At 73.0% G+C, this 45,827-nt stretch carries 29 protein-coding genes and 3 pseudogenes; 18 read left to right on the top strand and 14 right to left on the bottom strand.

Annotation, left to right across the window (positions count from 1 at the left end; genetic code table 11):
* The first annotated feature begins 121 nt into the window (after positions 1-121).
* From AB0L21_RS36390 to pssA, 6 genes are all read left to right on the top strand, one after another.
* A complete protein-coding gene (locus tag AB0L21_RS36390; RefSeq protein WP_365709386.1) occupies positions 122-2,149 on the top strand; it encodes a protein meaA in 2,028 nt (675 codons plus the stop codon).
* Positions 2,146-3,108 carry a CoA ester lyase gene (locus tag AB0L21_RS36385; RefSeq protein WP_365709388.1) on the top strand — a complete coding sequence of 321 codons (963 nt, stop codon included), beginning with the start codon at positions 2,146-2,148 and terminating at the stop codon, positions 3,106-3,108. Before AB0L21_RS36390 ends, AB0L21_RS36385 begins: the two co-directional genes overlap by 4 nt.
* A 5-nt stretch (positions 3,109-3,113) precedes the next feature.
* Complete coding sequence (locus tag AB0L21_RS36380; protein ID WP_365788413.1) at positions 3,114-3,626, top strand: MaoC family dehydratase; 513 nt, start codon at positions 3,114-3,116, stop codon at positions 3,624-3,626.
* 3 nt (positions 3,627-3,629) lie between these two features.
* Positions 3,630-4,835 carry an acyl-CoA dehydrogenase family protein gene (locus AB0L21_RS36375; protein ID WP_365709390.1) on the top strand — a complete coding sequence of 402 codons (1,206 nt, stop codon included), beginning with the start codon at positions 3,630-3,632 and terminating at the stop codon, positions 4,833-4,835.
* 170 nt (positions 4,836-5,005) lie between these two features.
* Positions 5,006-5,662, top strand: coding sequence for a phosphatidylserine decarboxylase (locus tag AB0L21_RS36370; RefSeq protein ID WP_365709392.1), 657 nt, complete (start codon positions 5,006-5,008; stop codon positions 5,660-5,662).
* A 22-nt stretch (positions 5,663-5,684) separates the two neighbouring features.
* The gene (pssA, locus tag AB0L21_RS36365; RefSeq protein WP_365709449.1) at positions 5,685-6,503 is read left to right on the top strand and encodes a CDP-diacylglycerol--serine O-phosphatidyltransferase; all 819 of its coding nucleotides are present in this window, start codon (positions 5,685-5,687) and stop codon (positions 6,501-6,503) included.
* Between the two features lie 182 nt (positions 6,504-6,685).
* On the opposite strand, the gene AB0L21_RS36360 is transcribed toward pssA, so the two are convergent.
* Complete coding sequence (locus AB0L21_RS36360) at positions 6,686-7,822, bottom strand: glycerate kinase (RefSeq protein ID WP_365788412.1); 1,137 nt, start codon at positions 7,820-7,822, stop codon at positions 6,686-6,688.
* Between the two features lie 166 nt (positions 7,823-7,988).
* On the opposite strand from AB0L21_RS36360, the gene AB0L21_RS36355 reads away from it, so the two are divergent.
* Together AB0L21_RS36355 and AB0L21_RS36350 are read left to right on the top strand one after the other, a co-directional pair.
* Complete coding sequence (locus tag AB0L21_RS36355) at positions 7,989-9,062, top strand: ADP-ribosylglycohydrolase family protein (RefSeq protein WP_365788411.1); 1,074 nt, start codon at positions 7,989-7,991, stop codon at positions 9,060-9,062.
* Positions 9,063-9,090: 28 nt separating this feature from the next.
* Positions 9,091-9,585, top strand: a complete 495-nt coding sequence (locus tag AB0L21_RS36350; RefSeq protein ID WP_365709399.1) for an NUDIX hydrolase — start codon at positions 9,091-9,093, stop codon at positions 9,583-9,585.
* A 4-nt stretch (positions 9,586-9,589) separates the two neighbouring features.
* On the opposite strand, the gene AB0L21_RS36345 is transcribed toward AB0L21_RS36350, so the two are convergent.
* Complete coding sequence (locus AB0L21_RS36345) at positions 9,590-9,790, bottom strand: DUF2191 domain-containing protein (RefSeq protein WP_365709401.1); 201 nt, start codon at positions 9,788-9,790, stop codon at positions 9,590-9,592.
* 92 nt (positions 9,791-9,882) lie between these two features.
* Here AB0L21_RS36345 and AB0L21_RS36340 point away from each other — a divergent pair, with 92 nt between their 5' ends.
* Positions 9,883-10,608, top strand: a complete 726-nt coding sequence (locus AB0L21_RS36340) for a Sir2 family NAD-dependent protein deacetylase (RefSeq protein ID WP_365788410.1) — start codon at positions 9,883-9,885, stop codon at positions 10,606-10,608.
* Between the two features lie 29 nt (positions 10,609-10,637).
* Here AB0L21_RS36340 and AB0L21_RS36335 read toward each other — a convergent pair whose 3' ends face one another.
* The 3 genes from AB0L21_RS36335 to AB0L21_RS36325 form a co-directional block, all read right to left on the bottom strand.
* On the bottom strand, positions 10,638-11,129 hold the full coding sequence (locus AB0L21_RS36335) for a methylated-DNA--[protein]-cysteine S-methyltransferase (protein WP_365709405.1): 492 nt from the start codon (positions 11,127-11,129) through the stop codon (positions 10,638-10,640).
* A gap of 9 nt (positions 11,130-11,138) precedes the next feature.
* The gene (locus tag AB0L21_RS36330) at positions 11,139-12,617 is read right to left on the bottom strand and encodes an AlkA N-terminal domain-containing protein (RefSeq protein ID WP_365788409.1); all 1,479 of its coding nucleotides are present in this window, start codon (positions 12,615-12,617) and stop codon (positions 11,139-11,141) included.
* Positions 12,618-12,705: 88 nt separating this feature from the next.
* Entirely contained in the window at positions 12,706-13,578 is an 873-nt protein-coding gene (locus tag AB0L21_RS36325; protein ID WP_365788408.1) for a methylenetetrahydrofolate reductase, read from the bottom strand.
* Positions 13,579-14,083: 505 nt separating this feature from the next.
* On the opposite strand from AB0L21_RS36325, the gene AB0L21_RS36320 reads away from it, so the two are divergent.
* From AB0L21_RS36320 to AB0L21_RS36310, 3 genes and pseudogenes are all read left to right on the top strand, one after another.
* A complete protein-coding gene (locus AB0L21_RS36320) occupies positions 14,084-14,791 on the top strand; it encodes a phenylalanine--tRNA ligase beta subunit-related protein (protein ID WP_365788407.1) in 708 nt (235 codons plus the stop codon).
* 16 nt (positions 14,792-14,807) lie between these two features.
* Positions 14,808-15,101 (top strand): annotated as a pseudogene (locus AB0L21_RS36315) (winged helix-turn-helix domain-containing protein); the annotation flags it as partial.
* A 552-nt stretch (positions 15,102-15,653) separates the two neighbouring features.
* Positions 15,654-16,772 (top strand): annotated as a pseudogene (locus AB0L21_RS36310) (PLP-dependent aminotransferase family protein); the annotation flags it as partial.
* A 27-nt stretch (positions 16,773-16,799) separates the two neighbouring features.
* Here the strand turns inward: AB0L21_RS36310 and AB0L21_RS36305 are convergent.
* From AB0L21_RS36305 to AB0L21_RS36285, 5 genes are all read right to left on the bottom strand, one after another.
* Positions 16,800-17,252 carry a hypothetical protein gene (locus tag AB0L21_RS36305; protein ID WP_365788406.1) on the bottom strand — a complete coding sequence of 151 codons (453 nt, stop codon included), beginning with the start codon at positions 17,250-17,252 and terminating at the stop codon, positions 16,800-16,802.
* A 163-nt stretch (positions 17,253-17,415) separates the two neighbouring features.
* Entirely contained in the window at positions 17,416-17,925 is a 510-nt protein-coding gene (locus AB0L21_RS36300) for an O-acetyl-ADP-ribose deacetylase (protein WP_365788405.1), read from the bottom strand.
* Positions 17,926-17,946: 21 nt separating this feature from the next.
* Positions 17,947-19,365, bottom strand: coding sequence for an NAD(P)/FAD-dependent oxidoreductase (locus AB0L21_RS36295; protein WP_365709420.1), 1,419 nt, complete (start codon positions 19,363-19,365; stop codon positions 17,947-17,949).
* A gap of 87 nt (positions 19,366-19,452) precedes the next feature.
* Entirely contained in the window at positions 19,453-20,298 is an 846-nt protein-coding gene (locus tag AB0L21_RS36290; protein WP_365709422.1) for an inositol monophosphatase family protein, read from the bottom strand.
* A 113-nt stretch (positions 20,299-20,411) separates the two neighbouring features.
* Complete coding sequence (locus AB0L21_RS36285) at positions 20,412-22,229, bottom strand: gamma-glutamyltransferase (protein ID WP_365788404.1); 1,818 nt, start codon at positions 22,227-22,229, stop codon at positions 20,412-20,414.
* A 292-nt stretch (positions 22,230-22,521) separates the two neighbouring features.
* On the opposite strand from AB0L21_RS36285, the pseudogene AB0L21_RS36280 reads away from it, so the two are divergent.
* Positions 22,522-22,723: pseudogene (locus AB0L21_RS36280) on the top strand (UTRA domain-containing protein); the annotation flags it as partial.
* Between the two features lie 490 nt (positions 22,724-23,213).
* On the opposite strand, the gene AB0L21_RS36275 reads toward AB0L21_RS36280, so the two are convergent.
* Positions 23,214-25,523 carry a BTAD domain-containing putative transcriptional regulator gene (locus tag AB0L21_RS36275; protein ID WP_365788403.1) on the bottom strand — a complete coding sequence of 770 codons (2,310 nt, stop codon included), beginning with the start codon at positions 25,521-25,523 and terminating at the stop codon, positions 23,214-23,216.
* Positions 25,524-26,030: 507 nt separating this feature from the next.
* Positions 26,031-27,485, bottom strand: a complete 1,455-nt coding sequence (locus tag AB0L21_RS36270) for an NAD(P)/FAD-dependent oxidoreductase (RefSeq protein WP_365788402.1) — start codon at positions 27,483-27,485, stop codon at positions 26,031-26,033.
* A 362-nt stretch (positions 27,486-27,847) separates the two neighbouring features.
* On the opposite strand from AB0L21_RS36270, the gene AB0L21_RS36265 reads away from it, so the two are divergent.
* Both AB0L21_RS36265 and AB0L21_RS36260 read left to right on the top strand, forming a co-directional pair.
* Positions 27,848-29,026 (top strand): acyl-CoA dehydrogenase family protein, encoded by a 1,179-nt coding sequence (locus AB0L21_RS36265; RefSeq protein WP_365709432.1) that lies wholly within the window; start codon positions 27,848-27,850, stop codon positions 29,024-29,026.
* 54 nt (positions 29,027-29,080) lie between these two features.
* A complete protein-coding gene (locus tag AB0L21_RS36260) occupies positions 29,081-29,962 on the top strand; it encodes an NAD(P)-binding domain-containing protein (RefSeq protein WP_365709434.1) in 882 nt (293 codons plus the stop codon).
* Positions 29,963-30,217: 255 nt separating this feature from the next.
* Here AB0L21_RS36260 and AB0L21_RS36255 read toward each other — a convergent pair whose 3' ends face one another.
* Positions 30,218-31,822, bottom strand: a complete 1,605-nt coding sequence (locus tag AB0L21_RS36255; RefSeq protein ID WP_365709436.1) for an aminotransferase class III-fold pyridoxal phosphate-dependent enzyme — start codon at positions 31,820-31,822, stop codon at positions 30,218-30,220.
* Positions 31,823-32,090: 268 nt separating this feature from the next.
* On the opposite strand from AB0L21_RS36255, the gene AB0L21_RS36250 reads away from it, so the two are divergent.
* Positions 32,091-32,552 (top strand): flavin reductase family protein, encoded by a 462-nt coding sequence (locus AB0L21_RS36250; RefSeq protein WP_365709438.1) that lies wholly within the window; start codon positions 32,091-32,093, stop codon positions 32,550-32,552.
* A 74-nt stretch (positions 32,553-32,626) separates the two neighbouring features.
* A complete protein-coding gene (locus tag AB0L21_RS36245) occupies positions 32,627-33,037 on the top strand; it encodes a nuclear transport factor 2 family protein (RefSeq protein ID WP_365709440.1) in 411 nt (136 codons plus the stop codon).
* 91 nt (positions 33,038-33,128) lie between these two features.
* On the opposite strand, the gene AB0L21_RS36240 is transcribed toward AB0L21_RS36245, so the two are convergent.
* The gene (locus tag AB0L21_RS36240; protein WP_365709443.1) at positions 33,129-33,539 is read right to left on the bottom strand and encodes a nuclear transport factor 2 family protein; all 411 of its coding nucleotides are present in this window, start codon (positions 33,537-33,539) and stop codon (positions 33,129-33,131) included.
* 283 nt (positions 33,540-33,822) lie between these two features.
* On the opposite strand from AB0L21_RS36240, the gene AB0L21_RS36235 reads away from it, so the two are divergent.
* Positions 33,823-45,827: type I polyketide synthase (locus tag AB0L21_RS36235; protein WP_365788401.1), on the top strand; the 12,005-nt coding region annotated here is incomplete at its 3' end.

Genomic DNA, 45,827 nt, shown 5'->3' with positions numbered 1-45,827 from the left:
AGGTCGGCGTCCTGTGCCTCGCCCCCGAGGAGGGCCTGGGCGTGCGCGACGAGGAGACGCGCGCCAAGCACATCGACGCCATCAACCGCTTCCGGAACGTCTGAGAGCCGGGAGGTCATAGATGACAGAGCGTCAGAAGGACCGGCCGTGGCTCATGCGGACGTACGCCGGTCACTCCACGGCGGAGGCGTCCAACGAGCTGTACCGGCGCAACCTCGCCAAGGGCCAGACCGGTCTGTCGGTGGCGTTCGACCTGCCGACGCAGACCGGCTACGACCCCGACCACATCCTCGCGCGCGGCGAGGTGGGCCGGGTCGGCGTGCCCGTCGCGCACCTCGGTGACATGCGCCGGCTGTTCCAGGACATCCCCCTGGAGCAGATGAACACCTCGATGACGATCAACGCCACCGCCATGTGGCTGCTGGCGCTCTACCAGGTCGTCGCGGAGGAGCAGGGCGCGGACATCACCAAGCTCCAGGGCACGACCCAGAACGACATCGTCAAGGAGTACCTGTCCCGGGGCACCCATGTGTTCCCGCCGGAACCCTCGCTCCGCCTGACGACGGACATGATCGCGTACACGGTCTCCCACATCCCGAAGTGGAACCCGATCAACATCTGCAGCTACCACCTGCAGGAGGCCGGGGCCACGCCGGTGCAGGAGATCGCGTACGCGATGTCCACCGCGATCGCCGTCCTCGACGCCGTGCGCGACTCCGGCCAGGTGCCGCAGGAGCGCATGGGGGACGTCGTCGCCCGTATCTCCTTCTTCGTGAACGCGGGCGTCCGCTTCATCGAGGAGATGTGCAAGATGCGCGCCTTCGGCCGCATCTGGGACAAGGTCACCCGTGAGCGGTACGGCATCGAGAACCCCAAGCAGCGGCGGTTCCGCTACGGCGTCCAGGTCAACTCGCTCGGCCTGACCGAGGCGCAGCCGGAGAACAACGTCCAGCGCATCGTGCTGGAGATGCTGGCGGTCACCCTCTCCAAGGACGCACGCGCGCGTGCCGTGCAGCTGCCCGCGTGGAACGAGGCGCTGGGCTTGCCCCGGCCCTGGGACCAGCAGTGGAGCCTGCGCATCCAGCAGGTCCTCGCCTACGAGAGCGACCTGCTGGAGTACGACGACATCTTCGAGGGCTCGAAGGTGATCGAGGCGAAGGTGGACCAGCTGGTCGAGGACACCCTCGCAGAGATCGACCGCATCCAGGAGATGGGCGGCGCGCTGGCCGCCGTGGAGTCCGGCTACCTCAAGTCGCAGCTGGTCGCCTCGCACGCCGAGCGCCGGGCCCGGATCGAGTCCGGCGAGGAGAAGATCGTCGGCGTCAACATCTTCGAGGGCACCGAGCCGAACCCGCTCACGGCCGATCTGGACACCGCCATCATGACGGTCGACCCGGCGGTGGAAGCCCGCGTCATCGAGTCCCTCCAGCGCTGGCGGGACACCCGCTACCAGCCGCCCTTCAACCACCCGCGCCCGTGCAAGGCGCTGGAGCGGCTGAAGGAGGCCGCCAAGGGCACCGACAACCTGATGGAGGCCACGCTGGAGTGCGCCCGCGCCGGGGTCACCACCGGCGAGTGGGCGGGCGCCCTGCGCGAGGTGTTCGGCGAGTACCGGGCGCCGACCGGGGTCTCCTCCGCGCCGGTGGCCGTCGCCGCCGAGGCCGGCTCGGCGCTCGCCGAGGTCCGCTCCAAGGTGGACGCCACCGCCCGCGAGCTGGGCGTCGGCAAACTGCGCTTCCTGGTCGGCAAGCCGGGCCTGGACGGGCACTCCAACGGCGCCGAGCAGATCGCCGTCCGCGCGCGGGACGCCGGCTTCGAGGTGGTGTACCAGGGCATCCGGCTGACACCCGAGCAGATAGTGGACGCGGCCCTGGCCGAGGACGTCCACGCCGTGGGCCTGTCGATCCTGTCCGGCTCGCACGCCCAGCTGGTTCCCGATGTGCTCCAGCGGCTGCGTGTGGCCGGTGCCACAGATATACCGGTGATCGCCGGTGGCATCATCCCCAACGGTGACGCCGAGCAGCTGAAGGAAGCCGGAGTGGCCGCCGTCTTCACCCCGAAGGACTTCGACATCACCGGGATCATCGGCCGCATCGTCGACGAGATCCGGAAAGCGAACAAGCTCGACCCCCTGGAGGTCCCCGCATGACGACCGTCAACCGCCTTCGCCCGCGGCGCTCCTGCCTGGCCGTACCGGGCAGCAACCCGCGCTTCCTGGAGAAGGCGCAGGGCCTCCCCGCGGACCAGGTCTTCCTGGACCTGGAGGACGCGTGCGCGCCGCTCGCCAAGCCCGAGGCGCGGCACACCATCGTCAAGTTCCTCAACGAGGGCGACTGGACGGGCAAGACGCGCGTGGTCCGGGTCAACGACTGGACGACCGAATGGACGTACCGGGACGTCGTCACGGTGGTGGAGGGCGCGGGCCCGAACCTGGACTGCATCATGCTGCCGAAGGTGCAGAACGCCCAGCAGGTCGTCGCCCTGGACCTGCTGCTGACGCAGATCGAGAAGACGATGGGCTTCGAGGTCGGCCGGATCGGCATCGAGGCGCAGATCGAGAACGCGCAGGGCCTGAACAACGTCAACGAGATCGCCCAGGCCTCCCCGCGCATCGAGACCATCATCTTCGGCCCGGCCGACTTCATGGCCTCCATCAACATGAAGTCCCTGGTCGTGGGCGAGCAGCCGCCCGGCTACCCGGCGGACGCCTACCACTACATCCTGATGAAGATCCTGATGGCCGCCCGCGCCAACAACCTCCAGGCGATCGACGGCCCCTACCTGCAGATCCGCAACGTCGACGGCTTCCGCGAGGTCGCCGGCCGCGCCGCCGCGCTGGGCTTCGACGGCAAGTGGGTGCTGCACCCCGGCCAGGTCGACGCCGCCAACGAGGTCTTCTCGCCGTCGCAGGAGGACTACGACCACGCCGAGCTGATCCTGGACGCGTACGACTACTACACGTCCGAGGCAGGCGGCAAGAAGGGCTCCGCGATGCTCGGCGACGAGATGATCGACGAGGCCAGCCGCAAGATGGCGCTGGTCATCGCGGGCAAGGGCCGCGCCGCCGGCATGCAGCGCACCAGCACGTTCGAGATCCCGGAGGCGTGACGGCGATGCAGTTCGGACGCACCTACGAGGAGTTCCAGGTCGGGGCGACGTACAAGCACTGGCCGGGCAAGACGGTCACGGAGTACGACGACCATCTGTTCTGTCTCCTCACCATGAACCACCACCCGCTCCACATGGACACCAACTATGCGGAGAAGACGACGGACTTCGGCAAGAACGTCGTCGTCGGGAACTACATCTACTCCCTCCTGCTCGGCATGTCCGTCCCGGACATCTCCGGCAAGGCGATCGCCAACCTGGAGATCGAGTCGCTCAAGCACGTGGCGCCCACCTTCCACGGCGACACGGTCTACGGCGAGACGACCGTGCTGGACAAGTGGCCGTCGAAGTCGAAGAACGACCGCGGGATCGTCTACGTCGAGACCAAGGGCTACAAGCAGGACGGCACCCTGGTGTGCGTCTTCCGCCGCAAGGTGATGGTGCCCACCGAGACGTACATCAAGGAGCGCGGCGGCGAGCAGCCGGGCCGCCCGGAACTCAAGCAGCAGGAGAAGTAGGCCATGGCCCGTCTCGCCCAGACCGCCGGTCTGACCGACGTCCAGCAGGAGATCCTCTCCACCGTCCGGGACTTTGTCGACAAAGAGATCATTCCGGTCGCGACCGAGCTGGAGCACCGCGACGAGTACCCGCAGCAGATCGTCGACGGCCTGAAGGAGCTCGGGCTCTTCGGTCTGATGATCCCCGAGGAGTACGGCGGCCTGGGCGAGTCGCTGCTCACCTACGCGCTGTGCGTGGAGGAGATCGCCCGCGGCTGGATGTCGGTGTCCGGCATCATCAACACCCACTTCATCGTCGCGTACATGCTCAAGCAGCACGGCACGCAGGAGCAGAAGGACCACTTCCTGCCGAGGATGGCGGCCGGCGACATCCGGGGCGCCTTCTCGATGTCGGAGCCCGGCCTGGGCTCGGACGTGTCGGCGATCACGTCGAAGGCGGTGAAGGACGGCGACGAGTACGTCCTGAACGGCCAGAAGATGTGGCTGACGAACGGCGGCACGTCGTCGCTCGTGGCCGTCCTGGTGCGCAGTGACGAAGGACACCCCGAGGGCACGGCGCCGCACAAGTCGATGACGACCTTCCTGATCGAGAAGGAGCCGGGCTTCGGCGAGGTCCGTCCGGGCCTCACCATCCCCGGCAAGATCGACAAGATGGGCTACAAGGGCGTCGACACGACCGAGTTGATCATGGACGGCCTGCGCGTTCCGGCCGATCGGGTGCTCGGCGGGGTCACCGGCCGAGGTTTTTACCAAATGATGGACGGCGTGGAGGTCGGCCGGGTCAATGTGGCGGCGCGCGGCTGTGGCGTCGCCCAGCGCGCCTTCGAACTGGGGGTCCAGTACGCCCAGCAGCGGCACACGTTCGGCAAGCCGATCGCCCAGCACCAGGCCATCCAGTTCAAGCTGGCGGAGATGGCGACCAAGGTCGAGGCCGCGCATGCGATGATGGTCAACGCGGCACGCAAAAAGGATTCCGGGGAACGAAACGACCTCGAAGCAGGGATGGCGAAGTACCTCGCCTCCGAGTACTGCAAGGAGGTCGTGGAGGATGCCTTCCGGATCCACGGCGGCTACGGCTTCTCCAAGGAGTACGAGATCGAGCGCCTCTACCGCGAGGCCCCGATGCTGCTCATCGGTGAAGGTACCGCCGAGATCCAGAAAATGATCATCGGGCGCAGGCTGCTCGAAGAGTATCGATTCCAGGGCTGATTGTCCTGGTACGGGGTGTTTTCTTCGAGAAGAAGATCACACCCCGTAGACACTCTTCGGCCGCCGACTCGGCTTCCTGGCTTGCCCAGTTGTGGCCCGCGACCGGTACGATCCCGGGAAAGCCGCCGTCCCCCGTCAGAGCGCGGCATCATCCGCTACGAAGGTCATCCATGCCCCACAGCCAAACCTCTGCACCTCGCGACAGCCGAGCCGGCGTACGCCTCGCGCGCGGAGCATCGCCGTGGCTTCTCCCGACCGTCGCCACCGCAGCCCTCAGCCTGGCCCGCGCTCGCCGCTCGGGCGTCGCCAAGGCCGTTGCCGTGCCCGCCACCGCTCTCGCGGCGGGCATGCTGTGGTTCTTCCGCGACCCCGAGCGCGAGATCGCCCAGGGCCGGGTCATCTCGCCCGCCGACGGCGTGGTGCAGAGCATCATGCCGTGGAAGGACGGGCGTACCCGCGTCGCCATCTTCATGAGCCCGCTCAACGTCCACGTCAACCGGGCGCCCCTCGCGGGCACCGTGACGTCCGTCGAGCACGTCCCCGGCGGCTTTGTTCCGGCTTTCAACAAGGAGAGCGAGAACAACGAGCGCGTAGTCTGGCATTTCGACACCGAACTCGGCGACATCGAGATGATCCAGATCGCCGGCGCGGTGGCCCGCCGCATCGTCCCCTACATCCCCCGGGGCACGAAGGTCGAGCAGGGCGACCGCATCGGTCTGATCCGCTTCGGCTCGCGTGTCGACCTCTACCTGCCCGAGGGCGTGGAGGTCGCGGTCGAGGTCGGCCAGAAGACCGTGGCTGGGGTGACTCGCATTGACCGTGATTGATCCGGAGACCCAGGCGGGCTGGGTGCCCGAGGCCGCCGAGGTGGACGACGAGGAGGAGATGCCTCTTTCTCTCCGCCTGTCGATAGCGGACACCCTCACGCTGGGCAACGCCACGTGCGGCTTCATGGCGGTGTACTTCACCACCACCGGCATCCTGATCCCGCACCTCACCGGCAGCCAGGAATCCGGCATGGCCCGCCACAGCGCGGCCACCGCGGTCATCCTGATGCTCTGCGCGGCGGTGTTCGACCTGTTCGACGGGCTGGTGGCCCGCAAGCTGCGCTCGTCGCCGATGGGCGCGGAGCTGGACAACCTGTCCGACCTGATCAGCTTCGGGCTGGCCCCCGCGTACTTCGTCCTCGTCTACGGCATGGTCGCGGACGACGCGCACCAGCGGGTGGCGGCGCTGGGCGCGATCGTGGTGCTGCTGGCCGTGGTGCTGAGACTGGCCCGCTTCAGCTGCGTGACCATGAAGGACGGCATGTTCCAGGGCATGCCCTCGCCGTTCGGCGCGCTGACGGTCGTCTCGATCGTGCTGCTGGAGCTGCCGTTCGTGGCGACGCTGCTGGCGATCCTCGGGACCGCGTGGCTGATGGTGAGCCGGGTGGAGTACCCGAAGCCGCGGGGGCGTCTCGCGGGCGCGATGCTCTCCTGGATCGTCCTGTCGATGGGGCTGCTGGCGGCGTGGGCCTTCGACGCGCCCAGCGGGCAGCTGCTCCTGCAGACGGGCTGTGCGCTGCAGCTGGTGATGGGCGCGGTGATTCCGCTGTTCGCCACGGCGCGGCGGGTGAACAACTTCCGCGACAACCGTCGTGAGGCCCGGGCGGCGCAGTTGCCGTAGCGGCGCTTGGACGAGGGGCCCCCTACCCGGGTTGGGTAGGGGGCCCCTCGCCTGTGCAGCCGACCTGGGGGCTCCCAGACCCCCGTTCGCCCACCGCCCACCCGTCTCGGTCGGCTGGATGGGTGACGTTCCGGCTACCGAGTCGGGTGGTGGGTCGGCATGGGCCGGGAGCCCCAGGGGCCTCAGCGCAAGTGGTCCTCGGCGATCCGCGCAGCGACCCGCTCCAGGATCGGCCCCGCGTCCGCGATGCACCGGGCCACGTCCGGCTCGACGGATGTCAGGGGGTAGGCCTCGGAGATCCCGGCCCGGAGCAGCGCCTCCGTCGGCAGCGCCAGCCGCCCGCACACCGCCACGACCTCCTTGCCCGCCGCGCGCGCAGCCGCCGCCACCCCCGCCGGGGCCTTGCCGTGCAGGGTCTGCTCGTCCAGCGATCCCTCCCCGGTGATCACCAGCGAGGCCCGCTCCAGGGCGGGCGCGAAGCCCAGCACGTCCAGCATCACCTCGATGCCGGGGCGGAACCGCGCACCGAGCAGCAGGGCCCCGTATCCGACACCCCCGGCGGCCCCCGCCCCCGGCGCCGCCGCGTACTCGGCGGCCCGCGGCCCGGCCTCCGCCTCCAGCACCTTCGCGAAGTGGGCCAGCGCGGCGTCCAGCGTCTCCACGTCGTCCGGCGAGGCCCCCTTCTGCGGGCCGTACACCGCCGGCGCGCCCTTGGGTCCGGTCAACGGGTTGTCGACGTCGCTGGCCAGCACCAGCTCGACGGAGGACAGCCGCGGGTCGAGGCCGGACAGGTCCGCCCGGGCGAGGTCGGCGAGTCCGCCGCCGCCCGGCGGCACCGGCTCCCCCTCCTCGGTCAGGAACCGCGCGCCCAGCGCGGACAGCATGCCCGCGCCGCCGTCCGTCGTGGCGCTGCCGCCGACGCCGAACACGATGGTCCGCGCGCCCGCGTCCAGCGCGGCGCGCAGCAGCTCCCCGGAGCCGTACGTCGAGGCGGTCAGCGGCGCGAAGACTCCGGCCGGCAGCCGCTGCAGGCCGCTCGCCTCGGCCATCTCCACCACCGCGGTGCCGTCGCGCAGCGCGAACGCGGCCGTGACCTCCTGCCCGAGCGGCCCGGCGACCCGCGCCTGCCGGCGCTCGAAGCCGGCCGCGACCGCCGCGTCCACGGTCCCGTCGCCGCCGTCGGCCACGGGCAGCGCCTCGACCTGGAGATCCGGCAGGACCCTGCGCAGCCCGGCCGTCACCCGCTCGGCGACCTGCACGGCCGTCAGCGAGCCCTTGAACTTGTCCGCGGCGATGAGCACCCGACGGGTCTCGTTCACTGCAGCGTCCGCCACCTTGTCTTCCCCTTGCTCTCCGGGCCCCGCGCACGTCGGGGCCAGTCGCGCCGCTGTGACCATAACCGCGGGACACCCCCGCCGTCATGCCCCGCCCGAACCCTGGTCAAGCCGCTGGGAGCCCGCCGGGCAAAGTGGGTACACCCCTGCCATGAGCACCCAGCGCACCGGACCGGACCTCGCCGACCGCGTCCACGGCGGCTGGCTCGGCCGGATCGCGGGCAACATGCTCGGCAAGCCGGTCGAGCAGGGCGAGGTGTGGACGCGCGACCGCATCGACCGCTATCTGCGCCGGGCCGCGGCCCTGCCGCTGACCGACTACCTGCCCGAGCCGGCCGACGCGGCGGAGGCCGCCGTGATGCGCCCTGAGTGGCGCAGTTGCGTGCGCGGCCGGATCCACGGCAGCTGCCGGGACGACGACGTCGACTACGCGATCCTCGGCCTGCATCTGCTGGAGACCCACGGCTTCGGCTTCAGCACCGAGCAGGTCGGCGACCTGTGGCTGCTCAGGCTGCCGTACCTGCAGACGTTCACGGCGGAACGGGCCGCGTACCGGAACCTCGCGAACGGGCTGAAACCGCCGCTGACGGCGACGTACGACAACCCGTACCAGGAGTGGATCGGCGCGTTGATCCGCGCCGACGTCTACGGCTGGACCTGCCCCGGCGATCCCGTCCGGGCCGCCGGTCTGGCCCGCCGGGACGCGGTGCTCTCGCACACCGGCAACGGCGTGTACGGCGCCATGTGGGCCGCAGCGCTGATCTCGGCGGCCTTCACCGCCCCGACCGTCCGGGGCGCCCTGGACACCGCGCTCTCGGTCGTCCCCGCGAGCAGCCGGCTGGCCCGGACCGTGCGGCGGGTGGCGAGCCTGCACGAGGCGCGGCTGCCGTGGGAGGAGACCCTGGCCACGGTGTCCGCGGAGACCGCGGGGCTCGGCTGGATCCACACGGTCCCGAACGTCGCCGTCCTCGTCGCCGGGCTGCTGTACGGCGACGGCGACTTCACCCGGACCGTCGCCCTGACCGTGCGCGGCGGCCTGGACACCGACTCCAACGGGGCGACGGCCGGTTCCGTGGTCGGGGTCCTCACCGGGGCGCAGGCCATTCCGGCGCGCTGGCGGGACCCGCTGGAGGACACGGTGCGCAGCGCGGTGTTCGGCTTCGACGGCGTACGGATCAGTGCGCTGGCCGAACGCACCCTGCGCCTGGCGACGAGCGGGACGTAGCCGGCGGCCGGCTGGTTACCCTTCCTCAATGACCACGACCCAGGACTTCGCCGCGTACATCGCGAGCCTGCCCCGCGTCCTCGCCGGGGCCGCCGCCCTCTTCCGGGACGCCGAGGGGCGGGTGCTGCTCGTCGAACCCAACTACCGTGACGGCTGGGCCCTCCCGGGCGGGACCATCGAGTCCGACGACGGGGAGACGCCGCGCCAGGGCGCCCGCCGGGAGACGCTGGAGGAGATCGGGCTCGACCGGGAACCCGGCCGGCTGCTGGCCGTGGACTGGGTGCACGGCGCGGGCCGGCCGCCGCTGGTGGCGTACCTGTACGACGGCGGTGTGCTGAGCGAGGACGAGCTGAAGGCCATCCGTCTCCAGGAGGAGGAACTGCTCTCCTGGCGCCTGGTCGCCCCCGAGGACCTCACCGCCCATCTGCCCGGGGCACTCGGCCGCCGCGTGCTGGCCGCACTGGACGTCCTCGCGGCCGGCTCGGGCACGGCGGAACTGGAGAACGGCCACCGGGTGGCGTGACAGCTCAGCCCTCCGCGTCGCGCGGCTTGGCGTCCACCTCGCGCAGCGCGTCGTCCCGGGCGGCGACGCGTGCCTCCGTGCGGTGCCCGCGCTCGATGTAGTCCCGGACGACCAGTTCGACGGCGTCCTGCGGGTTCCCCACCCCGGCGAGCACCATGACCTCCACGACGAGCTGGGCATCGAGCGAGACAGTCACCTTGGCCATGCGGGGACGCTAGCACCGGGGCCCGCGCCGCGGGACCGTCCCCGCGGATATCCGCTCGCGGCAGCCGCGCCGCCCGCCCTACCCTCGATGCCATGGCCAAGCCTCTCGTCGCCCTGCTCAGCGGGGCCGGTATCTCCACCGACTCCGGCATCCCGGACTACCGCGGGCCGAACGGACTGTGGCGGCGGGATCCGGAGGCCGAGAAGCTCGTGACGTACGAGTACTACATGACGGACCCGGAGATCCGGCGACGGTCCTGGCAGATGCGCCGCAAGAACCGGACGCTCCAGGCCGAGCCGAACGCGGCGCACCGGGCCGTCGCCGAGCTGGAGAGGTCCGGCGTCCCGGTCCGGGTCATCACCCAGAACGTGGACGGCCTGCACCAGCTCGCGGGCATGCCCGCCCGCAAGGTGCTCGAACTCCACGGCAGCGCCCGCGGCGTGGTGTGCACCGGGTGCGGGGCCCGGGGGCCGATGGAGGACGCCCTCGCCCGGGTGGAGGCCGGCGAGGAGGACCCGCCGTGCCTGGAGTGCGGCGGCATCCTGAAGTCGGCGACGGTGATGTTCGGCGAGCGGCTGGATCCGGTGGTCCTCGGGCAGGCCGTGGCCATCACCAAGGCCTGCCAGGTGTTCATCGCCGTGGGCAGCAGCCTCCAGGTGCAGCCCGCCGCCGGCCTCGCCGGCGTGGCCGCCGACCACGGCGCACGCCTCGTCATCGTGAACGCCGAGCCCACGCCGTACGACGACCGGGCCGACGAGGTCATCCGGGAACCCATCGGCACCGCGCTGCCCGCGCTCCTGCGTACCCTGAGCGACTGAGGACCCCCGGCTGACGCCGGTCAGCGGGATCAGAACAGCGCGGTACCCCGTTCGAAGTCCAGCAGGCGGCGTTTGCGGTCGAGGCCGCCGCCGTAGCCGGTGAGGCTGCCGTCGGAGCCGATCACCCGGTGGCAGGGGACGATGATGCCCACGGGATTGCGGCCGTTGGCGAGGCCGACGGCGCGGGAGGCCCGGGGGTTGCCGAGGGCGTCGGCCAGTTCGCCGTAGGTGCGGGTCTCGCCGTACGGGATGGCGGTCAGCTGCTGCCAGACGCCGCGCTGGAACGGTGTGCCGTGCAGGCCGAGCCGGACGGTGAACTCCTTCGTCTCGCCCGAGAAGTACGCCGTCAGCTGCTCGGTCGTCTCGGCGAAGACGGGCAGGGTGTCGTCGCGCGGACCGAACCCCTCCTCGCCGGGGCGGTGCCGCTGGCCCGCCATGTACAGCCCGCACAGGGCGCCGTCGGCGTCGGCGACGAGGGTGAGCGGCCCGTACGGGCTGTCGGTCACGGTGTGGTGGTTCATCGGAGTCCTTCAGGCCGGGAGGAAGTTGATCGGGTGGCTGTCCGTCGCCCACAGGTACTGCACCGCGTACGACCGCCAGGGCCGCCACATCTCCGCGCGGGCGGTGAGCGCGGCCGGGGTCGCCGGCAGGCCCAGCTCCTTCGCGGCGCGCCGGATGCCGAGGTCGGTGGGGAGGAAGGCGTCGGGATCGCCGAGGGCGCGCATGGCGATGACGTCCACCGTCCAGGGCCCGAAGCCGGGCAGCGCGAGCAGCCGGGCCCGCGCCTCGGCCCAGTCGGCCTCCACGCCCAGGTGCAGGCCGCCGTCGGCGAGTTCGCGGACCAGGGTGGTGAAGGTGGTGCGCCGGGTCCGGGGCATCGCCAGGGTCTCGGGGTCGACGGCGGCCAGCGCCTCGGGCGAGGGGAAGAGGTGCGTGAGACCGCCCTCGGGGTCGTCCAGGGGCTTGCCGTACGCGGTGACCAGGCGGGCCGCGTGGGTGCGGGCGGCGGCCGTGGAGACCTGCTGCCCGAGCACGGCCCGGACGGCGAACTCTGCCTCGTCGACCGTGCGCGGCACCCGGCGGCCCGGGTCCCGGTCGACCAGGGGCGCGAGGGACGGGTCGGTGCGCAGATGGCCGTCGACCGCCACCGGGTCGGCGTCCAGGTCGAGCAGGCGGCGGCAGCGGCTGATGGCCACGGTCAGATCGCGCAGGTCGCTGAGGGTGAGGCGGCAGGCGATGTGGTCGGGGCGGGGTGCGAGCGCGGCGATGCCGTGGCCGTACGGCAGCCGCAGGGTGCGGCGGTAGGCGCCGTCGCGCCACTCCTCGACACCGGGTACGGCGGTGGCGGCGAGGTGGCCGAAGAGGTTGGACGGGTTGAGCGGGGCGCGGAACGGCAGCCGCAGGGTGACCACGCCGGGGGTGCCCGCGCCGCTCTTCGGGGCCCGGGCGCGCAGCTCGCTCGGGGACAGGGCGAAGACCTCGCGGACGGTGTCGTTGAAGGCGCGTACGGAGGCGAAACCGGCCGCGAACGCGATCTCCGCCATCGGCAGGGCCGTGGTCTCGATGAGCAGCCGCGCGGTCTGGGCCCGCTGCGCGCGGGCGAGCGCGAGGGGGCCGGCGCCCAGCTCGGCGAGCAGCTGGCGCTCCACCTGCCGGGTGCTGTAGCCGAGCCGGGCGGCGAGTCCGGGCACGCCCTCGCGGTCCACGACCCCGTCGGCGATCAGCCGCATGGCCCGGGCCACGAGGTCGGCGCGCGCGTTCCACTCCGGGGAGCCGGGGCTGGTGTCGGGGCGGCAGCGCTTGCAGGCCCGGAACCCGGCCTGCTGGCAGGCGGCGGCACTCGGGTAGAACGTCATGTTCTCCGGTTTGGGCGGCACGACCGGGCAGCTCGGCCGGCAGTAGATCCGGGTGGTCAGGACGGCCGTGAAGAACCATCCGTCGAACCGCGCGTCCTTGGACCGCACGGCGCGTACGCAGTGCTCCCGGTCGAGGTGCATCCCTGTCTGCATGCGTTCAGCATCGCCCACCGCACGCCCCGGCCGCTGGCGAGAATCCGACATCTACGTGGGCCTGGCCAGGGGCCCCGGCCGCTGCTCCTCATGATCGAGCGGTCTGTCGCATCTCGCCGAACCGTTCGGATCCGTGGCGGAAGCGGGTGATCCAGTCGGCGGTGGTCCGCAGGCCGCCGAACGTGTAGAAGTGCACCTTCACCGTGCCGTGCCGGGCGGGGTCGTACCGGTCGGCCAGTGTGTGCAGGAAGCGGTCCGGGCCGGCCGTTCCCATGAGGTTGGTCAGCGAGAAGCCGTACTTGCGGGCCACGGAGGCGCTCGTACCGACGCCGAACCGGCCGGCGTAGCGCAGCAGTCGGCGCACCCCCGCCGGTCCGGGGACGCCGACGCGGACGGGCAGGTGCACGCCCCGCGCGCGGAGGGCCTCCAGCCAGGCGAGCACCGGGTCGACGTCGAAGCCGAACTGGGTGATGACGTCCCCGGTGAACCGGCCGGCCCCGATGGCCGCCGCCTTGTCCGTGAGCGCCGACCACAGGAGCCGGTCCGCTATGCCGGGGTGGCCCTCGGGATAGCCGGCGATGCCGACGTGCCGGACGCCGTGGCGCCGCAGCAGCCCCGTGCGCAGGACGGCGAGGGCGTCCTCGTAGGGCCCCTCGGGCCGGGCCGGATCGCCGCCGACCACGAACACGTTCTCGGCGGTGCCGTCGGCCGCCAGCCCGGCGAGGAACTCCTCCAGGGCGGGCCGGGAGGGCAGGCGGCGTGCGGAGATGTGCGGTACGGGGACGAAACCGAGCCGTTTGACCGCGCGGGCGGCGGTCAGCCGCGTACCGGTGTCCTCGCCGGCCAGGAAAGTGATGTTGATCCGGGTGCCGGGAGGGACGCTGTCCCGCGCCTCCTCCAGCCCGGGCACGTCCTTGCCGGTCATCTCCAGGGAGAAGTCGTCCAGCAGTGCGGGGTCCATCGTGCTCCTCGTACTCCTCGCGCCTCGTGCTCCTCGCGCCTCGTGCTCCTCGCGCTGTGACACGGCTCGCCGCGGCCACTGCGGCTGTGGTCGGGACCCGGCCGATGATGTCACGCGGGGGGCTGGGGTCTGTGGGCGAGGCCCGGGACGCCGCCGGTGGGCGAGGCTCGGGGCGCCGCCGGTGGGCTAGGCCCAAGGCGCCGCCGGTGGGCGAGGCCCAGGGCGCGACCGGTGAGCAGGGGCCGGGGGCCGCCGTGAGCGAGGCCCGGGGCGCCGCCGGTGGGCTAGGCCCAGGGCGCGACCGGTGAGCAGGGGCCGGGGGCCGCCGTGGGCGAGGCTCGGGGCGCGGCCACCGGCGGCCCCCGGTCGCGGAGTTATGGACCGGTGATCCGGGCCTTGTTTGGTCCTGGTCACCGGGCCAAGGGCCGGGCAGGGTGGTGGTCCCGATCACCGAGGAGGTCCCGTTGAGCGTTTCGTCGAACCCGGATACCCGAGCGGTGGTGGCGTGACCGTGCGATTCCGGCATGCCGGCCCGGTCCGGGCCGCCTTCCCCGACCTCTCCGCCGGCGCGCTGTACGCCGCCGGCGTCGGCGCCCCCGTGGACACCGGGCCACGCGCCGCCGCGTACACCGCCCGGGCCGCCGCACGGCTGGCGGTGGCCACCGAGGGAGAGTTCCCCGAGGTGCTGGCCTGGCGGCGGGCCTTCGCCCGGATGGGGCTGAAGCCGACGCAGTACCGGTCAGCCTCCGAGTCCCTGCTGCGCCGGCTGCGGAAGGAGGGCGCGCTGCCGCGCATCCATCCGCTGGTGGACCTGTGCAACGCCATCTCGGTGGCGTACGCGGTTCCGGTGGCGGTCCTCGACGTCGACCGGATCACCGGGCCGCTGCTGGAGGTACGCCCGGCCCTCGGGGAGGAGACGTACACGGCGTTCGGCGGTGCCGTCGAGCATCCGGCGCCCGGCGAGGTGACCTTCGTCGACTCCGCGGGCCGGGCCCACGCGCGCCGCTGGACCCACCGGCAGAGCGGCCACTCGGCGGTCGGCGCGCGCACCGGACGGGTGCTGGTGGTGACGGAGGCGATGCACGAGGGCGGCGCACAGTGCGTGGCCGAGGTGCTGAAGACGGTCGAGGAGGAGGTGGCGGCGCACTGGGGAGCCACGACGGCGACGGCCGTGCTCACCCCGGCCGCCCCGGAGTTCGTCTTCGGCGACTGACCGGCCGAGGGGCAGTATGGGCGGGGTGGACGAGGGGTGGGACACGGTGGAGGTGCCGGCGCGTGGCTCGGACTTCCTGCAACTGGCGGTGGCCGACGTGCCCGCCGGCGGGAAGGCGGAGTGGCTGGCCGGACGGCTCCGGCAGGCCATAGCCGACGGCCGGCTCGCGGTGGGCAGCAGACTGCCGCCGACCCGGGTGCTCGCGGCGGAACTGCGCGTGTCGCGGGGCGTGGTGACCGAGGCGTACCGGCGCCTCGCCGAGGACGGCCAGGTGGCGGGCCGCCGACGCGGAGGCACGGTGGTGGTGGCGGTGCCGTTCACCACCACGCCGCCGCCGGTTCCGGACGGCGGGTCCGGGGAAGGGGGCGTGCCGGGCACGGGGGGCCCGGGCGGGCGCGGCGCGCAGGGTGGGAATGAGGCGGGCGGAGCTGGAAGCGTCCGCTACGGGGGGAGCATGGGCGCTGCCGGGAGCGCCGACGTCGCTGGTGGACTCGGGTGGCCGGGTGACCCTGGCGATCTGACCGGGCCGTCCCCGCGTGAGCGCGTCGGCGGGCCAGGAGGGCCGTACGTCGGTCAAGGAGCCGGTGGGCCCGGCCGGCCGTACGCCGGTCGCCGCGTCGACGGGCCCGCTGTACCGCGCGCCGGTCGGGGCACCCCCCGACCCCCTGGGCCGTACCCCGGTCAAGGCGCCGCAGAGGACGGTCGCCCATGCGCCGGTCGCCGCGTCGACCGGCCCGCTGTACCGCGCGCCGGTCAGGGCACCCCCCGACCCCCTGGGCCGTACCCCGGTCAAGGCGCCGCAGAGGACGGTCAGCCGTACGCCGGTGAGGGCGGTGGACCCGGTGGGCTGTTCGGCGGGGAACCCGGCGTGGAGGTGTTCGACGCGTTGCGGGCCGCGCCGGCCGCCGTCGACTTCACACCTGGCCGGCCCGACCTCACCACCTTTCCCCGCGCCGCCTGGCTGCGGGCCGAGCGGACCGTGCTCGCCGAGTTGTCCGCGGGGCAGCTCGGCTACGGCGACCCGCGCGGCGCGCCCCGGCTGCGGCGGGCCGTCGCGGACTGGCTCGCGCGTGTGCGGGGTGTGCGCGTGGAGCCGGACGCGGTGCTGATCGTCGCGGGCACCGCGCAGGCGCTCACCCTGCTGCACCCGGTGCTGCGGGCGGACGGCGTCGACGCGGTCGCGGTGGAGGAGCCCGGCTCGCTCGGGGCCCGCCAGCACCTGCGGAACGGGGGCCTGGCCACCCCGCCGGTGCCGGTCGACGAGGAGGGCGTACGGGTCGACGCGCTGCGGGCGACCGGCGCCCGGGCCGTGCTGCTCACGCCCGCCCATCAGTTCCCCACCGGCGTGGTGACCAGCGGCGAGCGCCGGCGTGAGCTGCTGGAGTGGGCGCGGGACGGCGGGCTGATCCTGGAGGACGACTACGACGCCGAGCACCGTTACGACCGGCCCCCGGTCCCGGCGCTGCGCGCCCTGCTCGCCGACCGGGTCTGCTACCTGGGCAGCGTGTCGAAACTGCTCGCGCCCGCGCTGCGGATCGGCTGGCTGGTGGCACCCGCCCGGTACCGCGCGGCGCTGGTCGACGCCAAACGCTTCAACGACCTGGGCAACGCGGTGCTGCCGCAGCTGGTGCTCGCCCGGCTGATGGAGTCCGGTGAACTGGAGCGGCACCTGCGGCTGGTGCGCGGGCGCCACCGCAGGCGCCGGGACGCGATGATCGCCGCCCTCGCCGGGCATCTGCCGGGCGCGCGGGTGCACGGCGCCGCGGCGGGCCTGCACCTGACGGTGACGTACGCCTCGGAGGTACCCGACACCGAGTTCGCCGCGGCGGCGCTCGCGCACGGTGTGAAGTGCCAGCCGCTGTCCTGGCACCGGCAGTCGCCCGGCCCGCCCGGTCTGGTCCTCGGCTACGCGGCCACCCCGCCGGGTGTCATCGCGGAGGGCGTGGCACTGCTCGGCAGGGCCCTGCGTGAGCTGACGTGACCAGGCGTGCCGGGTGCCGGCGGGGTCTCAGCTCGCGGCTTCGTGAGAGGACGCCAGGGCCCAGAGCACGAAGACGTCGATGGCCAGCAGGATCAGCGACCAGACGGGCGCGTACGGCAGGAACAGGAACTGCGCGATGATGCTGAGCGCGACGAGGAACAGACCGACGATGCGGGCCCAGGCCATGCCCATGAGCAGTCCGATGCCGGTCGCCAGGACCAGGGCGCCGATGATGATGTGGATCGTGCCCCATCCGGTGAGGTTCATCTTGTAGATGTAGCTGCCGATGCGGAAGTAGACGGGGTCCCCGGCGACCGCGGCGATCCCCTGGAGAAGGGCGAGGAGGCCGCTGCACATCATCAGGACGCCGGCGAACGTGACGCCGCCGGTCACCCAGCCGCCGCCCCGGGCACCGGGCTGCCGCGACGGCCACGAGCCGCCCGAGCTGGTCGGTCCGGTGGGCTGCGCTGCCTGGCTCATGAGCGTGTCCTTTCTGCCTCCCCGTTCGTCCGGATCCCGCGCGCTCACGAGGAGCACGCGGGGCACTCCGAGCGTTGGCCATGCAGCCGCCGGGCGCACCAAGGGATACGCCGTTCGGGTGACCCGTGCCGGTACGCCCCGGGCCGGCCGGCGGTGGCGTCCGTCAGCCGGCCTGCCGGGCGAACGCCTCGTACGCCCGTTCGTCGAAGAGCACGAAGCGTGCCTCCCGCACGGCCGTCGGCGTGTTCCGTACCGTCTCCACCGCGATGCGGGCCGCGTCCTCCACCGGCCACCGGTAGACGCCGGTGGAGACGGCCGGGAAGGCGACGGTGCGGGCGCCGAGTTCGTCGGCGACGCGCAGGGACTCGCGGTAGCAGGAGGCGAGCAGGCCGGAGCGGTCCTCGGTGGCGGACCAGACGGGTCCCACGGTGTGGATGAGCCAGCGGGCGTCCAGTTCGCCCGCCGTGGTGGCGACCGCCCGGCCCGTGGCGAGGCCCTTTCCGTACCGGGAGGCGCGCAGGGCGCGGCACTCCTCCAGGATCGCGGGGCCGCCCCGGCGGTGGATCGCGCCGTCCACGCCTCCGCCGCCGAGCAGGGAGGAGTTCGCCGCGTTGACGATGGCGTCGGCGTGCTGGCGGGTGATGTCGCCCTGGACGAAGGTGATGGCGGTCATGTCTGCCTCATCTGATGGCCGTCATGTCTGTCTCAGTCTCCGCCAGACGGCCTTGGCCGCGTTGTGTCCGGACATGCCGTGGACGCCGGGCCCGGGCGGGGTGGCCGAGGAGCAGATGAAGACGGCCGGGTGGGGGGTGTGGTACGGGAACAGGGTCGGCTTGGGGCGCAGCAGCAACTGGAGTCCGGAGGCCGCGCCGCAGGCGATGTCGCCGCCGACGTAGTTGGCGTTGCGGGCGGCCATCTCGGCGGGTCCGGCGGTGGCGCGGGCGAGCACGCGGTCGCGGAAGCCGGGGGCGAACCGCTCCAGCTGGCGTTCTATGGCGTCGGTGAGGTCGCCGGACCAGCCGTTCGGCACATGGCCGTAGGCCCAGAAGACGTGCTTGCCCTCGGGAGCGCGGGTGGGGTCGACCAGGCTGGGCTGCACGGTGATCATGAACGGTCTGTCGGGAGCGCGGCCCTCGCGGGAGGCGGCGCGCAGGGCGGTGCCGATCTCGGCCTGGCTCGCGCCGATCTGGACGGTGCCTGCGGTGCGGGCCTCGGGCGCGGTCCAGGGCACGGGGCCGTCCAGCGCGTAGTCGATCTTGAAGACGCTGGGGCCGTAGCGGTAGCGCGCGTAGTGGTCGCCGAAGCCGGCGATCCGGGCGAGCGCGGCGGGCGAGGTGTCGAAGACGTACGCGCGCGCGGGCGGCAGGTCGTCGAGGCGCTTGACCTCGTAGTCGGTGTGCACGGCGCCGCCGAGGTCGGCCAGGTAGGCGGCGAGGGCGTCGGAGATGGCCTGGGAGCCGCCGCGGGGCACCGGCCAGCCGCGCGCGTGGGCGGAGAGGGCGAAGACGAGTCCTATGGCGCTGGTGGCGAGGCCGCCCAGTGGTGCCATCACATGGCCGACCAGGCCGGCGAACAGGGTCTTGAACCGCTCGTCCTTGAAGCGGCGCATCAGCCAGGTGGACGGCGGGAGCCCGGCCAGGCCGAAGCGGGCCAGGGTGACGGGGTCGCGGGGCAGCGCGGTCAGCGGCAGGGACATGAAGTCCCGCACGAGGGTGTCCCAGTGGGCGAGGAGCGGCTCGACCAGTCTGCGGTACGCGCCCGCGTCGCGCGGTCCGAAGGAGGCGGCTGTCTCGGCGACCGAGCGGGACAGCACGGCCGCGGTGCCGTCCGGGAACGGGTGGGCCATGGGCAGCGGGGCGTGCAGCCATTCGAGGCCGTACCGGTCCAGCGGCAGGGCGCGGAACGCCGGGGAGTTGATACCGAGGGGGTGCGCGGCCGAGCACGGGTCGTGCCGGAAGCCGGGCAGGGTCAGCTCCTCGGTGCGGGCGCCGCCGCCGACGGTGGGCTTCGCCTCGAACAGGGCCACGGAGAAGCCGCGGCGGGCCAGCTCCACGGCTGCGGTCAGTCCGTTCGGTCCCGCACCCACCACGACCGCATCGAGCATCGACGGCACCTTCGGACCCCTTCGTCAGCCGATGGCCATTCGGGATCAGGATATGCCGGTGGTCCGGCACTCCCCCGGCCCGGGTGGCCCCGGGGATCAGGACGCGGTGCGCAGCAGGGCCGCCACCCGGCGGGCGGTGGCGGCGTCCCGGGCGGCGGTGAACGGCAGGGCGTTGCCGCCGGTGACGCGGAACGGCTCGCCGGTCAGGGTGAGGTGGGCGCCGCCCGCCTCCTCGACCAGGAGCAGACCGGCCGCGTGGTCCCAGGCGGCCTCCCAGGAGAACGCGACGGCGTCCAACTCGCCCCGGGCCACGGCGAGATACTCCAGGCCCGCAGAGCCGCACGCGCGCGGGGCGATGCCGTCGGTCCACAGGGAGCGCAGGGCGCGCTTCTGCTCGTCGGTGGTGTAGTCCGGGTGGGAGGTGGCGACGACGAGGTCCCGGCCGGGCACGGGCGGGCCCGCGAACAGCCGCTCGCCGTCGAGGAAGGCGCCCTGGCCGCGGACGGCGGTGGCGAACTGGTCGCGCGCCGCCGCGTAGGTCCAGGAGGCGATCACGACGCCCCGCCGGACGAGCGCCACCAGGGTGCAGAAGCCGTCGTCGCCGTGCACGAACTGGCGGGTGCCGTCGACCGGGTCGACGATCCACACCGGTACGTCGTCCTGGAGCGCCCGGTACACCGCCGGGTCGGCGTGCACCGCCTCCTCGCCGACCACCACCGAGCCGGGCAGCAGCGCGCCGAGGTCCTCGGTGAGCCGCAGCTCGGCGAGGCGGTCGGCGTCCGTCACCAGGTCGTGGGGGCCGCTCTTCTGGTCGACCTCGTGCGCGGCGAGGCGGCGGAAGCGGGGCAGGATCTCGGCCGCGGCGGCCTTGCGGACCGCCTCCTCCACGTCGGCCGAGCAGCGGGCGAGAAACTCCTCGATGGTTTCCGTCTCTTCGATCATGCCTCCCATGAGAGCACGTCCCACTGACAATCCCCGCCCACGTTCGGTGTACTCAGGGTGGAATCGGCGTGAAGAGCGGGGATCTGCACCGCCCGCCGGGCCCGGGGCGGCCGTCAGCGGCCCACGGCGTACCCCTGCATGCCGCGTGGATTGGCCGCCGCCGAGAGCACGCCGGTCTCCGGGTCCCGGGCCACCGCGCACAGCCGCCCCTCGGACCAGGCGGGGCCGACGGTGACGTCGTGGCCGCGCCGCCGCAGCTCCTCGATCACCCCGGCGTCCATGCGGGACTCCACGGTCACGCCGCCGGGATGCCGGCCGCGCGGGTGGAAGGAGCTGGGGTGGTTGTCGTTGTGCCAGTTGGGGGCGTCGACGGCGCCCTGGAGGTCGAGGCCGCCACGGACGGGGGCGCGCAGGGCGGCAGCGAGGAAGAAGTGCAGCTGCCACTGGTCCTGCTGGTCGCCGCCGGGCGTGCCGAACGCCATGACCGGCACGCCGTCGCGCAGCGCGAGGGACGGGGTGAGGGTGGTGCGGGGGCGGCGGCCGGGAGTGAGAGAGCCCGGCAGGCCCTCCTCCAGCCAGGCCATCTGCAGGCGGGTGCCGAGCGGGAAGCCCAGCTCGGGGACGACGGGGTTGGACTGGAGCCAGCCGCCGCTGGGCGTGGCCGCGATCATGTTGCCCCAGCGGTCGACGACGTCCAGGTGGCAGGTGTCGCCGCGGGTCGTGCCGTCGGCGGCCACCTCGGGCTCGCCGGGCAGCCTCGCGACGGTCGGTTCGCCGGCGCCCATCGGGTCGAAGCCGTGCTCCGCGCCGGCCGGCACGCGCGCGTGTGCCCGTGCGGGCAGCCGCGGGACACGGCCGCCGGGGCTGCCCGGGCGCAGCTCGTGGTCCGCCTTCTCGCCGACGAGGGCCCGCCGGGCCGCGTTGTACTCGTCCGACAGCAGCTCCGCGAGGGGCACCTCGGTGGCGTCCCCGTACCAGGCCTCGCGGTCGGCCATGGCGAGCTTGCAGCCCTCGATCAGCAGGTGGACGTAGTCGGCGGAGCCGTGGGCGGGCAGTTCGGGCGGGAGCAGGGCGAGCTGCTGGAGCAGCACCGGGCCCTGGCTCCAGGGGCCGGCCTTGCACACCGTCCAGCCGTTCCAGTCGTACGTCACCGGTGTCTCGTAGGCCGCCGACCAGCCGGCGAGGTCGGCCTCGGTGAGGGTGCCGGCGTGCCGCTCGCCGCTGGTGTCCAGGGTGGGCCGCCGGGACTGCCGTACCAGGGCCTCGGCGATGAAGCCGGAGCGCCACACCTCGCGCGCGGCGTCGATCCGGGCCTCCCGGCCGCCCGCGCGGGCGGTCTCGGCCAGCAGCCGCTTCCAGGTGGCGGCCAGGGCGGGGTTGCGCAGCAGCGTGCCGGGGCGGGGTGCCCGGCCGCCCGGCAGGTACAGCTCCGCGGACGAGGTCCACTCGGTCTCGAAGAGCCGTCGTACGCTCTCGACGGTCAGGCCGACGTTCTCCACGGGCGCGTGCCCGTGTCCGGCGTAGCCGATGGCGTACTTCAGGACGTCGTCCAGGGACTTGGTGCCGTGGTCGCGCAGGAGCAGCAGCCAGGCGTCGAAGGCACCGGGCACGGCTGCGGCGAGCGGTCCGGTGCCCGGCACGAGATCCAGCCCGAGCCCCCGGTAGTGCGCCACCGTCGCACCCGCCGGGGCCACGCCCTGCCCGCACAGCACGCGCACCGCGCCGCCCGCCGGGGCGAGCAGGATCGGCACCTCGCCGGCCGGCCCGTTCAGGTGCGGCTCCACGACATGCAGCACGAACGCCCCGGCCACGGCCGCGTCGAACGCGTTGCCCCCGTCCTCCAGCACCGCCATCGCCGACTGGGAGGCGAGCCAGTGGGTGGAGGACACCATGCCGAAGGTGCCCTGGAGGGTCGGTCGGGTTGTGAACACAGAGCCTCTCACCTCGCTGTTTCCGTGCCGGCTGGAGCGCGACCATCATCACCCTCCCCCAGGTCGAGGCCATCATGGCGCGGTGGGCCGAAAGCGGAGAAGCCCTGGGAGGCCGCTGTTCGGCCCGGTGGAGAAAGACGAGTTCACACAGGTCCCTCAGCGCCTCGATGCCCGACCACCACTCCCCCAGCCGAGCAGTCCCGTTCAGCGCCTGCCGTCTCGGATCCGGTGCGCCGAAGAGTACGGGGTGGGCCGCAACGTCGTGCTGGTCGAGAACGGGCCCCTGGCGGGGACGGTGGTCGAGGTGCCGCGCCCGGCCCGTGCCACTCACGTGCAGGCCCGCCCACCTCCTCGGGATCGGCGCGGGGGACCTGGTGCTGCTCATCGAGCGGACCAGCTACGGCACCGGCGGCCGGCCGGTGGAGACAGCCGACATCGTCGTCCCGGACATGCGCCGGGAACTGGTCTACGAGTTCGGGATCGACCGGCCGTAGCCGCTGAATCCATGCGAGGGATCTCCCGAGTCTGACGCACCACCGCACTGCGCGCGGAGAGGATCCTGTTCGACGGGACCGGCCGGCGGTTCATCAGCGACACCCTCGCCCACGGCAACACCGTCGACATCATCGCCGGCCGCCGCCGGGCGGGTGACGGCGCCGAGTACGCGGACAAGGAGTGCGAGCAACCCGCGCCGAACGCCATCGCCGTGATCCCCCTGACCCTGCGTGAGACCACCGGCGTCCAGCCGCACTGCTGCTTCGCCTGGGCCGCGGCGGCACCGCCCCCGTCACCCGCCAGATCATCCGCCGGCGCCGACCGCACCCCGGCCGCCGTCCCGGCATCCCCGTCGGAGGCTGACACCGCCCCGCGGAACACCACGCGGCCCAGCCGTGCGTGGGCCGTTCCGGCGCCACCTCGGGGAACCGGTGCGGGAACACCTCTGCTGGGGAAGTCGACGCTGACGACCCAGCAGGGCCGGCGGTCTCACTGGACGGGCTGGCAGGCCTCGTCGGAGCAGGTGAGTTCGTCGTCGGACGGCGCGTCGAGCAGCACCGTGGTGGCGGAGCGTCTGTCCGAGGACCAGTCGGCGTGCCGCAGGAGCTCCGGGTCCGCGCCCGCGACGACGGTGAGGGGGATACGGCCGGGGAGCCGGGCGATGAGGCCGACGAGCTCTCTGGTCGCCGTGTCCTCGAGGTGCAGATCGTCGACGATCAGGACGATCGGGCCGTCATGGGCGACGGCTTCCAGGAAGTACCGCCAGACATCCTGCCACTCCTCGGCGCCCAACCGCTCGGGCGAACGGTTCGACGTCTCAAGGACCGAAGTGCAGCGGGCGACGAGCCAGTTGATGCAGCTCTTGCCCGCGTCCAGGCGCTGGACGGCGGCGCTGACCTTGCGGCGGACCGCCCAGGGCGGATCGGACTTCGACAGCCCCGAGAACCTGGAGATGATCTTCCGGTGCAGGCCGAAGGGGCCCGACTCGACGGCGTCCTGTCGGTTCCAGGTCAGCACCTGCGCCCCGTCGAGCGCGGAGGCGGCGAAGTCCCCCAGCTTCCCGAGCATCCGGCGGCGGGGGGCTTCCTCGGTGCTCAGCACGGTGATCAGGTGCGGTTGCGACCAGCGGCTGCTGTGGGTCATCACACCCTGGAGCAGGTCGAGTTCGCGGTGGTGGGCGTCGTCGTCCGCCCCGGGATCGGGTTCCACGGCACCGAGCAGCCTCCAGTGGACGGGCGTGCCCGGGACCTCCTCGTACGCGAAGTGCTCCCTGGTCTCCTCGCGGGTGCGGTCGCAGACAAGGGTCCCGTCCGAGGTCGCCAGGGCCAGCAGCGCCTCGCACTCCTTCACCGTGGCGCCGTAGACCCTGGGCGGCCGGCTGCCGCCGAGGGACTGGCTCACCAGCACGGCGCCCGTCGCGACGGCCGTGCGCAGCTCCGTGCGGGCGGTCACGGGGGCGCCCGCGGTTCCCGAGGCGGAGGCGGTCAGGGCGGTGCGCAGCGCGGTGGCGGCGCGGGCCGCGCGCAGCGGGTACTCGGTGTCGTCGGGGTCCGCCGGGAACAGGGCGAGGGTGAGCGTGTGCAGCGAGAAGACGACCGTACCGCCGCACAGCTCGATCTCCTGGTGGATCAGGGTGCCCACCCCGTCCATCACGGCGTCGAGTTCACCGGCGTCGGTCGGGGCGGGGTCGGGTTCGGCCCGTACCAGCAGGACGCTGGCCTCACGGCGTACCGCTGAGGCGGCGGTGGGCGTGCCGTTGGCCGCCGGCGGCAGGTCCCGGGCGGGGGCGTGCGTCGCCGTGTCGTTCCCCGGCGCCGAACCGTTGACGGCCGACAGCGCCTTGGGGGCCGGCGCGGGGGCGGGGAGGACGGCCCTCAGCGCCGGACGCTGGGGACCGGGCCCGGAGCCCTGGACGGGCACCAGGGGTGAGGCCGGGGGCCTGCCGCCGTGCAGGAGGCCGGCGCCGGGAGACTTGGGCGGGGCCTGCGCGAGGGCCAGGGGCGGGGCAGGGGCGGACGGGACGCCCGCCGGGTCCGGCTCGTGCGGACGGGGGGCCGGGTGCCGGCGGGCAGGCTGGGGTGGGGTGGGGGCCGGGCTGTCGGGGACGGGTCGCGGGCCGAAGGGCTTCGGCGCCGTCTCCGCCGGACTGAGCAGCAGGGCCTCCGTGCCCTGTACGGAGTAGGGCGCGCCGGGGGCCGGCGCGAGCTGGAGGGCGGGGTCGTGGCTCAGGATCGCCTGCTGGAGCTGCTGGAGTTCCCGGCTGGGTTCAAGACCGAGCTCCTCGACCAGCTGGGCCCGCAGCCGGCTGAACACGCCCAGCGCGTCCGACTGGCGTCCGCAGCGGTACAGGGCGCGCATGAGCTGGCCGCAGGCGCGCTCACGCAGCGGCTCGGTCTCCACCAGCGATTCCAGCTCGCCGAGTACGGCGTAGTGGCGTCCGCAGGCGAGCTGGGCCTCGAAGAGGTCCTCCAGGACGTCCAGCCGCATGTTCTGAAGCGTGGTCAGCTCGGGCCACATCAGGCCCACTTCGGTCAGGTCCGCGAGGGCCGGGCCGCGCCACAGCTCCAGGGCGTCACTGAGCAGCGTGGCCGCCGCGTCGGGTTGCCCCGCCTCCAGCCGGGCCCGTCCCTCGCGCACCCACCGGTAGAAGAGGTGCAGATCCACGCGGTCGGGGGAGACGTCCAGGGAGTAGCCGGGGGGCTGGGTGCGCAGGGCCACGGGAGCGTCCACGGATACGCCGTCGACGAGTTTGCGGCGCAGGCTCCAGACCGAGTTCTGCAGGATCTTGCGGGCGGTCATCGGAGCTTCTTCGACGCTCCACAGGGCCTTCAGCAGTTTACTGATGGGTACCGTCTGGTTGGGGTGGAGGAGGAGGTATCCGAGCGTCGCCCGCTGCTTGCTGCCCCCCAGAGAGATGGGCTGTCCCCCGGATATGACTTCTAGCGGGCCTAACATCCTGAACCACATAGTTCCTCAGCATGGTCGATGGCCGGCGCAGGGCTCACCCCCCCATACGCCGGGGAACACAACCAATGCTACTAACAATACGAGCCAATACCACAACGATCTGTGCTCGACGCCTCACAGGATGGCGGTTCTCGTGGAGATGCGAGGGCCAATGTGTGTGCTGTGGTGACACCGCGATCGTCGGCTCGCCGAACTCTTGGTGAACGCCCGTTCCCGAACTCCCGGCGGGCGCCGGCCGAACGACCGCGATCCCCCTCGACCGATCGGTGTGCCCGCCCGGTTGCCCGTCGCCGCCTCCCCGTCCCGCCGGGGAGGCGACCGGTCCGGGTCCGTCCCAGATCAGCTCGTCGCGGAGGCCGCGGCGGTGGTCAGGCCTGCCGCGAGGCCGCCGGCCCGGATGCCGGTCTCGATGGCGCCGTCCACATAGCCGCCCCAGCCGGTCGCGATGTCGCTGCCCGCGAAGACCAGACGGCCGTACGGCTGCCGGACGGTGCGCAGCGCGCCGAGCAGCTGACCGGGGCGCCGGAAGGTCCAACCGCCCTTGGCGTACACGTCCTTGCCCCAGTCCTGGCCCTTGACGGACAGCACCTTGGTGCCCGGGAGCACCTCGCTGACGGCGCTCTGCACCTGCGACACGCTGGTGACGTCCAGGTTCGGGTTGACGCTGAAGCCGATGAGCACCGTGCCCTGGGACGACTTGTCGGCGTGCGCGAGGACCAGGTCGAGCAGCGCCCCGCTCTTGCCGTTGACGAGCGGGCGGCCGATGTCGCCCTGGACCTGGATGAAGACCTTCTTGGCGGTCGGCACGCCGACGGTCTGGGTGCTCAGGCGCGAGAACTCGGCCGGCAGGCCGGAGCTGAAGTTGATGGAGTTCCAGGTGTTCACCGGTACGGCCACCACCACGGCCGCGGCGTCGTACACCACACCGCCCGCCGTCACCTGGACCCGGGAGCCGCTGTCGGTGACCTTGGTGACGGGGGACTTGTAGACGACGGTGGCGCCCGACTCGGCGAGCATCCGGGAGATGACGGTGCTCATCCCGCCCACGGGACGGGTGACGTTGATGCCGTGGAACGTCTCGGTGTTGTAGCCGCACAGCGCCCACCAGTGGGCGAGCTGCGTGAGCGAGCCGCGCTCGAAGCCGCCGCCGTACGCGCCGGTGGTGGCGCTCACCCAGTTCATCTCCAGCGTCGACAGCCGCAGCTGGCGGGCCCGGTCGCCGAGGGTCAGCTTGTCGAGGTCGACCAGCAGGTCCTCGCGGTAGAACGGGTCGTAGGCGCGCGGCAGGTACGTCTCGGCGCCCTCGACGAACTTCCGCAGGAGGGCGTCCTGCCGGTCGAGGAAGGTCAGGTCCTGCTTGGCGTAGCCGCCGGACTCCGTGGCGAACACCGTGAAGTCGGGGTTCGGGTCGTCCACCGTGGCGATGCCCAGGCGCTGGACCTCGTTCCAGATCAGGGTCTGACTGGGGTGGATCCAGGTCGCGCCGAACTCGATCGGCAGTCCCGAGAACGTGCTCGACCAGGCCCGGCCGCCGACGCGGTCGCGGGCTTCGATGATCAGCGTGCGCTTGCCCTTGGCCTTGAGTTCCCGCGCCGCCGACACCCCGGCGAAGCCGCCGCCGATGACGATGGCGTCGTAGCTGTTCCCGGTCTCGGTCACCATCCCGGCCGCGGAGGCGGCGTGGGAGGAGGCGACACCGACGGCGCCCAGCGCCCCCGCGGCGGCGCCGGCCTTGAGTATCGCGCGACGTGTGGTGCGCGCTCCCCCGAGGAATGTCTCTTTCTTGTGCTTCATTCCAGTCCCCTTGTACACAACGTGGTCCGTTGTCCAGGAATCAAGCGCTGCTGTGGTCACCTGAACAGACAATCACCTTAGTTGCGGTTGACCGAAATCCATCCCACGTTTTCCATTGGCTGATAATCGCCCGTCTCCGCGGGTTTAAAGATTGCCGCAGATCGGCGAGTTACCGTCCGGTGGGCGCTCGGTGGCCGCACGCGACCGGATGTCTGGTTAGCTTGGCCGGGACGGGACGGTTACTCGCTGGTGGCCGAAGGATGGTCCGCTCTCCCTTAATTTGCTCGGGCCCCGAAAGGCAATGGCGCTGGCTGGCCTGCGCCCATGCCTTTCACCCCCGCCGAACCCACCAAGGAGCCGGGATGGCCGTCAGGTCCACTGAAGCGGAAAACATTCTCAAGGCGGTCCGGGAAATCGTGCCGACGCTGCGGGCGAACGGCCTGGCATCCGAGGACCAGCGCTGGATAGTCCAGGAGAACATCGACCTCCTGGAGAAGGCCGGCGTCTTCCGCATCGCCGTGCCGAAGCGCTTCGGCGGCCTGGACCTCTCACTGAAGGAACAGGTCGAGATCATCACCGAGATCTCCCGGGGCTGCGGCTCGACCGGCTGGGTGGCCGTCGCCTGGATCTCCAGCGCCTGGATGGCCACGCTGTACCCGCTCCAGGCCCAGGAGGAGATCTTCGAGGGCGGCTCGGTGCGCATCTCCGGCGGCTTCACCCCGACCGCGAAGATGGTCCCCGTCGAGGGCGGCTACATCCTCAACGGCGCCTGGCGCTTCAACTCCGGTGTCCGCGGAGCCCACTGGGACCTGCTCGCCGCCGAGCTGGAGCACCCCGACGGCAACGTCGAGGAGGTGTACGCCATGGTCCCGGTGGACCAGCTGACGATCGCCGACGACTGGCACGTCTCGGCCGCCATCGCCACCGGCAGCTCGACGTCGAGCGCGACGGACCTCTTCGTCCCCGCCCACCGGGTCGTCACCCTGGAGGACGCCGTCCTGGGCACCAGCGGCGGCAGTGCCGTCACCGGCTCCCAGGGGCGCGACTACAGCCTCATCAGCTTCGTCGTCGCCGAGTCCGTCGCCGTCTACATCGGCATGGCGCGCGCCGCGTACGAGGAACTCGTCGCCACGGTCAAGGGCAAGCCGCTCGCGTACAGCAATGTCACCGACCAGGCGCAGCACCCGTTGACCCAGATCCAGATCGCGCTGGCCCACAGCAAGATCGAGGCCGCCGAGGCGCTCGCCGAGACCTACCTCGGCTTCCTCCAGGAGCGCGCCGACGCCGGCGAGCAGCCGACCTGGGAGGAGAAGGCGGAGGTGCGCGGCAAGGCCGGCGCCGCGATCCTGCTCACCCAGGAGGCCCTTGAGGCACTCCACTCCATCAGCGGCGCCGGCTCGCTCTCCCGGAAGGCGCCGTTCCAGCGCTTCTACCGGGACCTGCAGGGCCTGTCCCGGCACGGTCTGATGGCCCCCAACATGGGGCTCGAGGTGTACGGCCGCACGCTGCTCGGCCTCGACCCCGACAGCCTCTTCCTGTAGGACGCCGCTTCCGGTGGCGTCCTGATTCCGAGTAGATAACTGAGGAGCAAGTACATGTCGAACACGAACCAGGGCCCGGTGACCGTCCTCGGACTGGGAATGATGGGTGCCGCCCTGGCCACCGCCTTCGTGAAGAACGGCAATCCGACCACCGTGTGGAACCGTTCCGCTGACAAGGCGGACGCGCTCGTCGAGCAGGGCGCGGTCTTCGCCGCCGACATCCGGCAGGCGATCGAGGCCAGCCCGGTCGTCGTGGCGTGCGTCTCCACGTACGAGGTGCTGAACGACCTGTTCGCCGGTGCCGCCGCCGAGCTCAAGGGCAAGGTGGTCATCAACCTCACCTCGGGTACCCCCGAGGACGCCCGCGCCCTCGCCGTCTGGGCCGAGCAGAACGGGGTGCGCTACCTGGACGGGGCCATCATGGCCGTCCCGCAGATGATCGGCCTGCCCCAGGCCCTGATCTTCTACGCGGGCGCCCAGGAGGTGTTCGCCGAGCACGAGGAGCTGCTGAAGCCGCTCGCCGGCACGAACGTGTACCTGGGCGCGGACACCGGTGTGGCGATGATCTACGACCTCGGCCTGCTGTCGCTGCTGTGGTCGAGCCTCGCGGGTTACTTCCACGCCGTGGCCCTCGTCAACTCGGCCGGCGTCTCGGCGGAGGCCTTCACGCCGTTCGCCCTGACCTGGATCGAGCACGTCATCACTCCGGCGATCCCGCAGAGCGCCCAGGAGATCGACTCGGCGAGCTTCGAGACCGAGGTCTCCAGCCTCGGCGTCAACAAGGCCGCGATCGAGCACCTGGTCGCCACGAGCAAGCAGCTGGGCATCAACAGCGACTTCTCGGCCTCCATCCAGGCGCTGATCGAGCGTCGCGTCGCGCAGGGCCACGCCACCCACAGCCTGGCCAGCCTGGTCGAGGCCTTCAAGCAGGGCTGACCCCCGGCGTCCCGGCCGGGACGCCGGACGCGCGGTGAGGGAGGAACCCGCTGGGCGGGACACGGCTTGGTGCCGGGTCCCGCCCAGCGGTGTACCGAACGACGTCTCGCGCCGGGTTCCGTCCGAAGGCGTACAGGGCAACGTCTCGTGCCCGGTCCCGCCCGGCAGAGGGCGCGCCGGGCCGGGGTGGGCGAGGGCCGGTGGCCGGGACACGCATCGCGTCCCGGCCACCGGCCCTCGCAGTCGTCGCGTCCGTTACCCGACGGGCAGCGCCAGGGGCCGCCGGTAGCCGCCCCGGATGATGTCGCACGTGTCGCGCAGCGCCGTCTCCAGCCAGGCGATCTCGTCGTCCGACAGCAGGATGGACGGCTCGAAGCGCAGGGTGTCGGGGGCGCTCGCGGTCGGGAACGTACGGACCCGGTGGCCGCGCAGCAGGTGGCCCGCGACCAGGTAGCCGAACAGGCCGGCCCGGGCCGCCTCGGCGATCGCGGGGACCGGTGCTCCCGACTGGTCGTGGAACTCCAGACCGAGCATCAGGCCACGGCCGCGGACGTCCTTGACGACCTCGGGGAAGTCCTCCCGGACGGAGCCCAGCATGGCCAGCAGCCGCTCGCCCAGCCCGGCGGCCTTGCGGTACGCGGCGCCGCCGTCGGCCTCCAGGAGCTGGAGGACCTTCAGGGCGATGCGGTTGGAGAAGCCGTCCTTGGCGAAGGTCGAGCTGTGGATCAGCTCGAACTCGCCGCGGTAGCGCGAGGCGCGCACCAGCAGCACCGAGATCTTGGCGAGGCCGCCACCCAGGCTCTTGGCGAGGGTGTAGTAGTCACCGCGCAGCCCTAGGCGCGTACTGGCCAGGAAGTCACCCGTGCGGCCCATGCCGCTCTGGATCTCGTCCACGATGACCGGTGCGCCGATCTCCGCGCAGACTTCCTGGATCTCCCGGGCGAATTCCGCCGACAGCTCGCGGATGCCGCCCTCGCCCTGGATCGGTTCCAGGACGAACGCGCAGGCGACGGGCGCCTCGTGCTCCGACAACCGGACCCGGCCGCCCTCCAGGGCCAGGCCGAACAGGGTGGCGCGCTCCTCGTCGACGATCTTGCGCAGGGCGCCCGGCTGGTCGAGCGGGACGAACCGCGCCTGCGCGGCGAGCGCCCTGAACGGGGTCCGGTAACCCTCGTTGTGGGTGAGCTGGACGGTGCCGACCAGCTTCCCGTGGAAGGAGCCCTCCGGGGTGAGGAAGACCGGGGGGCGCCCGGCCTGGGCCTCGTTGTGGGCGGTGAGGCGGCCGATCAGCTCGTCCAGCGCGGCCGGACCCGGGAGGTCCGCGTCCACGCCGAAGCGGGCGAGGATCTCGGGGGGCACCGTCGCCGAACCGTCCCGCACGGCTTCGCGCACCGCGTCGAGGCCGCTGCCGACGGATTCCAGGAGCGCGCCGAGGCGGACGCGCCGGTCCATCTCGGCGTGTTTGAGCGCGGCCTCGTTGGCCTCGGCGCCGGTGTTGGCGAAGACGGCGAAGAACGGCTCGTCGTCGCCGGTCTCGCGGCGGACGATCCGGTTCAGGGCGAGCGCCAGCTCGGCGGCCTCCGGGTGCAGGGAGAACTGCGAGTGCACCGGGATGCCGCTCTCCAGCAGTTCCTTCGCGTACGCGGTGATCGCGGGGTTGTTGTGGCCCAGCAGGAGGGAGCCGTATCCCCCCGCGTAGTCCACGACGGCGACCTCGCGGCCGTCCTCGCCCCGCTGATAGAGGAGGTTCCCCTCCGCCCTGACGTATTCGGCGTCCAGGCCGGCGGAGGCCAGCACGGTCCCCAGATGGGGTTCTGCCAACTGCGGTTGTTCGGCAGGGGCATTCGAAACATCGGTCATGTGGCCAACATGACCGAATGCGCGGCAGTGTGCGGTAACGGCGCGGTCATCGAACGTCGTCGGCAGGGCCGAAGACCGTCGATTACTTGGCGATTGAGCGCGGGAAAGTGCCGAGCGGATACGTTTTCCACCCACCCCTTTGTTGCGTAGGGGACCCTCAACCCGAATCCGAAGAGGGGAAATGACTCCTGCATCCGCAGAGCTCGAACCCGCGGCCTCGCGGACGAGGCTGCGCACGTCTGTCGGGGCCGCTTCGCTGCGGGATGTGATGTCCCAGTTCGCCACCGGCGTCACCGTGCTCACGGTGGGCGGCGACCACATCCACGCCATGACGGCCAACGCCTTCAGTTCGGTGTCGCTCACTCCGCCGACCGTGCTGGTCTCCATCGATCACAGCGCCGTCATGTTCGACGAGCTGACCGGGGCCGGGAACTTCGGCGTGAACATCCTTTCAGCCGGACAGCAGCCGCTCGCCCGGCACTTCGCGGACAAGAAGCGCGCCCTCGGACTCGCACAGTTCGACGGCGTCGAATGGGCACCGGGCGAGCACACGGGCGCCCCGCTCCTGGCCGGCGCACTGGCCTGGCTGGAGTGCGACGTGACCGACGCGCACGTCTCGGGCGACCACACGATCTTCGTCGGCAGGGTGCTGGACTGCCGGCGCGGCTGCGACGACGCCGCGCTGACGTTCTTCGACGGGAAGTTCGGCCACGCCCCACGGGCCGCCTGACGACTCCGCGCGCCACGACGGCGCGCGGTCGAACACACCAGCCGGACACGGCCAATCACACGAAGGAGATGCACATGACCGCCTCGACCGACGTCGACCTGTACAGCCTGGAACTCACCGATGACCCGGAGGTCCAGAACGACGTCTTCCTGAAGATCTTCAACTCCGGCGACGGCGCCGCCTTCGACAACCTCTACCGCGACGACGCCATCTCCAACCTGACGGGCAGCCCGCTGACCGGCGAGGCGCGCACCAAGGGCATCATCGAACTGCTCGCCAAGGGCCCGACGCTGAAGTCCGTCGTCAAGCACTCCTACACCGCCGACGACGTCACGCTCATCGTCGTCGACTTCGAGCTGGGGCTGCCCGGCGAGGACGGTGAGCTGGTCCAGATCAAGGGCACCTGCACCGATGTCATCCGCCGTGTCGAGGACGGCAAGTGGCTGATGGCGGTGGACCGCCCGGTCGCCGACATCACCGTCTGACCCGCACCGCTTCCGGCACGACGGACGAGGCCGGGCTCCCCCAGGGGAGCCCGGCCTCTTCGCGTGTGCCCGCTCGCTCGCGGCCGTCGTGTCAGTCGCGCGGCTCCTCGCCGAACGGGTCGTCGACGGCGTACAGCCACGAGCCGTCCGCCTGCTTGCGCAGGACGTCCAGGCCGACGCCGCGCAGGTGCTCGCGGCCCTCGCCGCTCGCCGTGTTGATCTCCATGGTCCAGTCCACGACCAGCAGGGCCGTGTCGCCGGTGACGTACGCCTCCCGCACCTCGGTCTCGATGTGCGGCTGCATGGTGGCGAGGAATTCCGTGATGGCGGCCCGGCGGTCCGCGCCGCTGACCGGATTGCCCTTCTCCCACGCGATGATGCCGGCTTCGGTGTAATGGGCGTTGACGCTCTCTGCGTCGCCCGAGTTGAAGGCGGCGACATAGCTTTCGAGGTGCGCCTCGAGCTCCTTGGGGAGTTCGACGGCCGTGGCGGTGTTCGACATTCTTCTGTCCTCCGGAAAGTGAGGAGTGAAAGAGCGATGAGGGTGACAACTACGCCGAAAAGCTATCCGTAGGCCGGAAACCCGGGGCTCACCGAGAGGTAATGCCGCGCATGACGACGCGGCGCCCGGGCTCCGATTACCGGGCCGTGATCACTCGTTGGATCTTCGGAAGACCCCGGCTACATAACGTCGGTGGCAGGCCGCGCCGAGCCGTCCGGGCTCCGAATGCGCAGGCGGACGTCTTGGACCGTTGCGATACGCAGTACGGAAAGGGCACCCGACAGTGACGACCAGCGAGCACGACACCCACGCAGAACCCACCTGGGAGGGCGGCGCGGCCGGGGACCGGGCGGAGCCCATTGCTGTCATCGGCATGTCCTGCCGGCTTCCGGGGGCCGACTCCCCCGCCGCGTTCTGGGACCTGCTCACACGCGGCGCCGACGCCATCACCCCCGTACCGGAAGGGCGCTGGGGCCCGGACGGTCGCTCCCTCGGCGCCGGGCGCGGTGGCTTCCTCGACGCCGTCGACGCGTTCGACGCGCCGTTCTTCGGCATCTCCCCGCGTGAGGCGGCGGCGATGGACCCGCAGCAGCGGCTCGTGCTGGAGCTCGCCTGGGAGGCACTGGAGGACGCCGGAGTCGTCCCCGCCACCCTGCGCGGCAGCAGGACGGCCGTCTTCGTCGGCACCCTGCGCGACGACTACACCAGCCTGCTGTACCGGCACGGCGCCGAGGCCGTCACCCAGCACACGATGACCGGCGTCAACCGGGGTGTCATCGCCAACCGGGTCTCGTACCACCTGGGTCTGCACGGTCCGAGCATGACGGTGGACTCTGCCCAGTCGTCCTCCCTGGTGGCCGTCCACCTGGCCTGTGAGAGCCTGCGCGCCGGCGAGGCCGACAGCGCGCTCGTGGCGGGCGTGAACCTCAACCTGCTCGCGGAGAACGTTGTCACCGAGTCCCGCTTCGGAGCGCTGTCGCCCGACGGGACCACCTACACCTTCGACGCCCGCGCCAACGGCTTCGTGCCCGGCGAGGGCGGCGGCGTGGTCCTCCTCAAGCCGCTGAGCCGGGCCCGGGCCGACCAGGACCGGATCTACGGCGTCATCCGTTCCAGTGCCGTCAACAACGACGGCGCCACCGACGGGCTCACCGTGCCGAGCCCGGCCGCCCAGGAGGCGGTGCTGCGCGAGGCGTACGAGCGTGCCGGGATCGCTCCCGACGAGGTGCAGTACGTCGAACTGCACGGCACCGGCACCCCCGTCGGCGACCCGCTGGAAGCGGCGGCGCTCGGCGCCGCGCTCGGCCGCGGCCGCACGGCCCGCACCGCACTGCGCGTCGGCTCCGTGAAGACCAACATCGGCCATCTCGAAGGCGCGGCGGGCATCGCCGGCCTGATCAAGACGCTGCTCAGCCTGCATCACCGGCGGCTCCCGGCCAGCCTGAACTTCGAGACCCCCAACCCGCGGATCGCACCGGACGAGCTCGGCATCGCCGTACAGTGCGAGCTGACGGCCTGGCCGGACGAGGACCGGGCGCTGATCGCCGGCGTCAGCTCCTTCGGCATGGGCGGCACCAACGCCCACGTCGTCGTCTCCGAGGCCCCCGCCCGTCCTGCCGCCGTCTCCGGCCCCGCCGCCCCGGCGGCCGTCACCCCGCTGTCCTGGATCGTCACCGGGCACGACGAGGACGCGCTGCGTGCCCAGGCCGCGAAGCTGCGTGCCTTCGCCGCCGAGCACCCCGGGCAGTCGGCCGAGGACGTCGGCCGGGCGCTGGCCACCACCCGCACCTTCCTGGGCCACCGCGCCGTCGTCGTCGCCGACGGCCGGGACGCGCTGCTCGCCGGCCTGGACGCGCTCGCCGCCGGCACCCCCGCCGCCTCCGTCGTCTCCGGGACCGTACGGCCCGGCGGGCTGGCGTTCCTCTTCACCGGTCAGGGCGCCCAGCGCACCGGCATGGGCCGGGAGCTGTACGCGGCGTTCCCTGCCTACGCCACCGCCTTCGACGAGGTCGCCGCACACCTGGACCCGCTCCTGCCGCGCCCGCTCGCCGAACTCGTCGCCGACGACACGGCACTGCACGAGACCGGCGTCACCCAGCCCGCGCTGTTCGCCGTCGAGGTCGCCCTCTTCCGCCTCGTCGAGAGCTGGGGGCTGCGGCCCGACCAGCTCGCCGGCCACTCCATCGGCGAACTCGCCGCCGCCCATGTCGCGGGCGTGTTCTCCCTGGCCGACGCCGCCCGCCTGGTCGCCGCCCGGGCCCGGCTGATGCAGGCGCTGCCCACGGGCGGCGCGATGATCGCCGTGGAGGCCACCGAGGCCGAGGTGCTGCCGCTCCTCGCGGGCCGCGAGGGCGCGCTCGTCGTCGCCGCCGTCAACGGCCCCCGCTCCCTCGTCCTGTCGGGTGACGCCGACGCGGCCGAGGAGGTCGCCGCCGCGCTGCGGGACCGGGGCCGCCGCACGAAGCGCCTGACCGTCTCGCACGCCTTCCACTCCCCGCACATGGACCCGATGCTGGCGGAGTTCCGCGCGGTGGCGGCCTCGCTCGACTACTCGGAGCCGGTAATTCCGGTCGTCTCCACGGTCACCGGGGAGCCGGTGACCGCAGGGCAGTTCACCTCCCCCGAGTACTGGGTCGAACAGGTCCGCCGTCCGGTGCGCTTCCTCGACGCCGTCCGCGCCCTGGAGAGCGCCGGCGTACACACCTTCCTGGAGCTCGGGCCCGAGGGCGTCCTCTCCTCCCTCGCCGAGGACTGCGCCGCGGACGCCGCCGCCATCGCCGCCGTACCGCTGCTGCGCGCCGGCCGCTCCGAACCGCTGACCGCGCAGGCCGCGCTGGCCACCGCGTTCACCCGGGGCGCCGAGCCCGACTGGACCGCCCTGTACGGCGGCCGGTCCGCGCGCCACGTCGAGCTGCCGACGTACGCCTTCCAGCGCCGCCCCTACTGGCTGAGCGGTGTCCGCGGGGCCGTCGACCCGCTGCCGGCCCCCCTCCCCGAGGCCGCCCCCGACGCCCCCGTGGCCGCCACCCCGCGCGGCGAACTGGGCCGCCGCCTGGCCTCGCTCGGCGAGTCGGAACGCAGGCGCACCGTCGAGGACCTGCTGCAGACCCACATCGCCGCGGTCCTGGAGTACGAGCCCGGCCACCGTGTGCCCGGCCACACACCCTTCCGGGACCTCGGCTTCAGCTCCCTGATGGCCACCGAACTGCGCGCCGCGCTCGCCCGGGCCACCGGCCTGAAGCTGCCCGGCGGCCTGCTCTTCGACCACCCCACCCCGCAGGCCCTCGCCGAGTTCGTCGAGGCCGAACTCCTCGGCGAGGCCGCCGTCGCGGACGAGGCGGCGGCGAGCGCCGACGGGGAGCCCATCGCCGTCGTCGCCATGGCCTGCCGCTACCCGGGCGGCGTGGCCTCGCCCGAGGACCTGTGGCGCCTCGTCGCCGAGGGCGGTGACGCCATCAGCGCGTTCCCCGCCGACCGCGGCTGGCCCGAGGACCTGTACGACCCCGACCCGGACCGGCCCGGCCACAGCTCCGTGCGGCACGGCGGGTTCCTGCACGACGCGGGGGACTTCGACGCCGCGTTCTTCGGGATCTCCCCGCGCGAGGCCCTGGCCATGGACCCGCAGCAGCGCCTCCTGCTGGAGACCGCGTGGGAGAGCGTCGAGCGCGCCGGGATCGACCCCGCGCGGCTGCGCGGCACCCGCACCGGGGTGTTCGTCGGCGCCACCGGCCTGGAGTACGGGCCGCGGATGGACGACGCCCCCGAGTCCGTCCAGGGCGGCGTGCTGACCGGCACCACCGCCAGTGTCATGTCCGGCCGCATCGCCTACCAGCTGGGCCTGGTCGGCCCGGCGATCACGGTGGACACGGCCTGCTCCTCCTCCCTGGTCGCCCTGCACCTGGCGATCCGCTCCCTGCGCTCCGGCGAGACCAACCTCGCCCTCGCGGGCGGCGCCACCGTCATGTCCTCGCCGGGCATGTTCGTGGAGTTCTCCCGCCAGCGCGGGCTGGCCCCCGACGGCCGCTGCAAGGCCTTCGCCGACGGCGCCGACGGCACCGGCTGGTCCGAGGGCGTCGGCCTGCTCCTGCTCGAACGACTGTCCGACGCGCAGAAGAACGGCCACCCCGTCCTGGCCGTGCTCCGGGGCTCCGCCGTCAACCAGGACGGGGCCAGCAACGGGCTCACGGCCCCCAACGGCCCGTCCCAGCAGCGCGTCATCCAGCAGGCACTGGCCGACTCCGGCCTGACCGCCGCGGACGTGGACGCCGTCGAGGCCCACGGCACCGGGACCCGCCTCGGCGACCCCATCGAGGCGGAGGCCCTCAAGGCCGTCTACGGCCCCGGACACGACAGGGACCGCCCCCTCCACCTCGGCTCGCTGAAGTCGAACATCGGCCACGCCCAGGCCGCCGCGGGCGTCGGCGGCGTCATCAAGATGGTCCAGGCGATGCGGCACGGCGTGCTGCCCAGAACGCTCCACGTGGACCGGCCGAGCAGCCATGTCGACTGGTCCGACGGCACCGTCGCCCTCCTCACCGAGGAACGCCCGTGGCCCGGGACCGGCCGTCCCCGGCGCGCCGCGGTCTCCTCCTTCGGCATCAGCGGCACCAACGCCCACCTCATCGTCGAGGAGGCGCCACCGGTCACCGCCCCGGCCGGGACCGGCACCGCCGCCCTCGCCGCCGTGCCCGCGCCGTACGTCGTCACCGCCCGCGACCCCGAAGCGCTGCGCGAGCGGGCAGCCCGTCTGGCCGCGCACGTCACCGACTCCGGCGCCGGCCTCGCCGACCTCGGCTTCTCGCTCGCCACGACCCGCACCGCCTTCGAGCACCGCGCCGTCGTCCTCGCCTCCGACGCCGAGGACCTGCTCGCCGGACTGACCGGGCTCGCCACGGGCACCGGCGCCCCGAACACCGTCACCGGCACCGCTAACACCCCGGTCCGCACCGCGTTCCTGTTCACCGGCCAGGGCGCGCAGCGCGCCGGAGCGGGCCGCGAACTGTACGCCGCCCAGCCGGTGTTCGCCGCCGCCCTCGACGAGGTGTGCGCCGCCTTCGACGGCCTGCTGGAGGTGCCGCTGCGCGACGTGCTGTTCGGCGAGGGCGAGGGCGAGGGGCTGATCGACCTCACCGCCTACACCCAGCCGTCGCTGTTCGCCGTGGAGGTGGCCCTCTTCCGGCTGCTGACCCACCACGGACTGACACCCGACCTGCTCGCCGGGCACTCGATCGGCGAACTCGCCGCCGCCCACGCCGCCGGGGTCCTCTCCCTGGAGGACGCCGCGGTCCTGGTCGCCGCCCGCGGCCGGCTCATGCAGTCCGCACCGGCCGGCGGCGCGATGATCGCCGTCGAGGGCACCGAGGAGGAGATCGCCGCCGGGCTCGCCGGACGGGAGTCCGCCGTGTCCGTCGCCGCCGTCAACTCCCCGTCGTCCGTGGTGATCTCCGGCGACGCCGAAACCGTGGCGGACGCCGCCCGCGGCTGGCAGGCGGCCGGCCGCCGCACCCACCGGCTGACGGTCTCGCACGCCTTCCACTCCCCGCACATGGACGGCATCCTGGAGGAGTTCCGGGCCGTGGCCGCCGGGCTCACCTTCCACCGCCCACGCATCCCGATCGTCTCGACGGTGACCGGCGAGATCGCCACCGCCGAGCAGCTCACCTCGCCCGACTACTGGGCGCGGCAGATCCGCGAGACCGTCCGGTTCGCCGCCGCCACCCAGCGCCTCGCGGCCGAGGGGGCCACCGTCCTCGTCGAGGTCGGCCCGGACGCCGTGCTGACGGCGCTGGCCCGGCGCACCCTGGAGGGCACCCCGGCCGCCGCGGTCACCGCCGTGCCGGTGCTGCGCGCCGGCCGCCCCGAGGCGGAGACCTTCGCCACCGCGGCAGCCACGGCGTACGCCCAGGGCGCCCCGCTCGACGTCGCCTCCTTCTTCCCCGGCGCGGTCCGCACCGACCTGCCGGTCTACCCCTTCCAGCGCACCCGCTACTGGCTGAACGCCACGCCGCGCAGCGACGCCCGCAGCCTCGGCCTCGACCCGGCCGGGCACCCGCTGCTGACCACCGCAGTGGAGTTCGCCGAGCGCGAGGACGCCCTGTTCACCAGCCTCCTGTCGCGCGCCGCCCAGCCCTGGCTGGCCGACCACGCGATCGCCGGCACCGTCATCGCACCGGGCACCGCCTTCCTCGAACTCGCCGTCGCCGCGGGCGGGCACGTCGGCGCCCCGCACCTGGCGGAGATGACGCTGGAGGCGCCGCTGCCGCTGCCGGAGCGCGGAGCCGTACGCGTCCAGGTGGCGGTCGGCGCGCCCGACCGGGACGGGCAGCGCCCGTTCACCGTCCACGCGCGCCCCGACACCGCCGACCGCGCCCTGCCGTGGACCCGGCACGCCACCGGCCTGCTCGCCCGGGCCGCCGCGGCGCCCGCCGCCGACGCCGACCTCGTCTCCTGGCCCCCGGCCGGCGCCGACGCCGAGAGCCTCGACGACGTGTACGACCGGCTGGCCGCCCTCGGCTACGCCTACGGCCCCGCCTTCCGGGCGCTGCGTGCCGTCTGGCGGCGCGGCACCGACGTCTTCGCCGAGGTGCGTCTGCCCGACGCACAGGCCGAGGGCGCGGCGGCCTACGGCCTGCACCCCGCGCTGCTCGACGCCGTACTGCACCCACTGGTGCTCGACGCGGGCGCCGGTACGGACCCGGAGCGGATCCGGCTGCCGTTCGCCTGGAACGACGTCACCCTGCACGCGGCGGGCGCCTCGGAGCTGCGCGCCCGGATCTCGCCCGCCGGCCCCGAGCGCGCCACCATCACCGTCGCGGACGGCACCGGCGCCCCCGTCGCCGACCTGGACCTCGCCCTGCGTGCCGTCCCCAGGGACCGCCTCGCGGCGGCGTCGGACACCGGCGCCGGCTCCCTGTTCACCGTGGAGTGGAACGAACTGCCGTCGCCCGCCCCGGACACCTCCCTGACCTGGACCGAGGCCGGCGACTCCCTCGACTCCGCGGGGCCGGCCGACATCGTCGTCCTCCGGGTGCCCACCGCCCCGGACGACGCGGGCGACCCGCGACCCGCCACCGGTCGGGTGCTGCGCCTCGTCCAGCGGTGGCTGGCCGACGAGCGGTTCGCGGCCTCGCGGCTCGCGCTGGTGACCCGGCGCGCCGTCGCCGCACGCCCCACCGACGACGTGGACCTCGCGGGCGCGTCCGTCTGGGGCCTGATCCGCTCGGCTCAGTCGGAGCACCCCGGCCGACTGGTGCTGATCGACCTCGACGACGACCCGGCGGCGGACTCCCTGCTGCCTGCCGCGCTCGCCGCCGAGGAGCCGCAGCTGGCCGTGCGCGACGGCCGGCTGCACGCGCCCCGGCTCGCCCGCACCCTCCGGGCGGCCGGGGCGCCCACCCCCCGCTTCGACCCGGCCGGGACGGTCCTCGTCACCGGCGGCACCGGTGGGCTCGGCGCGCTGTTCGCCCGCCACCTGGTGACCGGGCACGGCGTACGGCACCTGCTGCTGACCAGCCGCCGGGGCCCCGCCGCGCCCGGCGCCGCCGAACTGGCCGAGGAACTGACGGCGCTCGGCGCCGAGGTGACCGTCACCGCCGCCGACGTCGGCGACCGGGACGCCGTCGCGGCCCTGGTCTCCTCGGTCCCGGCCGAGCACCCGCTGACCGCCGTCGTGCACACGGCCGGCGTCCTGGACGACGCGACCCTGGAGTCGCTGACCGAGGCACAACTGGCCGCCGTGCTGCGGCCCAAGGCGGACGCCGCCCGGCACCTCCACGAACTGACCCGCGACCTGGACCTGACGGCGTTCGTGCTGTTCTCGTCCGTGTCCGGTCTCACCGGCACCGCGGGTCAGGCCAACTACGCGGCGGCGAACACCTACCTGGACGCGCTCGCCCAGCACCGCGCCGCGCAGGGCCTTCCCGCCACCTCGCTGGCCTGGGGCCTGTGGGACGCCACGCACGGCATGGGAGCGTCCCTGACCGACGCCGACCTCGCCCGCTGGGCACGCGCCGGCATGACGCCGCTCACCCCGGAACAAGGCCGCGCGCTCTTCGACCTGGCGCTGGCCGGCGACGAGCCGCTGCTGGCACCCGTGGCCCTGGACCCGAGCAGGCTCGCGGTCGACGGGGCGGCACCGGTCCCCGCGCTGTACCGCGGCCTGGTGCGCCCGCGTCCGCGCCGCGCCGCGCAGGCCGGCCGGCCCGGCGGCGCCGGCTCCGACTGGGCACGGCAGATCGCCGGCCTGCCGGAGGCCAAGCGGGGCGACGCCGTGCTGACCCTGGTGCGGGCCACCGTGGCCTCGGTGCTCGGCCACCCGGGCGCCGCGGCCGTGGACCCGGCCCGTGCCTTCAACGACCTCGGTTTCGACTCGATGGCCGGTGTCGACCTGCGCAACCGGCTCACCGCCGCCACCGGCCTGCGGCTGCCCACGACGGCGGTCTTCGACCACCCGACACCGAACGCGCTCGCCGCGTACCTGCTGACCGAGGCGGTGTCCACCCAAGCCCCCGCGGACCGGGACCGGCGCGAGCGCGCCGGGGCCCGCACCGACGAGCCGATCGCGATCGTCGGTATGGCGTGCCGGTACCCGGGCGGTGTGTCCTCTCCCGAGGACCTGTGGGAGCTGGTGGCCAACGGGGTCGACGCCATCAGCGAGTTCCCGTCGAACCGGGGCTGGGACATCGAGAAGCTGTACGACCCGGACCCGGACCAGGTGGGGACGTCGTACGTCCGCGAGGGCGGCTTCCTGCACGACGCGGACCTGTTCGACCGGGAGTTCTTCGGCATGTCGCCGCGCGAGGCGACCGCCACCGACCCCCAGCAGCGCCTGCTGCTGGAAACCGCCTGGGAGACGTTCGAGAACGCGGGCATCGACCCGGCCGCACTGCGCGGCAGCGCGACCGGTGTGTTCACCGGCGCCATGTACGACGACTACGCCTCGCGCCTGGAGGGCACCCCGGAGGAGTTCGAGGGCTTCCTGCTCGCGGGCAACCTCTCCAGCGTCCTCTCCGGCCGCCTGTCGTACACGTACGGTCTGGAGGGCCCGGCCGTCACGGTCGACACGGCATGCTCCTCCTCGCTCGTCGCCCTGCACATGGCCGCGGGCGCCCTGCGCAACGGCGAGTGCGACCTCGCGCTGGCGGGCGGTGTCACGGTCATGAACAGCCCCAACACCTTCGTGGAGTTCTCTCGCCAGCGCGGTCTGTCCGCCGACGGCCGCTGCAAGTCCTTCTCCGACGACGCCGACGGCACCGGCTGGTCCGAGGGCGTCGGCCTCCTCCTGGTCGAACGGCTCTCCGACGCCCGCAAGAACGGCCACCGCGTCCTGGCGGTCATCCGCGGTACGGCCGTGAACCAGGACGGAGCCAGCAACGGCCTGACCGCACCCAACGGCCCCTCCCAGGAACGCGTCATCCGACAGGCCCTGGCCAACGCCGGCCTGAGCACCGACGACGTCGACGCCGTCGAAGCACACGGCACCGGCACACGCCTCGGCGACCCCATCGAAGCCCAGGCACTGCTCGCCACCTACGGACGCGACCGGACCACCGACCGGCCGCTCTACCTCGGCTCACTCAAGTCGAACATCGGCCACTCACAGGCCGCCGCCGGCGTCGGCGGCGTCATCAAGATGATCGAGGCCATGCGCCACGGAGTGCTGCCGCGGACACTGCACGCGGACAACCCGTCCCGCCACGTGGACTGGGAAGCCGGTGCGGTGGAACTGCTGACCGAGGCACGCGAATGGCCCGCGACCGACGGCCGGCCCCGCCGCGCGGGCATCTCCTCCTTCGGCATCAGCGGCACCAACGCCCACGTCCTCATCGAGGAACCCCCGGCCGAGCCGCGCCCGGCCGGGACGTCCGGTCCGCCCTGCCGTGTCCTCCCGTGGATCCTCACCGGCAAGACCGAGAAGTCGCTGCGCGACCAGGCCGAGCGCCTGCGCCGGTTCGTCGAGGCGAGGCCCGGGCTGGAGGCGGCCGACGTCGCCTACTCGCTGGCCACCGGGCGCTCCCTGCTCGACCACGGCGTCGCCGTCCTGGGCGACAGCCGCGAAACGCTCCTCGAAGGGCTGGCCGCGCTCGCCGGTTCGGCCGACGGCCGGCAGGTCCCCGGCGTGGTCGGCACCCGTACCACCCGCCCCGGCAAGACCGCCTTCCTGTTCACCGGGCAGGGCGCCCAACGGCTCGGCATGGGCCGCGAGCTGTACGAGACCAACCCGGTGTTCGCCGAGGCGCTGGACCGGGTGTGCGCCCGTCTGGACCCGGAGCTGGTCCGTCCCGTGAAGGGGGTGCTGTTCGCCCCGGAGACGTCCGCCGACGCCGCGCTGATCGACCAGACGGCCTTCACCCAGGCCGCGCTCTTCGCGGTCGAAGTCGCCCTGTACCGCCTCTTCGAACACTACGGCGTGCGGCCGGACTACCTGCTCGGCCACTCCCTCGGCGAAGTCACCGCGGCCCATCTGGCCGGCGTGCTCGACCTCGACGACGCCTGTGTCCTGGTCGCCGAGCGCGGCCGGCTGATGCAGGCCGCCCGCGAGGGCGGTGCGATGGCCTCGATCCAGGCCGCGGAGGACGAGGTCCGCGCCTCCCTGCTCACCCACGGCGAGGAGCGCGTCTCCGTCGCCGCGGTCAACGGTCCGCGCGCCACGGTGATCTCCGGTGACGAGGACGCCGTCACCGAGGTCATGGAGGACTGGCGGGCCAAGGGCGCCAGGGTCAGGCTCCTCGCCGTCTCGCACGCCTTCCACTCCGCGCACATGGAGGAGGTCCTCGACGAATTCCGCGACACGATCGCGGACCTGACCTTCAGGGCCCCCGAGATCCCCGTCGTCTCCAACGTGACGGGCGTCCTCGCCACCGACGAGGAGCTGATGTCACCCGACTACTGGGTCCGTCACATCCGCGGCACCGTCCGGTTCCACGACGGCGTGAGGTTCCTGCAGTCCGAGGGCGTCACCGAATACCTGGAGCTGGGCCCGGACGGCGTGCTGACCGCGCTCGCCGAGGCATGCCTGACCGGGGAGGCCGGGGTGCTCACCCCGGCGCTGCGGCGCGGCCGGCCCGAGGCGGAGTCCGTGGCAGCGGCACTGGCCCTGCTGCGGCTGCGCGGAGCCGGACCCGACTGGACCAAGGTCCTGCCCGGCGCGCGGAGGGTCGACCTCCCCACGTACGCCTTCCAGCGCGAGCGGTACTGGCTGGACGGCCCGGGCGCCCCGCTGGACGCCGCCGGCCTGGGTCTGACCCCCGCCCGGCACCCGCTGCTCGGCGCGGCCGTGAGTCTGGCCGACCGGGACACCCGTGTCTTCACCGGACGGCTGTCGCCGCACACCCACGGCTGGCTGGCCGAACACGCCGTCGACGGGAACGTCCTGCTGCCGGGCACCGCTCTGGTGGAGCTGGCGACGCGCGCCGGCGAACAGACCGGCACCGGGACACTGGACGAACTGCTGCTGTCGGTGCCGTTGGTGCTGCCGGCGCGGGGTGGTGTGCAGGTCCAGGTCGTCGTCGGCGAGGCCGATGGTGCCGGGCGTCGCGCGGTGGAGGTGTACGGGCGGCCCGAGCGGGACGACCTGGACGGTGAGGCCGGCGAGGGCGCGTGGACGCTGCACGCCCGGGGGCGGCTGGTCGCGGCGGACCCGTCCGGGGGCGAGTCGCTGACGGTGTGGCCTCCGGCGGGTGCGCGGGAAGTGCCGCTGGAGGGTGTGTACGAGCGGTTGGAGGAGCTGGGTTACGCCTACGGGCCGGCGTTCCGTGGGCTGCGGCGGGCCTGGCGGGGTGAGGGCGAGATCTTCGCCGAGGTGGCCCTCCCGGAGGCGCTGCGCGCGGAGGCGGGCCGTTACCTGCTGCATCCGGCGCTGCTGGACGCCGCCCTCCACACACTGCTGCCCGGCGTCGTCGACGAGGCGGGCCGGGCCCGGCTCCCCTTCGCATGGTCGGGTGTCACCCTCCACGCGGTGGGCGCCACCGCGCTGCGCGTCCGCCTGACCGTGTCCGACCAGGAGTCCGAGACCCTGGAGGCGTCGCTGACGGTGGCCGACGGTACGGGTGCTCCGGTGGCGTCCGTGGACGGCCTGACGTTGCGCCCGTTGTCGCGGGAGGCGCTGCGTGGGGCGGCGGCCCCGGGCGGCCGGGACGGACTGTTCGCGGTGCGGTGGAAGGCCCTCGCAGACGGTGGCACGGTCCCGGCGTCGGACGGGGTCCCGGTCCCGGCGTCGGACGGGGCCGAGGTGCTGGAGGTCGTGTCGGCCGGACGGCCCGCGCCCCAGGTCCTGCACGAAACCCTGCA

It is taken from the genome of Streptomyces sp. NPDC052721, assembly GCF_040678315.1.
Lineage (GTDB): Bacteria > Actinomycetota > Actinomycetes > Streptomycetales > Streptomycetaceae > Streptomyces.
The sequence above is the reverse complement of the archived record's forward strand: the minus strand, read 5'-3'. Positions and strand labels throughout refer to the sequence as shown.

Bases quoted from the DNA above. Each gene is read 5' to 3' on its own strand.
- AB0L21_RS36390 (WP_365709386.1), top strand. From the start codon at position 122: ATGACAGAGCGTCAGAAGGACCGGCCGTGGCTCATGCGGACGTACGCC.
- AB0L21_RS36385 (WP_365709388.1), top strand. From the start codon at position 2,146: ATGACGACCGTCAACCGCCTTCGCCCGCGGCGCTCCTGCCTGGCCGTA.
- AB0L21_RS36380 (WP_365788413.1), top strand. From the start codon at position 3,114: ATGCAGTTCGGACGCACCTACGAGGAGTTCCAGGTCGGGGCGACGTAC.
- AB0L21_RS36375 (WP_365709390.1), top strand. From the start codon at position 3,630: ATGGCCCGTCTCGCCCAGACCGCCGGTCTGACCGACGTCCAGCAGGAG.
- AB0L21_RS36370 (WP_365709392.1), top strand. From the start codon at position 5,006: ATGCCCCACAGCCAAACCTCTGCACCTCGCGACAGCCGAGCCGGCGTA.
- AB0L21_RS36355 (WP_365788411.1), top strand. From the start codon at position 7,989: ATGAGCACCCAGCGCACCGGACCGGACCTCGCCGACCGCGTCCACGGC.
- AB0L21_RS36350 (WP_365709399.1), top strand. From the start codon at position 9,091: ATGACCACGACCCAGGACTTCGCCGCGTACATCGCGAGCCTGCCCCGC.
- AB0L21_RS36345 (WP_365709401.1), bottom strand. From the start codon at position 9,790: ATGGCCAAGGTGACTGTCTCGCTCGATGCCCAGCTCGTCGTGGAGGTC.
- AB0L21_RS36340 (WP_365788410.1), top strand. From the start codon at position 9,883: ATGGCCAAGCCTCTCGTCGCCCTGCTCAGCGGGGCCGGTATCTCCACC.
- AB0L21_RS36335 (WP_365709405.1), bottom strand. From the start codon at position 11,129: ATGAACCACCACACCGTGACCGACAGCCCGTACGGGCCGCTCACCCTC.
- AB0L21_RS36330 (WP_365788409.1), bottom strand. From the start codon at position 12,617: ATGCAGACAGGGATGCACCTCGACCGGGAGCACTGCGTACGCGCCGTG.
- AB0L21_RS36325 (WP_365788408.1), bottom strand. From the start codon at position 13,578: ATGGACCCCGCACTGCTGGACGACTTCTCCCTGGAGATGACCGGCAAG.
- AB0L21_RS36305 (WP_365788406.1), bottom strand. From the start codon at position 17,252: ATGAGCCAGGCAGCGCAGCCCACCGGACCGACCAGCTCGGGCGGCTCG.
- AB0L21_RS36300 (WP_365788405.1), bottom strand. From the start codon at position 17,925: ATGACCGCCATCACCTTCGTCCAGGGCGACATCACCCGCCAGCACGCC.
- AB0L21_RS36290 (WP_365709422.1), bottom strand. From the start codon at position 20,298: ATGATCGAAGAGACGGAAACCATCGAGGAGTTTCTCGCCCGCTGCTCG.
- AB0L21_RS36275 (WP_365788403.1), bottom strand. From the start codon at position 25,523: ATGACCGCCCGCAAGATCCTGCAGAACTCGGTCTGGAGCCTGCGCCGC.
- AB0L21_RS36270 (WP_365788402.1), bottom strand. From the start codon at position 27,485: ATGAAGCACAAGAAAGAGACATTCCTCGGGGGAGCGCGCACCACACGT.
- AB0L21_RS36265 (WP_365709432.1), top strand. From the start codon at position 27,848: ATGGCCGTCAGGTCCACTGAAGCGGAAAACATTCTCAAGGCGGTCCGG.
- AB0L21_RS36260 (WP_365709434.1), top strand. From the start codon at position 29,081: ATGTCGAACACGAACCAGGGCCCGGTGACCGTCCTCGGACTGGGAATG.
- AB0L21_RS36255 (WP_365709436.1), bottom strand. From the start codon at position 31,822: ATGACCGATGTTTCGAATGCCCCTGCCGAACAACCGCAGTTGGCAGAA.
- AB0L21_RS36250 (WP_365709438.1), top strand. From the start codon at position 32,091: ATGTCCCAGTTCGCCACCGGCGTCACCGTGCTCACGGTGGGCGGCGAC.
- AB0L21_RS36245 (WP_365709440.1), top strand. From the start codon at position 32,627: ATGACCGCCTCGACCGACGTCGACCTGTACAGCCTGGAACTCACCGAT.
- AB0L21_RS36240 (WP_365709443.1), bottom strand. From the start codon at position 33,539: ATGTCGAACACCGCCACGGCCGTCGAACTCCCCAAGGAGCTCGAGGCG.